This window comes from Pseudomonas sp. LBUM1644 (assembly GCF_059716195.1).
In genome coordinates this window covers 3,800,486-3,855,983 of the sequence record NZ_CP166812.1, presented here as the reverse complement: position 1 = coordinate 3,855,983, position 55,498 = coordinate 3,800,486, and the positions used below count along the sequence as shown (strand labels likewise).

58 protein-coding genes and 1 pseudogene (1 of these 59 only partly in view) are annotated in these 55,498 nt (G+C 59.4%); 26 read left to right on the top strand and 33 right to left on the bottom strand.

The window, feature by feature from the left end; all coding sequences use genetic code 11:
* The first annotated feature begins 162 nt into the window (after window positions 1–162).
* From aldA to ACA052_RS17395, 6 genes are all read left to right on the top strand, one after another.
* Window positions 163–1,587 carry an aldehyde dehydrogenase gene (aldA, locus tag ACA052_RS17420; protein WP_497650348.1) on the top strand — a complete coding sequence of 475 codons (1,425 nt, stop codon included), beginning with the start codon at window positions 163–165 and terminating at the stop codon, window positions 1,585–1,587.
* Window positions 1,588–1,671: 84 nt separating this feature from the next.
* The gene (locus ACA052_RS17415; RefSeq protein WP_497645979.1) at window positions 1,672–2,991 is read left to right on the top strand and encodes an MFS transporter; all 1,320 of its coding nucleotides are present in this window, start codon (window positions 1,672–1,674) and stop codon (window positions 2,989–2,991) included.
* A gap of 1 nt (window position 2,992) precedes the next feature.
* Window positions 2,993–4,210 carry a mandelate racemase/muconate lactonizing enzyme family protein gene (locus ACA052_RS17410; protein WP_497645978.1) on the top strand — a complete coding sequence of 406 codons (1,218 nt, stop codon included), beginning with the start codon at window positions 2,993–2,995 and terminating at the stop codon, window positions 4,208–4,210.
* A 154-nt stretch (window positions 4,211–4,364) separates the two neighbouring features.
* A complete protein-coding gene (locus ACA052_RS17405; protein ID WP_497645977.1) occupies window positions 4,365–5,972 on the top strand; it encodes a GMC family oxidoreductase in 1,608 nt (535 codons plus the stop codon).
* Window positions 5,973–6,085: 113 nt separating this feature from the next.
* Window positions 6,086–6,487, top strand: a complete 402-nt coding sequence (locus ACA052_RS17400; RefSeq protein ID WP_497645976.1) for a response regulator — start codon at window positions 6,086–6,088, stop codon at window positions 6,485–6,487.
* Window positions 6,488–6,613: 126 nt separating this feature from the next.
* Complete coding sequence (locus ACA052_RS17395; RefSeq protein ID WP_497645975.1) at window positions 6,614–7,282, top strand: HAD-IA family hydrolase; 669 nt, start codon at window positions 6,614–6,616, stop codon at window positions 7,280–7,282.
* 128 nt (window positions 7,283–7,410) lie between these two features.
* Here the strand turns inward: ACA052_RS17395 and ACA052_RS17390 are convergent, their stop codons facing one another.
* Both ACA052_RS17390 and ACA052_RS17385 read right to left on the bottom strand, forming a co-directional pair.
* Window positions 7,411–8,070 carry a methyltransferase family protein gene (locus ACA052_RS17390; RefSeq protein WP_497645974.1) on the bottom strand — a complete coding sequence of 220 codons (660 nt, stop codon included), beginning with the start codon at window positions 8,068–8,070 and terminating at the stop codon, window positions 7,411–7,413.
* Between the two features lie 126 nt (window positions 8,071–8,196).
* Window positions 8,197–9,135 (bottom strand): GlxA family transcriptional regulator, encoded by a 939-nt coding sequence (locus tag ACA052_RS17385; protein WP_497645973.1) that lies wholly within the window; start codon window positions 9,133–9,135, stop codon window positions 8,197–8,199.
* Window positions 9,136–9,258: 123 nt separating this feature from the next.
* Between ACA052_RS17385 and ACA052_RS17380 the strand changes: the two genes are divergently transcribed.
* Window positions 9,259–10,050 carry an SDR family NAD(P)-dependent oxidoreductase gene (locus tag ACA052_RS17380; protein WP_497645972.1) on the top strand — a complete coding sequence of 264 codons (792 nt, stop codon included), beginning with the start codon at window positions 9,259–9,261 and terminating at the stop codon, window positions 10,048–10,050.
* A gap of 112 nt (window positions 10,051–10,162) precedes the next feature.
* On the opposite strand, the gene ACA052_RS17375 is transcribed toward ACA052_RS17380, so the two are convergent.
* Window positions 10,163–10,480 (bottom strand): DUF2388 domain-containing protein, encoded by a 318-nt coding sequence (locus ACA052_RS17375; protein WP_497645971.1) that lies wholly within the window; start codon window positions 10,478–10,480, stop codon window positions 10,163–10,165.
* Window positions 10,481–10,688: 208 nt separating this feature from the next.
* Between ACA052_RS17375 and ACA052_RS17370 the strand changes: the two genes are divergently transcribed.
* A complete protein-coding gene (locus ACA052_RS17370) occupies window positions 10,689–11,282 on the top strand; it encodes a DinB family protein (protein ID WP_497645970.1) in 594 nt (197 codons plus the stop codon).
* On the opposite strand, the gene ACA052_RS17365 is transcribed toward ACA052_RS17370, so the two are convergent.
* The 3 genes from ACA052_RS17365 to ACA052_RS17355 form a co-directional block, all read right to left on the bottom strand.
* On the bottom strand, window positions 11,203–12,123 hold the full coding sequence (locus tag ACA052_RS17365) for a LysR substrate-binding domain-containing protein (protein ID WP_497645969.1): 921 nt from the start codon (window positions 12,121–12,123) through the stop codon (window positions 11,203–11,205). The genes ACA052_RS17370 and ACA052_RS17365 overlap by 80 nt on opposite strands.
* A gap of 127 nt (window positions 12,124–12,250) precedes the next feature.
* Entirely contained in the window at window positions 12,251–12,910 is a 660-nt protein-coding gene (locus tag ACA052_RS17360) for an RHS repeat-associated core domain-containing protein (RefSeq protein WP_497645968.1), read from the bottom strand.
* Between the two features lie 297 nt (window positions 12,911–13,207).
* On the bottom strand, window positions 13,208–13,534 hold the full coding sequence (locus ACA052_RS17355; RefSeq protein ID WP_497645967.1) for a hypothetical protein: 327 nt from the start codon (window positions 13,532–13,534) through the stop codon (window positions 13,208–13,210).
* Between ACA052_RS17355 and ACA052_RS17350 the strand changes: the two genes are divergently transcribed.
* Complete coding sequence (locus ACA052_RS17350; protein WP_497645966.1) at window positions 13,524–13,667, top strand: hypothetical protein; 144 nt, start codon at window positions 13,524–13,526, stop codon at window positions 13,665–13,667. The genes ACA052_RS17355 and ACA052_RS17350 overlap by 11 nt on opposite strands.
* Here the strand turns inward: ACA052_RS17350 and ospF are convergent.
* From ospF to ACA052_RS17335, 3 genes are all read right to left on the bottom strand, one after another.
* Entirely contained in the window at window positions 13,653–14,378 is a 726-nt protein-coding gene (ospF, locus tag ACA052_RS17345; protein ID WP_497645965.1) for a type III secretion system effector phosphothreonine lyase, read from the bottom strand. The two genes, ACA052_RS17350 and ospF, sit on opposite strands and share 15 nt — an antisense overlap.
* Window positions 14,379–14,566: 188 nt before the next feature.
* Window positions 14,567–15,754 (bottom strand): MFS transporter, encoded by a 1,188-nt coding sequence (locus ACA052_RS17340; protein ID WP_497645964.1) that lies wholly within the window; start codon window positions 15,752–15,754, stop codon window positions 14,567–14,569.
* 197 nt (window positions 15,755–15,951) lie between these two features.
* Window positions 15,952–16,860 (bottom strand): LysR substrate-binding domain-containing protein, encoded by a 909-nt coding sequence (locus tag ACA052_RS17335; RefSeq protein ID WP_497645963.1) that lies wholly within the window; start codon window positions 16,858–16,860, stop codon window positions 15,952–15,954.
* Window positions 16,861–16,976: 116 nt separating this feature from the next.
* Here ACA052_RS17335 and ACA052_RS17330 point away from each other — a divergent pair, with 116 nt between their 5' ends.
* From ACA052_RS17330 to ACA052_RS17320, 3 genes are read left to right on the top strand one after another with little or no spacing between them, the layout of a single operon-like run.
* On the top strand, window positions 16,977–18,032 hold the full coding sequence (locus ACA052_RS17330; RefSeq protein WP_497645962.1) for an aldo/keto reductase: 1,056 nt from the start codon (window positions 16,977–16,979) through the stop codon (window positions 18,030–18,032).
* Entirely contained in the window at window positions 18,029–18,826 is a 798-nt protein-coding gene (locus ACA052_RS17325; protein WP_497645961.1) for an SDR family NAD(P)-dependent oxidoreductase, read from the top strand. The genes ACA052_RS17330 and ACA052_RS17325 overlap by 4 nt, the downstream gene beginning before the upstream one ends.
* A gap of 27 nt (window positions 18,827–18,853) precedes the next feature.
* A complete protein-coding gene (locus ACA052_RS17320; protein ID WP_497645960.1) occupies window positions 18,854–19,264 on the top strand; it encodes an SRPBCC family protein in 411 nt (136 codons plus the stop codon).
* 260 nt (window positions 19,265–19,524) lie between these two features.
* On the opposite strand, the gene ACA052_RS17315 is transcribed toward ACA052_RS17320, so the two are convergent.
* Together ACA052_RS17315 and ACA052_RS17310 are read right to left on the bottom strand one after the other, a co-directional pair.
* The gene (locus tag ACA052_RS17315; protein ID WP_497645959.1) at window positions 19,525–20,919 is read right to left on the bottom strand and encodes a sensor histidine kinase; all 1,395 of its coding nucleotides are present in this window, start codon (window positions 20,917–20,919) and stop codon (window positions 19,525–19,527) included.
* Window positions 20,897–21,580 carry a response regulator transcription factor gene (locus ACA052_RS17310; RefSeq protein WP_059404796.1) on the bottom strand — a complete coding sequence of 228 codons (684 nt, stop codon included), beginning with the start codon at window positions 21,578–21,580 and terminating at the stop codon, window positions 20,897–20,899. The genes ACA052_RS17315 and ACA052_RS17310 overlap by 23 nt, the downstream gene beginning before the upstream one ends.
* 354 nt (window positions 21,581–21,934) lie before the next feature.
* Between ACA052_RS17310 and ACA052_RS17305 the strand changes: the two genes are divergently transcribed.
* The gene (locus ACA052_RS17305; protein WP_497645958.1) at window positions 21,935–22,867 is read left to right on the top strand and encodes a hypothetical protein; all 933 of its coding nucleotides are present in this window, start codon (window positions 21,935–21,937) and stop codon (window positions 22,865–22,867) included.
* 217 nt (window positions 22,868–23,084) lie between these two features.
* Here ACA052_RS17305 and ACA052_RS17300 read toward each other — a convergent pair whose 3' ends face one another.
* Window positions 23,085–23,696: a glutathione S-transferase gene (locus ACA052_RS17300; RefSeq protein ID WP_497645957.1), complete on the bottom strand. Its 612-nt coding sequence runs from the start codon at window positions 23,694–23,696 to the stop codon at window positions 23,085–23,087.
* Between the two features lie 355 nt (window positions 23,697–24,051).
* Here ACA052_RS17300 and ACA052_RS17295 point away from each other — a divergent pair, with 355 nt between their 5' ends.
* A complete protein-coding gene (locus ACA052_RS17295) occupies window positions 24,052–24,456 on the top strand; it encodes a TraR/DksA family transcriptional regulator (protein WP_007907888.1) in 405 nt (134 codons plus the stop codon).
* Between the two features lie 244 nt (window positions 24,457–24,700).
* Window positions 24,701–26,305: a methyl-accepting chemotaxis protein gene (locus ACA052_RS17290; protein WP_497645956.1), complete on the top strand. Its 1,605-nt coding sequence runs from the start codon at window positions 24,701–24,703 to the stop codon at window positions 26,303–26,305.
* Window positions 26,306–26,417: 112 nt separating this feature from the next.
* On the opposite strand, the gene ACA052_RS17285 is transcribed toward ACA052_RS17290, so the two are convergent.
* Window positions 26,418–26,657: a DUF2789 domain-containing protein gene (locus ACA052_RS17285; RefSeq protein WP_497645955.1), complete on the bottom strand. Its 240-nt coding sequence runs from the start codon at window positions 26,655–26,657 to the stop codon at window positions 26,418–26,420.
* A 131-nt stretch (window positions 26,658–26,788) separates the two neighbouring features.
* Entirely contained in the window at window positions 26,789–27,019 is a 231-nt protein-coding gene (locus ACA052_RS17280) for a hypothetical protein (RefSeq protein WP_497645954.1), read from the bottom strand.
* A gap of 441 nt (window positions 27,020–27,460) precedes the next feature.
* Between ACA052_RS17280 and ACA052_RS17275 the strand changes: the two genes are divergently transcribed.
* The 3 genes from ACA052_RS17275 to ACA052_RS17265 all read left to right on the top strand — a co-directional run bounded on the left by ACA052_RS17275 (window position 27,461) and on the right by ACA052_RS17265 (window position 29,667).
* Window positions 27,461–27,931, top strand: coding sequence for a hypothetical protein (locus ACA052_RS17275; RefSeq protein ID WP_497645953.1), 471 nt, complete (start codon window positions 27,461–27,463; stop codon window positions 27,929–27,931).
* Window positions 27,932–28,083: 152 nt separating this feature from the next.
* Window positions 28,084–29,100 (top strand): ABC transporter substrate-binding protein, encoded by a 1,017-nt coding sequence (locus ACA052_RS17270; RefSeq protein WP_497645952.1) that lies wholly within the window; start codon window positions 28,084–28,086, stop codon window positions 29,098–29,100.
* 129 nt (window positions 29,101–29,229) lie between these two features.
* The gene (locus ACA052_RS17265; RefSeq protein WP_497645951.1) at window positions 29,230–29,667 is read left to right on the top strand and encodes a DUF3995 domain-containing protein; all 438 of its coding nucleotides are present in this window, start codon (window positions 29,230–29,232) and stop codon (window positions 29,665–29,667) included.
* Window positions 29,668–29,750: 83 nt separating this feature from the next.
* Here the strand turns inward: ACA052_RS17265 and ACA052_RS17260 are convergent, their stop codons facing one another.
* The 7 genes from ACA052_RS17260 to ACA052_RS17230 form a co-directional block, all read right to left on the bottom strand.
* Window positions 29,751–30,113 (bottom strand): Na+/H+ antiporter subunit G, encoded by a 363-nt coding sequence (locus tag ACA052_RS17260; protein WP_497645950.1) that lies wholly within the window; start codon window positions 30,111–30,113, stop codon window positions 29,751–29,753.
* Window positions 30,110–30,388 carry a K+/H+ antiporter subunit F gene (locus ACA052_RS17255; protein WP_497645949.1) on the bottom strand — a complete coding sequence of 93 codons (279 nt, stop codon included), beginning with the start codon at window positions 30,386–30,388 and terminating at the stop codon, window positions 30,110–30,112. The genes ACA052_RS17260 and ACA052_RS17255 overlap by 4 nt, the downstream gene beginning before the upstream one ends.
* Window positions 30,385–30,873 carry a Na+/H+ antiporter subunit E gene (locus ACA052_RS17250; RefSeq protein WP_497645948.1) on the bottom strand — a complete coding sequence of 163 codons (489 nt, stop codon included), beginning with the start codon at window positions 30,871–30,873 and terminating at the stop codon, window positions 30,385–30,387. Before ACA052_RS17250 ends, ACA052_RS17255 begins: the two co-directional genes overlap by 4 nt.
* Window positions 30,870–32,555: a monovalent cation/H+ antiporter subunit D gene (locus ACA052_RS17245; RefSeq protein ID WP_497645947.1), complete on the bottom strand. Its 1,686-nt coding sequence runs from the start codon at window positions 32,553–32,555 to the stop codon at window positions 30,870–30,872. The genes ACA052_RS17250 and ACA052_RS17245 overlap by 4 nt, the downstream gene beginning before the upstream one ends.
* Window positions 32,552–32,896 carry a Na+/H+ antiporter subunit C gene (locus ACA052_RS17240; protein ID WP_497645946.1) on the bottom strand — a complete coding sequence of 115 codons (345 nt, stop codon included), beginning with the start codon at window positions 32,894–32,896 and terminating at the stop codon, window positions 32,552–32,554. The genes ACA052_RS17245 and ACA052_RS17240 overlap by 4 nt, the downstream gene beginning before the upstream one ends.
* Entirely contained in the window at window positions 32,896–35,814 is a 2,919-nt protein-coding gene (locus tag ACA052_RS17235; RefSeq protein WP_497645945.1) for a monovalent cation/H+ antiporter subunit A, read from the bottom strand. The genes ACA052_RS17240 and ACA052_RS17235 overlap by 1 nt, the downstream gene beginning before the upstream one ends.
* Window positions 35,815–36,016: 202 nt before the next feature.
* Window positions 36,017–37,024 (bottom strand): DMT family transporter, encoded by a 1,008-nt coding sequence (locus ACA052_RS17230; protein ID WP_497645944.1) that lies wholly within the window; start codon window positions 37,022–37,024, stop codon window positions 36,017–36,019.
* 15 nt (window positions 37,025–37,039) lie between these two features.
* Between ACA052_RS17230 and ACA052_RS17225 the strand changes: the two genes are divergently transcribed.
* The 3 genes and pseudogenes from ACA052_RS17225 to ACA052_RS17215 all read left to right on the top strand — a co-directional run bounded on the left by ACA052_RS17225 (window position 37,040) and on the right by ACA052_RS17215 (window position 40,713).
* Window positions 37,040–37,603: a helix-turn-helix domain-containing protein gene (locus ACA052_RS17225; protein WP_497645943.1), complete on the top strand. Its 564-nt coding sequence runs from the start codon at window positions 37,040–37,042 to the stop codon at window positions 37,601–37,603.
* A 153-nt stretch (window positions 37,604–37,756) separates the two neighbouring features.
* A pseudogene (locus ACA052_RS17220) lies at window positions 37,757–39,171 on the top strand (LLM class flavin-dependent oxidoreductase).
* Window positions 39,172–39,276: 105 nt separating this feature from the next.
* The gene (locus ACA052_RS17215; protein WP_497645942.1) at window positions 39,277–40,713 is read left to right on the top strand and encodes an FAD/NAD(P)-binding protein; all 1,437 of its coding nucleotides are present in this window, start codon (window positions 39,277–39,279) and stop codon (window positions 40,711–40,713) included.
* Between the two features lie 870 nt (window positions 40,714–41,583).
* On the opposite strand, the gene ACA052_RS17210 is transcribed toward ACA052_RS17215, so the two are convergent.
* From ACA052_RS17210 to ppnN, 4 genes are all read right to left on the bottom strand, one after another.
* Complete coding sequence (locus ACA052_RS17210) at window positions 41,584–41,808, bottom strand: hypothetical protein (RefSeq protein WP_497645941.1); 225 nt, start codon at window positions 41,806–41,808, stop codon at window positions 41,584–41,586.
* Window positions 41,809–41,964: 156 nt separating this feature from the next.
* Window positions 41,965–42,267, bottom strand: coding sequence for a phage infection protein (locus ACA052_RS17205; protein ID WP_497645940.1), 303 nt, complete (start codon window positions 42,265–42,267; stop codon window positions 41,965–41,967).
* 160 nt (window positions 42,268–42,427) lie between these two features.
* Window positions 42,428–43,459 carry an alpha/beta fold hydrolase gene (locus ACA052_RS17200; protein WP_497645939.1) on the bottom strand — a complete coding sequence of 344 codons (1,032 nt, stop codon included), beginning with the start codon at window positions 43,457–43,459 and terminating at the stop codon, window positions 42,428–42,430.
* A gap of 269 nt (window positions 43,460–43,728) precedes the next feature.
* Entirely contained in the window at window positions 43,729–45,102 is a 1,374-nt protein-coding gene (gene ppnN / locus ACA052_RS17195) for a nucleotide 5'-monophosphate nucleosidase PpnN (protein WP_497645938.1), read from the bottom strand.
* Between the two features lie 211 nt (window positions 45,103–45,313).
* Between ppnN and ACA052_RS17190 the strand changes: the two genes are divergently transcribed.
* Window positions 45,314–45,835: a DUF3087 domain-containing protein gene (locus ACA052_RS17190; protein ID WP_497645937.1), complete on the top strand. Its 522-nt coding sequence runs from the start codon at window positions 45,314–45,316 to the stop codon at window positions 45,833–45,835.
* A 389-nt stretch (window positions 45,836–46,224) separates the two neighbouring features.
* A complete protein-coding gene (locus ACA052_RS17185; RefSeq protein ID WP_497645936.1) occupies window positions 46,225–47,802 on the top strand; it encodes a sensor domain-containing diguanylate cyclase in 1,578 nt (525 codons plus the stop codon).
* A gap of 2 nt (window positions 47,803–47,804) precedes the next feature.
* Here the strand turns inward: ACA052_RS17185 and ACA052_RS17180 are convergent, their stop codons facing one another.
* Both ACA052_RS17180 and ACA052_RS17175 read right to left on the bottom strand, forming a co-directional pair.
* A complete protein-coding gene (locus ACA052_RS17180) occupies window positions 47,805–48,722 on the bottom strand; it encodes a LysR family transcriptional regulator (RefSeq protein ID WP_497645935.1) in 918 nt (305 codons plus the stop codon).
* A 101-nt stretch (window positions 48,723–48,823) separates the two neighbouring features.
* Window positions 48,824–49,198 carry a DUF2784 domain-containing protein gene (locus ACA052_RS17175; protein ID WP_497645934.1) on the bottom strand — a complete coding sequence of 125 codons (375 nt, stop codon included), beginning with the start codon at window positions 49,196–49,198 and terminating at the stop codon, window positions 48,824–48,826.
* A 142-nt stretch (window positions 49,199–49,340) separates the two neighbouring features.
* Between ACA052_RS17175 and ACA052_RS17170 the strand changes: the two genes are divergently transcribed.
* From ACA052_RS17170 to ACA052_RS17160, 3 genes are all read left to right on the top strand, one after another.
* The gene (locus tag ACA052_RS17170; RefSeq protein ID WP_497645933.1) at window positions 49,341–50,039 is read left to right on the top strand and encodes an AzlC family ABC transporter permease; all 699 of its coding nucleotides are present in this window, start codon (window positions 49,341–49,343) and stop codon (window positions 50,037–50,039) included.
* Window positions 50,039–50,350, top strand: a complete 312-nt coding sequence (locus ACA052_RS17165) for an AzlD domain-containing protein (protein WP_162830874.1) — start codon at window positions 50,039–50,041, stop codon at window positions 50,348–50,350. Before ACA052_RS17170 ends, ACA052_RS17165 begins: the two co-directional genes overlap by 1 nt.
* A 66-nt stretch (window positions 50,351–50,416) precedes the next feature.
* Complete coding sequence (locus tag ACA052_RS17160) at window positions 50,417–50,575, top strand: hypothetical protein (RefSeq protein WP_497645932.1); 159 nt, start codon at window positions 50,417–50,419, stop codon at window positions 50,573–50,575.
* Window positions 50,576–51,382: 807 nt separating this feature from the next.
* Here ACA052_RS17160 and ACA052_RS17155 read toward each other — a convergent pair.
* The 6 genes from ACA052_RS17155 to ACA052_RS17130 form a co-directional block, all read right to left on the bottom strand.
* Complete coding sequence (locus ACA052_RS17155) at window positions 51,383–51,610, bottom strand: DUF6555 family protein (RefSeq protein WP_497645931.1); 228 nt, start codon at window positions 51,608–51,610, stop codon at window positions 51,383–51,385.
* Window positions 51,611–51,796: 186 nt separating this feature from the next.
* Complete coding sequence (locus ACA052_RS17150) at window positions 51,797–52,069, bottom strand: hypothetical protein (RefSeq protein ID WP_497645930.1); 273 nt, start codon at window positions 52,067–52,069, stop codon at window positions 51,797–51,799.
* Between the two features lie 264 nt (window positions 52,070–52,333).
* Complete coding sequence (locus ACA052_RS17145) at window positions 52,334–53,014, bottom strand: SOS response-associated peptidase (RefSeq protein WP_497645929.1); 681 nt, start codon at window positions 53,012–53,014, stop codon at window positions 52,334–52,336.
* A gap of 38 nt (window positions 53,015–53,052) precedes the next feature.
* A complete protein-coding gene (locus ACA052_RS17140; RefSeq protein ID WP_497645928.1) occupies window positions 53,053–53,766 on the bottom strand; it encodes an ABC transporter ATP-binding protein in 714 nt (237 codons plus the stop codon).
* Window positions 53,767–53,769: 3 nt separating this feature from the next.
* A complete protein-coding gene (locus ACA052_RS17135; RefSeq protein WP_497645927.1) occupies window positions 53,770–54,606 on the bottom strand; it encodes an ABC transporter permease in 837 nt (278 codons plus the stop codon).
* 75 nt (window positions 54,607–54,681) lie between these two features.
* On the bottom strand, window positions 54,682–55,498 hold the 3' portion of the coding sequence (locus ACA052_RS17130; protein ID WP_497645926.1) for an aliphatic sulfonate ABC transporter substrate-binding protein. The gene runs 170 nt beyond the window's last position; the window shows 817 of its 987 coding nt (coding positions 171–987); its start codon lies beyond the right edge, outside the window; it ends in the stop codon at window positions 54,682–54,684.

Genomic DNA, 55,498 nt, shown 5'->3' with positions numbered 1-55,498 from the left:
AAAAGATCGCAGCCTGCGACAGCTCCTACAGGTGGGGGGGCGGTTTTTTTTCGGGGTAATGTGCGTTTTTCGAATGTTGCATCGCTCAATAAATCGTTTGTTCAACTCGAGTCAGATGCCAAGACTGGATGAACTGGATAAAAACAACGATGGGCGATGCACATGCGACTCGAGCGAAATTTTGTTAACGGCCACTTCATTGAACCTGCCAGCGACGTGCTGATTGCGGTCTATAACCCGGCGACCGAAGCACTGGTGGGCCATGTCTCGGCGGCCACCGCTGATGAAGCCACCGCAGCGGTCGAAAACGCCGCCGCCGCACAAAAAATCTGGGGCAAGCTGACTAGCATCGAACGCGCCGAACACCTGCGTTCTTTCGCCGACGCCCTGGAAGCCTGTGCCGAGAACATCGGTGCAGCCCTGGCCGCCGAATCCGGCAAGAGCGTCAGCGATGCCAGCAACGAAGCCCGTTACGCTGCGCAGATCACCCGTTATCACGCCGAATGGGCACGCCGGATCGAAGGCGAGATCATTCCCAGCGACACCCCCAACGAAAACCTGTTCCTGCATCGCGAGCCGATTGGCGTTGTCGCCTGCCTGATTCCGTTCAACTACCCGGTCTACACCTTGCTGCGCAAAATCGCCCCGGCGCTGATTGCCGGCAACACCGTGGTCGTTCGCCCCAGCAACAATACCCCGACGTCCGCGTTCGAGATCGCCAAGGCTGTAAAGAAATCCGGTTTGCCTGCCGGCGTGATCAATATCCTGACCATGGATCACGCCACGGCTGCCGCTGTCTGCACGCACAAGGCTGTCGGTTTGATCACCCTGACGGGTAGTGTCAACGCCGGGCGCATCGTGCTCGATTACTGCAAGACCAACATCGCTAAGCCGTCCCTGGAGCTGGGCGGTAAGACCCCGGCGATCATCGAAGCCGACGCCGATCTGGAAAAAGCTGCCAGCGACATCATCGCGTCCAAGACTACCCACTGCGGCCAGTTGTGCACGGCCGTCGAGCGGGTCTATGTGCAGGAAAGCGTCTACGACCAATTCCTCGTGTTGCTGAAATCGAAAATCAGCGCAGTGAAATTCGGCGACCGTGCTACCGATGCCAGCCTGATGGGCCCGCTGGTCAACGCCAGTTCGCAGCAGAACATCCACGCCATGGTCGAGCGCGCCATCGCCGACGGTGCTGTACTGGAAACAGGTGGTTTTATCCCGCAAGGCAAAGGTCATTTCTACCCGCCGACCTTGCTCAGCGGCTGCCGTCAGGACATGGAAATCATCCAGGAAGAAATATTCGGCCCGGTGCTGCCGGTGCTCAAGTATCGCGACATCGACGAAGCGCTGGCCATGGCCAACGACCATCAGTTCGGCCTGTCTTCGGTGCTGTACACCGAGAATTACCGCACCACGATGAAAGTCGCCAACGCCATCGAAGCCGGCGAGTTGTACGTCAATCGCACTCCGGCGGACCCGTACCAGGGCTTCCACGCTGGCTGGAAACGCTCGGGCCTGGGCGGTGATGACGGCAAGCACGGCATGCTCGAATTCACCCAGACCCGCCTCGTGGTCATGAAGTATTGATCCAGCCGTAAAACGCCTCACGCTGCACCCATAAAAACAATTATCAGGGACGCCCGGACCACCGGGCTGCCCGAGGTCTCCTAGATGTCCAAGCATGCATCCACTGCTGCCGCTGTTCAGGGTTCGAACGCGGGTTCAAAAATCCACAGTGACAAGGGAAGTCGCTATGTCCAACTGATGCTATTGGTGCTGGCCGCCGGCGCGATCTATCCGATCCTGTACCTGCGTCAGGTCTACCAGACCACCATGCTCGAAGTGTTCCAGATCAACCACAGCGAGCTGGGTTACCTGTACTCGATGCTCGGCACGGTTTTCCTCCTGAGCTACTTGCCGAGCGGTTGGCTGGCCGACCGCATCGCCCCGCGTTTTCTGATCTTCTTTTCGCTGGTCGCCACCGGCGCTTTGGGCCTCTGGTATTCCACTGCACCGTCAATGACCGGGTTGATGATCATCTTCGGTTGCTGGGGTTTGACCACCGGCCTGACGTTCTGGGCCTCGGTGCTCAAGCGCGTGAAGATGATTGCCCATCACACTGAACAAGGTCGGTTCTTCGGCATCCTCGATGGCGGTCGCGGCTTGGTCGAAGCGTTGCTGGCAACCGTGGCCCTGGGCCTGTTCGCTTTCGCCACCGAAACCCGTGGCGAGTCGGCGGCCGAAGGTTTCAAACACGTCGTTTACCTGTACGCCTTCACCTGTATCGCCATCGGCTGTGTGCTGGTGTTGATCAAGGACCCGAAGTCCATGGAAGACACGGCGCCGGTGGAGAAGGGCAAGTTCAACCTGCTCAGCGATCTGGCGACGCTGGTGAAAATTCCGGAGCTGTGGTTGGTGACGGCCATCGTGTTCTGCGGTTATCACATCTTCTGGGCCACCTACAGCTTCTCCGATTACCTGCAGGGCGGCGGCATGACAGCGGTCATGGCCGGCACCATCACCACCATCAAATTGTGGATGCGCCCCATCGGCGGTATTGGCGGTGGCTGGCTGGGTGACAAGTTTTCGAATATTTCGGTGCTGGTGGTTGCACTGTTCCTGGCAACACTGGCGATGGTCGGTCTGATCGTGTTCCCGGCGCTCAACAGCATGGGCCTGCTGATCGGCACGGTGATCTTCATCGGCCTGATGACCTACGCCATTCGCGGCTTGTACTGGGCAATCCTGGACACCTGCAACATTCCGCTGCGAATCACCGGCCTGGCGATCGGCATTGTTTCGGTGGTCGGCTACCTGCCGGACGCCTTCATTCCCTTGATCAACGGCTACCTCACCGAGCATTTCCCCGGTGCCTTTGGTTACAAGCTGTATTTCGGCTACATCGCGTTCGTCGGCCTGCTCGGGACCCTCGCGGCCCTGACCTTGCGCGCTCGAATCAATCGCAAAACCTTGAACCAGACAGGTGCCTGAGATGAAAATCGTCGCCCTTGAAACCCATATCGTTGCCGTACCGCCACCGCATATCGGCGGCATGTACTGGCTGTTCGTCAAGCTCAAGACTGATTGTGGCATCGAAGGCGTGGGTGAGATCTATGCCGCGACTTTCGGCCCGAAAGCCATGATGCCGATCATCGAAGACGTGTTCGAACGCTACCTGCTCAACCACGATCCGCACCACATCGAACGCTTCTTCCGCCAGGCCTATTCAAGCGGTTTCACCCAGCGTCCGGACCTGACCATGATGGGCGTGGTCAGCGGCCTGGAGATGGCGTGCTGGGACATCATCGGCAAAGCGGCTAACAAGCCGGTGTATGAATTGCTCGGCGGCAAAGTCAATGAACGCCTGCGCTCCTACACCTATTTGTACCCGGTCAACAGTAAAGGTGAATACGACTACGACGACCCGGACCTGGCCGCCGAGTGCGCCATCGAGAACATGAACAAAGGCTTCACCGCCGTGAAGTTCGATCCGGCCGGGCCGTACACCGCGTACTCCGGTCACCAGATATCCCTGGAAGTGCTGGAACGCTGCGAAACCTTCTGCCGCAAGATCCGTGAAGCGGTGGGCGACAAATGCGACCTGTTGTTCGGCACGCACGGGCAAATGGTGCCGTCCTCGGCGATCCGGCTGGCCAAGCGTCTGGAGAAATACGACCCACTGTGGTTCGAAGAACCAGTGCCACCGGGCCAGGAAGACGCTATGGCGCAAGTCGCGGCAAAAACCAGCATCCCGATTGCTACCGGCGAACGGCTGACCACCAAGTACGAGTTCTTCAAGCTGCTGCAAGCCGGTGGTGCCTCGATTCTGCAAATGAACGTCGCGCGTTGCGGTGGTCTGCTGGAGGCAAAAAAAATCGCCAGCATGGCCGAGGCCTACTACGCGCAGATCGCGCCGCATCTTTACAACGGGCCGATTGGCGCGGCGGCAAGTTTCCAGCTGGCGACCTGCACGCCCAACTTCCTGATTCAGGAAAGCATCATGACCTGGGGCGGTTTCCACGCCGAAGTCCTGACGAAGCCGCTGCAATGGGAGGACGGCTACATCATTCCGTCCACCGAGCCGGGGCTGGGCGTGGAGCTGAACATGGACGTGGTGCGCAAGCATTCGCCGTACACCGGCGAGCGACTGCACCTGCAAATGGCGCCGACACCGGCTGACGTCAAAGACACATCGCCAGCCAGGGGCTGATACCTGTGGGAGCGGGCTTGCTCGCGAAGAGGCCGGCACATTCAATATCTATAGTGCCTGACACACCGCTTTCGCGAGCAAGCCCGCTCCCACAGGGTTGTGCCTCACCCCATCGGGTGGTTTTTTTGGATAACGACTTACGCGGTAACCGTGCATGACTTACGACTACATCATCGCTGGCGCTGGCGCCGCAGGCTGCGTCCTGGCCAATCGACTCTCGGCTTGCGGGAAACATTCGGTTTTGCTGCTGGAAGCGGGCGGCAAGGACAGTTCCCTCTGGTTCAAGATCCCGGTCGGCTTCGCCAAAATGTATTACAACCCGACGTTCAACTGGATGTACTACAGCGAGCCGCAAAAGCAGCTGAACAACCGTGAAATCTATGCCCCGCGCGGCAAGGTGCAGGGCGGGTCGGGCTCGATCAATGCGATGGTCTATGTTCGTGGCCAAGCCCATGACTTCGACGATTGGGCCGCCAACGGTAACGACGGCTGGGGTTTCAAGGACGTGCTGCCGTACTTCCGCAAACTGGAAAATCATCCGCTGGGCGACAGCGCATACCACGGTGGCAGCGGTCCGATCAGCATTACCCCGATGAAGGGCCAGACCCATCCGATCTGCGATGTGTTCCTCAAGGGCTGCGACGAGTTGGGGTACCCCCACAGCGACGACTTCAACGGTCCGAAATTCGAAGGGTCGGGCATCTATGACGTCAACACCCGTAATGGCCAGCGTTGCTCCAGCAGCTTTGCGCATTTGCACCCGGCATTGCGCCGGCCGAATTTGACCGTCGAGCATTACGCTTTGGTGGATCGGGTGTTGTTCGATAGCGGCCGGGCGACCGGGATTTCCATCACCCAGCACGGCGTGGTGCGGACCTTCACCGCCAACAAGGAAGTCATTCTGTGCGCGGGCGCCGTGGACACGCCGAAGATTCTGCAATTGTCCGGTGTAGCAGATCAGGCGTTGCTGGCCAAACACAATATTCCGCTGGTCAAACACCTGCCGGCAGTAGGGCAGAACCTGCAAGACCACCTGTGCGCCAGTTATTACTACAAGGCCAATATCCCGACGCTCAACGATCAACTGAGCTCGCTGTTTGGTCAGTTCAAACTGGGGCTGAAATACCTGTTCACCCGCAAGGGCGCACTGGCGATGAGCGTCAACCAGGCCGGTGGTTTCTTTCGTGGCAACGAGCAACAAGCCAACCCGAACCTACAACTGTACTTCAACCCGCTGTCGTACCAGATCCCGAAAAACAACAAAGCCAGTCTCAAGCCAGAACCGTATTCCGGCTTCCTGCTGTGTTTCAATCCGTGTAGGCCGACCAGTCGCGGGCACATCGAGATCGCCTCGAAAAATCCGCGGGACGCAGCACTGATCGACCCGAATTACTTGAGTACGCAGAAGGACATCGACGAGGTGATCCAGGGCAGCCGCTTGATGCGAAAAATCATGCAGGCACCCGCACTCAAGGGCATCACAGTGGAAGAGGTTTTGCCTGGGCCGGTCGTCGAAACCGACGAACAGATGCTGCAATATTTTCGCGAGAACAGCGGTTCGATCTACCACCTGTGTGGCTCCTGTGCCATGGGCGCGGACGAACAAAAAACGGTGGTGGACAAGCGCCTCAAGGTTCACGGTCTGGCCGGTTTGCGTATCGTCGATGCGTCGGTTTTCCCGAACGTGACCTCCGGCAACACCCATGCGGCGGTGCTGATGGTGGCGGAGAAGGGGGCTGACCTGATTCTGCAGGACGCCTGATTTCGTTTTCCGGTTGTATCAAAATGAATTTCCGCCAAGTCCGCTGCTCATACCTGATAGGTAGCGGATTTGAGGCCGCAAAATCATTGATGTAATCAGGGAGTAACGCGGTCATGAGTCCAGTATCGACAGTGGGCGTTCCTGGCGGGTTGATCCTTGTGGTTGAAGATGACCCGCTGATCCTGGAGTTTCTCTGCGAAATTCTTCAGGAAGAAGGTTTTGTCGTTCAACCGCAAAAGAGCGCGGATGCGGCATCGCTGTATCTGGAACAACACGCCAATGAAGTGGGGCTATTGCTGACAGACATCACCATGCCCGGCAGCCTCAATGGCGCGGACCTGGCCAACCTGTTCGGCGACCGCTGGCCGGACAAACCGATCATGATCATGTCCGGCTTCGAAACGCCGGAAAGCTCGGGTGTCCGGCACTCCGTTTCGTTCATCAAGAAACCCTGGGCGCTGGGGCAATTGCTCGATTGTGTCGAAAGCGCCCTGAAATCTCACCGGTCCTTGTAGGAGCTGCCGCAGGCTGCCATCTTTTGATCTTCGTTTTTAAAAGCAAGATCAAAAGATCGCAGCCAGCGGCAGCTCCTACAGGGATCGTGTACATTCGCTAACACCCTTGCGAATGGAAGCTGTCTTTTGCCTGCTCAAAAATCCGTTTTCAACACACCTTATCGCGCCTTTCTGTTCGACATGGATGGCACCGTCCTCAATTCCATCGCTGCCGCCGAGCGCATCTGGACCACCTGGGCCTTGCGGCACGGGGTGGATGTCGAGTCTTTCCTGCCGACCATTCATGGCGCGCGGGCTATCGACACGGTTAATCGCCAGGCGTTGCCCGGGGTGGACGCAGAGGCAGAGGCTGCGTGGATTACCGAGGCGGAAATCGAGGATGTGCAAGGGATTGTCGAAGTCGCTGGCGCTGCGGGTTTCCTCACGTCGTTGCCAGCCCGTCGGTGGGCCATCGTGACGTCCGCGCCGAGAGCGCTGGCGTTGCGCAGGATGGCGGCGGCGGGGATCCCGGAACCCGAGGTGATGGTGACGGCCGAAGACGTCAGTGCCGGCAAACCTGATCCGGCTGGCTACCGACTGGCTGCTGAACGACTCGGCGTTGACGTGACCCAATGCCTGGTTTTTGAAGATGCGGCGGTGGGGATTCTTGCCGCACAAGCGGCGGGGGCCGATCTGTTGATCATCACCTCGACCCATGAGCATCCGATCGAGACGTCGCATGCGACGCTGGCCAGCTATAACGCGGTGACCACACAAGTAGATCCCGACGGCCAAATCCGCCTGCTTTCGTCCTAAACAACACAATCCCCTGTAGGAGCTGCCGAAGGCTGCGATCTTTTGATCTTTAGCGGTGCTGAAACAGCTGAAGATCAAGATCAAAAGATCGCAGCCTTCGGCAGCTCCTACATTGGGATTGTGGCGCTTCAGTACAGGCCAGGCATCAACCGCCAACTGCGCCTGCAATAAGCCTCATATTCACTGCCAAACGTCGCCCTCAACAGCGCTTCTTCGGCGTGAATACGTGCAATCAGCGGAATCAGCGTCAACACCGCCAACACCACCCCAACCCCCGAACGAAACGCCAGCGCCCAGCCCACGGCAATCACCATCATCCCCAGATAACTGGGGTTGCGCAGGTTGCGGTAAATCCCGTCAGTCACCAGTCGGTGTCCCGGTTGAATCGCGACCAACCCGCTGAAGCGCTTGCCCAGCACAAACACCGGCCACAGCCGCAACGCGCCTCCGATGATGAACAATACCGCCCCCAGCCAACGCACGCCTTCGCCACCAAAGGTCCAGAAGTCGATACGGTCGGTGTAGGCCGGCAGGTACCCGCTCAATAAACCGATCACCCCAAAGGCCGGGAGCACCCAGCGATTGGCCCGGTCCTCTTGTTCGCCTGAGCTGAGGTTGACTTCGGTGAACAACGAAGCGATCGCCATCGCCAGGGTTGCCAGCGCAACGACCACCAGCGCCGAATGGGAGAAGAACGCCGCCCAGCCGCCCATTCCCCACATCGCGAGCCCAAGGTAGGCAAGGGTACTGACGACGGCAAAGAACGCCAGTTTCGCTGAGATTTTCATCTGCACCTCCACACCACAAACCTTGTAGGAGCTGCCGAAGGCTGCGATCTTTTGATCTTGATCTTCGGCCATTTTAAACATCGTCAAGCAAGATCAAGATCAAAAGATCGCAGCCTGCGGCAGCTCCTACAAGGTTCTAGCGTTACGGCGGATGACTTGCGGTGGTTGCCCGAACGCGCGAAGGAAGGCTTCGCGCATGCGGCGCGGGTCACTGAAGCCACTTTCGGTGGCGATCTGATCGAGGGTCAGGCGCCCGCGCTCGAGCAGTTGCCGGGCCGCCTCCAGCCGCAGGTTCTCGATGGCTTTGGCCGGCGACTGTCCGGTTTCTGCGCGAAAGGCCCGGCTGAATTGTCGAGGGCTGAGGCGCGCGACATCTGCCAGTTGCTCCACCGAGAGTGGCTGTGCAAGGTGTTCCCGGGCATAACCGAGGACGTTCTGGATACGGTCGGATTTCGGTTCCAGTTCCAGCAGCGCCGAATGCTGCGACTGACCGCCCGCGCGGCGTTGGTACATCACCAGTTTCTGCGCCACGGAACGGGCCAGTTCGATGCCGTGATCCTTTTCGACCATGGCCAACGCCAGGTCGATACCGGCCGTCATTCCCGCGGACGTCCAGATCGAGCCATCAACCACGTAGATCCGGTCTTCCTCGACCTTGATCGACGGAAACCGCGCCTGCAGTTCCCGAGCGTAGGCCCAATGCGTGGTCGCCCGCCGCCCGTCAAGCAAACCGGCCTGCGCCAGGACGAACGCCCCGGAACAGATCGATGCGGTACGCCGGGTGATTTTCAGGTTGTCACGCAAGTACGCCAGGACTCCTTCAGGTGCCTGGTCGATGATGGAATCGCCACCGACCACGATCAAGGTGTCAAACACGCGCTCATCGAACGCCTCGGTGCCGATGCTCAAGCCGCCGGAAGCGCGCAATGTGCGGCCGTCCTCTGACAGCACGCTGACTTCATAGAGCGCTTCACCGGCGCTGAAGTTGGCGTACTCGAACACCGGCATGGCCGCCAGCGCCATGGACTGGAAACCGTCAAACACCACGAACGCCACGGAAGTCATCGATGTGCCCTCAAAAGGTCATGTCCGAAAAACGTACTTTAAACGTCATTTGCGACGAGCGTGAGTCGATTTATAACGGTCCCCATCCGGCGAACCTATCGCCTTATTGTGAAGGAAAATGACATGACGCTTTCATCCAAAGGCACTGCTCTGATTACAGGCGCTTCTTCGGGCATCGGCGCGGTGTACGCCGACCGCCTCGCCCGGCAAGGCTACGACCTGATTCTGGTCGCCCGCAGCCGGGAAAAACTCAACACCCTGGCCAACCGCTTGAGCAACGAAACCGGGCGCGCGGTGGAGGTGGTCGCCGCCGATTTGAAAGACAAAGCTGATCTGCTGCGAGTCGAAGCGCTTCTGCGCCACGACGCGAGCATTACCTTACTGGTCAACAATGCCGGGGTTGGCGGCGTCATGCCGCTGGTGGCCAGTGCGGTGGACGAGATGGAAGACATGATCGACCTCAATGTCACCGCGTTGATGCGCCTGTCTTATGCGGTGGTGCCTGGCTTCGTCGCTCGCGGCACCGGCACCGTGATCAACATTTCCTCGATCGTCGCGATCGCGCCGGAAATTCTCAATGGTGTGTACGGCGGGACCAAGGCGTTCGTCCTGGGACTGAGCCAATCCATGCACCACGAATTGGCTGCCAAAGGCATTCGTATTCAAGCGGTGTTGCCGGGCGCGACGGCCACCGACTTCTGGAGCGAAGCGGGCAACCCGGTGGAGAACCTGCCGCAAGAGATCGTGATGTCCGCGGAAGACATGGTGGATGCCGCGCTGGCGGGACTGGCAAAAGGGGAGGTGGTGACCATTCCGAGCCTGCACGAAGGCGACCGCTGGGATGGCTATGAAGCCCAGCGTCAGACGCTTTCCGGCTTGTTCGGCCACTCCATGGCAGCGCCGCGTTATCGGTAAAGTGGGGGTCGAGGGGCAGGGGCAAAGACGCGCTCATGGACGAGCGCTGAAGCCAGGCAGGGCCGCACAGGCTATCCAGGATTCGCCAGCCCCACCACTAATCATTCAGCCCTCATTGGCCGGCTGCATCACCCTCATGGATGAGGATCGCTCTGGCCAGGTCTTCGTCGCTGGCGTTGAGGCCAGGGTTGTCCTGACGAATCTGTTTCAAGACTGACTCCAGATAAGCCCCGCGAATCGCACCACCACTGGCAACAAAGCTGGAGGCGTCGTCCCGGGCAGGAATGACCAGTTTGTGATCCTTGAAGGTCGAGTACAGCGAAGCGGAAACCCCGGCAGACGTGGCAACATCGCCCGCATCCACCTTGGCCATAGCCGAGCCGAAGGGTAAACACAGCATCAGGGAGGAAATGATAATCAGACGGCGCATGTTGGTGTCCTCTGAAGAGCGTGAAGCAAAAAGGAAGGTCCTCATCATTTAGGATGCACGGCGATCGTCAGGAGTTCCCTGCTGCTCAAAAGTGCAGTCCATGTGTTTGATCGATGCGCCCCTGTCGATACCGGTAATCAGCCCCTTCGATGCAACTCTCCTTGAGGGCTATGCTTGGCAGTGTGCCCATCGCAATGGGAGATCTCCAATGATCAACGTACGCACTGCCCGCATGCTGGCCGATTACAAACAATGGGCTGATCAGCGCCTCTTCGAGAGCCTGGCAGCACTGCCGCCGGGCGAGGTCCGCAAAGAGCGGGTGTCGGTGTTCAAGAACATGATCGGCACCCTGAATCACATCTACGTGGTGGACTGCATTTGGCAAGCGCACCTCGAAGGCCGAGGGCACGGCTTCAAAACCTCACACGACTTGTTGCATGCCGAACTCGCCGATTTGCGCCTGGCCCAAAAGGAGATTGACCACTGGTACTGCAATTGGAGCACGCGGCAGACGGACGACTCACTGAATCAACCGGTCGAGTTCACGTTTGTCTCGGGGGAAAGCGGCACCATGAGCGCCGGTGCAATGCTGATGCACGTGGTCAACCATGCCAGCTATCACCGTGGTTGGGTGATCCAGATGTATTTCGACATTCCGGCCATGCCGCCGATGACCGACATGCCGATCTTCCTGCGCGAGACCGATCCGCATTTCAACTCGCTCAATGCCCCGGCAGTGGCGCCGACATGTGCTCCGCAATTCGCGAGCGCAACCAACGTTCTGCCGGATCGTTATCGTTGACGCCGTTCCAGACCATGGACAGTTCGGACAGCACGATGTCAAACGGCGGGTCGTCGGCGCGTAACTGGCTGCTGCCTTCGATCAAGGCGCACGCCGCGTAATCCGGCACCGTGGCCAGCATGTCGGTGCCGGCCAGCAGGGCGCGCAAACCGGCGAACTGCGGCACCGCCAGCACCACGCGCCGCGAACGGCCGATGCGCGCCAGATCGTTATCGATGGCGCCCGTCAGATCCCCGGAGAACGACACCAGCGCATGCGGACGTTCACAATATTCGTCGAGGGTCAGGGTGCCGGGACGCTCATCGCCCCGCAGGATCTTCACACTCAGGTCGCGCAGCTTCTTGCGCTTGGCGTTCGCCGGCAGTTCAGTGGTGTAGCTGATCCCGACGGAAATCTCCCCGGAAGCGAGCATCGCCGACATCAACAAGTAATTGACCCTGCGCACCACCACCACGACGTTCTGCGCCTCTTCGCGGATCTGCTTGAGCAGGGGTGGAAACAGGCCAAACTCGGCATCGTCAGAAAGGCCGATGCGAAACACATCGCGGCTGGTCGACGGGTCGAAATCCTTGGCCCGACTCACCGCGCCGGAAATGGTGTCCATCGCCGGCTGCAATTCCTTGAGAATCTGCAGTGCGCGCTGGGTGGGCTCCAGCGTACGGCCGTTGCGCACCAGCAACGGGTCGTCGAACAGGTCGCGCAACCTGGCCAGCGCAGCACTGACGGCGGGCTGGCCGAGAAACAGCTTCTCCCCGGCGCGGGTCAGGTTCTTTTCGAACATCAGGGTTTCGAAAATCACCAACAGGTTCATGTCCACGCGGCGCAGGTCGTTGCGGTTCATGGTGGTGGGCTCGTTGAGGGTGGGTCTTTTCAGTAAAGCAGCGAACCTCAGGCATGGAGTGTGTTTAGTCTGCTCAGCGTCACCTTCGTTTTTTTGAAAATCGTGCAATCAACAATGATTTGTAACTTTATAGGTTGCTTGTATGAATTGATGTTGCGAATGTTTTTTCTGGTCCGCTCTTGTAGTTTTTGAATAGACGATTGTATGTTGTGTTGATTTGTCGATGCATATTGGAAAAAAATCTAAATATAGAAAATTCTCCAGTTGGGTCATATAAATTTATTGGGTCTCCTGAGCAATACATGTACGAATTTACTCCTCCTCTCCCAAATGGACTTGCTCTATCCGGGCTGTTAAATCGCATCAACACCGGATTAAACGCTCGATACCCATTTCCCAACAAATAATGCCCAGTCAGCGGATCGGAACGTTCACCATTAAACCCCAGCAAACTCAACAACCCGTTTTCAGGATGGCGATGACCATAGGGCGAATAGGCGAAGGGTTGTGGTGGATGGTTCGCCTCGAGCGTATGCAACACCGAACGCTGCTGATCGGTGGCCAGCAAACGAGTGTCGAGCGCATCGCCCTGGCGCTGCTGTTGCGCCAACAGCAGGTCGCCGTAATGGACAATGGAATGCTGCATCGCGTCCTGTATCTCGGTGGCTATTCGGCTTTTGCAGTAGAAGCGCTGAAGCTGTGGCGCATCCGCTGGGGTACGGCCGACCAGACGGTCGAGGGGATCGTAGCGATAGTGGCAGAGCAGGGTTTCGCGCGGCGATGGCATGGGCGAGCGCTCCGAAACTGCGACAGGGTGACGCTCAGTATTGGTGGTTTCGCAGCGGGTGGGAACTATCAGAACTGCTAGGTTTTGATTGTCAGAGGGCTTGAGGCCGCCAAAAGATCGCAGCCTTCGGCAGCTCCTACAGAGGCGGTTACGCTTACAAAACTCATGTACGACGACAATTAAATGTGGGAGCGAGACCGGCTTGCCGGCGAAAGCGGAGTGTCAGGCAACACCAATGTCGACTGTCACTCCCTCTTCGCGAGCAGGCTCGCTCCTACAATGGGAAGTGTGTCTACCTCAGGTCAGCGCCATTTCCGGGCAACGCATCGCGTCAGACGATAGCAGTGCCTTGATCACCTCCTCGGAAAACGCAAACTCCCGCAACACCGCCCGCGAATGTTGCCCGTTCTCCGGTGGGTAATTGGCATTGCCATGGCGGGTAACTTGCTGAACTACGTGTGGATGGTCAGCTACCCCAATCAGGTGCATTTGATCACTGGCATGTCGATCCGGAACACCTTGCTGGCCGGGGTGATTTCCGTGGGAGTGTCGCTGGTGCTGCTGCCGTTCGCGGGCAAACTGGATGGAAGTGACGCTGATCCAGACGGTTTCGATGGTGATCATGACCGGCTTCGGCGCGGCGTCGGCGGTAACCATGGCCGAACGTTTTCTGATTAAACGCGCCGTTGCCGAGTCCATCGCGAGCAAGCTCGCTCCTACAGAGGCGCAGTGGATGATCGTCCTAATTCGTTATTAGCTGGTAAAACGGTTCGCTGCACAGCATTTGGCTTTGCATTTCACTGCCTTCACGCTGACTGCGCAGTTCGTTTCGATAGCTGGTGAATTGCCAGGATGAAGGCCGGATGTCGGAATCAGGATGGTGCCCGGGCTGGATGTGGTGTTCGGTTAACGTCGACTCCAAACGTTCCACGAAACACCGAATGCGGTTCAGTCCTTGCGCTGTGTATTGCGAATTCGTCGCATCCGGTTTCACGTAAAGAGTTAGCTGGGCGCCTTCGCTGACGCGGCTCGCAGGTTCTGCTCGTTCGATATCAGTGATTTTCCATTGGTCAATCGGACTGTCTTCAGAAAAGAGCAGGCCGGACAGCGCGTCAAACGCTTGTGGCACATCCTCTAGTTTGACGCTGATGTGGAGTTTGTCGCCGTCAAACGCTCCTGCACATTGACCCCTCTCGCGACGGACATGCATAAAAACGTCTTCACTGTTGGTGTTCAGCATGAAGTCGTTGTGTTGTGCGAAGAATCCGACTTGGCGCATGGCTTCGTAGTTTGGGGCATGCGGAGCCTCCCTGAAAGTGAGTGTCGGCTCGTTACGTATCTGTAGCCTTAAGCTGTCGAAATGCGTGGCCAGGTTTTTCTGTGTCGACTGCTTGGAAGGCAAGGCATCAAGATCTTGTGTTTTCTGCAGAGTGAAACTCAAGAAGGCCGGGCGGTTTTTTATGGGCACGATTAATGCTCGGTAAAAAATATCAGTAATAGAGGAGTCGGCACTCTAAACAATGCTAAACGGCCTATCTTTTAAAAAAAGCGCAAATATTCAAGATCACAAGATCGCAGCCTTCGGCAGCTCCTACAGGGGTACATATCCCAATAATGTAGGAGCTGCCGAAGGCTGCGATCTTTTGATGTTGACTCTTACACCCGAACGTTTTCGGCACGACTGGAATAGAAGATCGAGATCAGTCCGCACAACGCAAACGCTGCACCCACCGCAGCCAGTCCCTGCCAGCCGTAATACCCGGCGGCGCTGGAGCCAAGCGCCGAACCCAGCGCTCCGCCAGTGAAATACGTCACCATAAACACCGTGTTAAGTCGGCTCACCGCCTCCGGGGCCAGTGCCAGGATGCGTGACTGATTGGCCAGTTGATTGGCGCGGTTGCCGATGTCCAGCGCGGTGGCGCATATCAAGATCAACCACCACAGACCGGCAGCACCGCCGAGAAACAAGGCAATGAACGCCAGCAGTACGGCGCCGGTTCCCAGGTAGCTGAGCTTGATGCCGTAGTGCTGAGTGAGTCGACCCAGCCAGGAGGCGGCGACGATACCGACAATTGCCGAGAGCCCGAATACCCCGGCCTGAGCGCTGGAGTAGTGATACGGCTCCAGCGCCAGCAGCGAGGCCATCGAACCCCAGAACACATTTAATGCACCGAAGATCAGGCCGCCGCTCAATGAGGAACGGCGCAGGGTCGGGTGGTCGCGGACCAGTTTCCACGTCGATTTCATCAGGTCCAGATAGGGCAAGGTGCTGGACGGCGCGGTCGCCGGCATGCGCATCAGGATCGCCACGAACAACAACACGTTCATGGCGGCTGCGGCGAAGAACATCCCGCGCCAGCCGATCCAGGTGCTGACGGCACCACTCAAGGCCCGCGCCAACAGGCCACCCGCTGACAAGCCGCTGACCATCATGCCCAGCACGCTGCCACGTTGGTCCGGGTGGGCGAGGGCGGTGGCGGCGGGAATGATGATTTGCGCACTGACCGCTGACAGGCCCAGCACCACGCTGGCCAATAGCAGCAACGTGTAGCTCGGCGCGACGGCGGAAGCGATCAGGCTCAGGAAGTTCAGGCTCAGCATGCCGAGGATCAGCGAGCGACGGGTGATCCGGTCACCCAGTGGCACAAACAGCAAGAGGCCGAGGGCGTAGCCGAGCTGTGTCAGCATGGCGATCTGACCGACGTGAGCGCCGGAGATGCTGAATGTGGCGCCAATCAACGGCAGCATGGTCTGGTTGTAGTAAATGGTGGCGACCGAAAAGCCGCAACACATGGCCAGTGTCAGCGCGATGCTGGCGGGCAATCCGGTTTTGCTGTTCGGCATGTGCAGTTTCCCTAAAAAATTGACCTGCGAATGGCTGTTGTAATCGGCAGAAGGGAAACGGGTCAAAGCACAAAACTGCAGGTGTGTTTGAGCAAATTTCATGCGTGGGAAAGATCAAAAGATCGCAGCCTTCGGCAGCTCCTACAGGGGATCGCGTTCCACATGTAGGAGCTGCCGCAGGCTGCGATCTTTTGATCTTAACGCTCTATGGGCGCAGATCCAGGCTCCGTCAGCACCTTCCTGAATGTCTCCACCAACGGCCGCAGATTAATCCGGTGCCACGCCGCCCACAACGGTCTGGTGAAGGAAATCCACGGCACTTCCCGCAGCACCACGCCCGGCGGAGCGTTGCGGCTCAAACCTTTCTGAATCATGGCGATGCCCAGTCCCGAGGCCACCAGAGCCAATGCAGTGAAGGGGCCGGTGGCTTCCATGCGGATGTCCGGGGTGAAGCCGGCGCGGATGCAGGCGCTGACGAAGTTTTCGCGGCCGGTGACATTATGGTGGTGTTGCACGCCGATCCATTCCTGATCGGCAAGGTCGGCCGGGGTCAATGTCGTTTGGTGAGCCAGTGGATGATCCTCAGGCAATGCCAGCAACATCGGGTCGTCCAGCACCTGGAAGCCCAGCAGGTCTGGATCATCGGCGACAGGCGGTTCACTGACCAGGGCGATATCGAGACTACGCTGTCGCAGGCCTTCGAGTTGTTCGGCGGAGCTCAGGTTGTACAGCGCAACGTGCACGTTCGGCCGGTCGACCCGCATTACCCGCAAGGCATTGGGCAAGACACCGGCATGCATGGCGTTTTCGATATAGCCGATGCACAAGCCGCCTTCTTCGCCACGGCCGAGGCGCTTGCCGAGGGATTCCAGGCGATTGGCGTGGGTCAACAGGGCGCGTGTTTCAGCGAGAAACGTCTGGCCGTCGCGGGTCAGGCGAATGCGCTGCTGGCTGCGCTCGAACAGCGTCAGGCCGAGGCGCTCCTCAAGTTGGGCGATCTGCCGACTCAGGGGCGACTGGGAAATGTGCAGCCGTTCGGCGGCGCGACCGACGTGTTCTTCTTCGGCGACCGCGACGAAGTAGCGCAATTGGCGGATGTCGATCATGTCAGACCTCATGGGACTCAAGTGCTGCACATTATGTCTTGGACGGTCCGACCATCGCAATCTAGCATCGGCTCAACGGTCATTCACTGACCTCTGAAACTGACGAGGATTGAATCATGAGCTTGAAAGACAAACTGCCCGGCGCGCTGGGTTTCGGCACCGCACCTCTGGGCAACATGTTCCGCGCCATTCCTGAAGAAGAGGCGACGGCCACCGTTCATGCCGCCTGGGATGCCGGCGTACGCTACTTCGACACCGCGCCGTTTTACGGCTCGGGCCTTTCCGAAATTCGCTTGGGCGCCGCGCTGGCCCAGTACAACCGCGACGACTACGTGCTCAGCAGCAAGGTCGGCCGGGTGATCCTCGACGAAGTCGAAGATACTGCCGCCCGTGACCTGGGCGAAAAGAGCGGCGTGTTTGAACATGGCCGCCCGAACAAGATCGTCAATGACTACAGCGCCGACGCGACGATGCGTTCGATCGAAGACAGCCTCAATCGTCTGCAAACCGATCGCCTGGACATCGTCTGGGTGCATGACATCGCCCAGGATTTCTACGGTGATCAATGGTTGGAGTACTTCAATCAGGCGCGTACCGGCGCCTTCAAAGTACTGACCCGCTTGCGCGAAGAAGGCGTGATCAAGGGCTGGGGCCTGGGCGTGAACAAAGTCGAGCCGTGCGAATTGACCCTTGATCTGAGCGAAGCCCAACCGGACGGTTTTCTGCTGGCGGGTCGCTACACTCTTCTCGATCACGACCGCGCGTTGCAACGCTTGATGGAAGCAGCCCTGGCGCAAAACGTCGAGATCGTGGTCGGCGGTCCTTACAGCTCGGGCATCCTGGCCGGTGGTGCGCACTTCGAATACCAGAAGGCCAGCCCGGCGATCATTAATAAAGTCGAGCAGATCAAACGTATTGCGGCTGCCCATGGTGTCGACGTTAAGGCGGCGGCGTTGCAGTTTTCTCTGGCGAACCCGGCGGTGGCGGCGGTGATTCCTGGTTCCAGCCGTCCGGAGCGGATTGCTGAGGATGTCGCGGCATTGTCGGCGGTGATTCCTGCGGCGTTTTGGCAGGCCATGCGTGAGGCTAAATTGGTTTCTGAATTTGCGCCGTTGCCGGATCAAAAGATCGCAGCCTTCGGCAGCTCCTACATGAACGGAGGTGACTTATGAAGATTGATTTGAGCGGGAAACTGGCGATTGTCAGTGGAAGTACGGCCGGCATTGGCCTGGGCATCAGCAAGGCTCTGGCCGAGTCCGGTGCCACGGTGGTGGTGATCGGCCGCGAGACGGCCAAGGTGGAACAGGCGCTGGCGAGCATTCGCCAGAGTGTGCCGGGCGCACAATTGCGTGGCTTGACGGCTGACCTGGGCACTGCCGAAGGCGCCGAGCAGTTGTTCGCCGCCGAACCACGGGCGGACATCCTGGTGAATAACCTCGGGATCTTCAACGATGTGGATTTCTTCGACACGCCAGACAGCGAGTGGACGCGTTTCTACGAGGTCAACGTGATTTCCGGCGTGCGCCTGTCGCGGCATTACGTGCAGGACATGGTCAAGCAAGGCTGGGGGCGGGTGATCTTCCTGTCCTCGGAATCCGGGATCGCCATTCCGGCCGACATGCTCAACTACGGCGTCACCAAAAGTGCCAACCTCGCGGTGTCCCATGGTTTGGCCAAACGGTTGGCGGGCACCGGCGTGACGGTCAATGCCATCCTGCCCGGTCCGACGTTGACCGACGGCCTGGAGCAGATGCTCAAGGACGCCACCGCCCAATCGGGGCGCAGTGTTCGCGAAGAAGCCGACGCGTTCGTGCTTAAGGCCCGGCCGACGTCGATCATCCAGCGCGTCGCGAATGTCGAGGAGGTCGCCAACCTGGTGGCTTACATCGCCTCGCCGTTGTCGTCGGCGACCACAGGCGCGGCATTGCGGGTCGATGGCGGTGTCGTCGACAGCATGTCGATCTGAACCTTACTGATCAAGAGAGCACTTCATATGGCAACAGCATCAGCATCCATCGACATCCCGGCGTCGGCCGATCAGGTCTGGCAATTGATCGGTGGCTTCAACTCGCTGCCTGACTGGCTGCCGTTCATTCCCAAGAGCGAACTCAGCGAAGGCGGGCGGGTGCGCAGCCTGCAAACGGCGGACGGTGCGTTCGTTGTGGAACGCCTTGAGGCGTTTGATAACGCGGCGAAAACCTACCTCTACTCGATCCTGCAGGCACCGTTTCCGGCCACCGACTATTTGGCGACGATCAAGGTTGAAGCGCAAGGGCAGGGCGCGCGGGTGACCTGGTCGGGTCGGTTTGAACCGGTCGGTGTGAGTGACGACGAAGTGGTGGCGCTGTTTACCGGGATCTACCAAGGTGGCCTTGAGGCGCTGCGGGCCAATTACCCGGCGTGACTTTTTAAAAGATCGCAGCCTGCGGCAGCTCCTACAGAGGTACTCCTGTAGGAGCTGCCGCAGGCTGCGATCTTTTGATCTTCAAACCCGAGTAAATCAGTAGCAGCTGCCGAGCCTGCGAGGCTGCGTTCGGCTGCGCAGCAGTCGTCAAACCATGCGCCGCGGTGTGTCAGGTAAAACGTGTTTGCAGGATTTACGACTGCTGCGCAACCGAACGCAGCCTCGCAGGCTCGGCAGCTGCTACGAGATTGTGTATGCCTTCAGGTCTGCGGAATCAAACTCTGCTGGCAGTCCAGCACCAACCGCGCTCCGCCCAGTTCGCTTTCGTCCACTTCAAGCGAAAACCCATGCAAGCTGACAATCGCCGCGACGATCGACAGCCCCAGCCCGAACCCGCTTTTCTGGTTGCCCCCATCGGCACGATAGAAACGCCGGAACACGGCTTCGCGCTCGGCCACCGGAATACCGGGACCTGAATCGAGCACTTCGATCCGTGTATGCCGCCCTTCATTGACCCCACGCAAAATCACCTCGCCCCCCGGCGGCGTGAACTTGATCGAGTTACTCAACAGGTTCGCCACCGCCTCGAACAATAGCGCCCGGTCGCCATTCAACATCGGTAACGCGGCCGGCAGTTGCAGCGTGAACAGCAGCTCGCCTTCTTCCGCCAGCGGCAGATAAAAATCGTGCAGTTCCTGCAACAACGGCACTGGATCGAGCTGCACAAAACCGGAACGCCGCTGGCGATCCTCCAGTTCGGAAATTCGCAGCAGTCCGCGAAAGCGCGCCATCAAGGTGTCTGCTTCACCGAGCACCGAATCCAGCTGCACAGCCAGCGCCGAACCGTCGTCCGCCTGCTGCTGGATCCGGTACAACTGCGCGCGCAAGCGGGTCAGTGGTGTGCGCAAGTCATGGGCGATGTTGTCGCACACGCCCTTGACCTCGTTCATCAAGCGCTCAATGCGTTCGAGCATCGCATTGACGATGGCGGCGAGCATGTCCAGTTCGTCACGGCGATTGGACAGTGGCAGGCGTTTAGTCAAGTCGCCGGCGACGATGGCTTCGGCGCTGGCCTGGATCCGCCGAATTCGTCGCAGCGGACGGCGGCGCAGCACGTGCCAACCGACAATGCCCGGCAAGATGGTCAAGGTCACGCCCCAGAACAACGCGTGGAGGATGATCCGCGTCACCGCAAACAACGAGCCGTTGTCTCGCACCAGCACCAGCCAGCGCCCGTCCCGTGTCTGGGTCGCTACGGCGTCGCAGCTGTCGGCGGGCAGGGTCGGGTCGTCGGAGTCCGCGCAATCGCTGAGCATGTGGATCTTGCCGTCCAGCGGCAGGCCTTTGGGGATCTGGCGCAAGGCACCACTGAGGTAGCGATGCTGGATATCGAACAAGCCATAGGCGTCGATACCGCGAATGTCGAAGGTCATGCTGACGGCGAGGGCATCCACCAGTTGTTCGCCCTGGAACCGTGCAAACAAATGCTGACGTTGCATCAGCGAATGTTTGGCCAGGTTGTCCAGGTACGCGGACACCTCGTAGTACATGACGCCCATGAGAATCCCGCTCCAGATCACGAACAGTGAGCTGTAGAGCGCGAGCAAGCGACTGCTGGAAGAGCGCCAGCCCTTAGACGGGTTCGGCAATGACATAACCCGAGCCTCGCACGGTCCGGATCAGTGGGAGATTGCCTGGCGGATCGATCTTCTTGCGCAGCCGGCCGATGTGCACGTCGATCAGGTTGGTGCCGGGATCGAAGTGGTAACCCCAGACCTCTTCGAAAATCATCATCCGCGACAGAATCTGCCCGGTGTTACGCATCAGGAATTCCAGCAGTTTGTACTCGGTGGGCAACAGCGTCAGCAGTTGGCCATCGCGACTGGCTTCGTGGCTGATCAGGTTCAGCTCAAGGTCCGCCACCCGAAGCGTGGTGGCCTGGGCGGTCACGGTGTTCTGACGGCGCAAAAGCACTTCGACCCGGGCCGCCATTTCATCGGTGGCAAACGGTTTGGTCAGGTAATCGTCACCCCCGGCGCGCAATCCGCGCACGCGCTCGTCGACATCGGAGAGGGCGCTGATCATCAGGATCGGCGTCGCCACGCCCATGGTCCGCAGCGTGGTGACAATCGCCAGGCCATCCAGCTCGGGCAACATCCGGTCGAGGGTGATCAGGTCATAGTTGCCGCTGACTGCACGCTCCAGGCCTTCGCGACCATTGTCGACCCAATCCACGTCCAGGCCATGGCTGCTCAGTTCGGCGACAATTTCCCGGGCGGTCACGGCGTCGTCTTCGATGGTCAAGATGCGGGTCATAGGGCTGGCCTGATAGGGAGTTCAAACGGTGTGCGGCATTTTGCCAACAATTGATGGCGGGCTTTTTAAATTAAACTTCACGTTAAGCGGATTGAAGATCAAAAGATCGCAGCCTGCGGCAGCTCCTACAGGGATCGATTGTAGGAGCTGCCGCAGGCTGCGATCTTTTGATCTTCAATGCATAAAACCCGCTGAAATGTCCTGTTCCTTGCAATTTGCAAGACCATAAGAAGTTCAAAACTTATAAGTCATTGAAAAATATTAATTTATTAAAAATTAGCGACTGGCACGTTGGCTGCAATTCCTCAGATGACGAGTTGTAACAATACCTTTCCTGCCTGGAGCGACATAACAATGAATAGATCCTCTGATGGTTTCTATCCTGCCGCAGAAGAATCAACCACGTTGTCGGGCGTTTCCTGGGGCGCGATTTTCGCCGGGGCCGCTGCGGCGGCGGCGCTGTCGCTGATCCTGGTACTGCTCGGTTTCGGGCTGGGTTTTTCGGCAGTTTCCCCATGGGCCCATGAAGGTGTCAGCGCCAAAGGCTTGGGCATTTCAACCATCGTGTGGCTGGCCGTCACCCAGATCGTTGCCTCCGGGCTCGGTGGCTACATCGCCGGCCGCCTGCGGGTGAAGTGGGCGAACATGCATGGCGATGAAGTCTACTTCCGCGACACGGCCCATGGCTTTCTGGCCTGGTGCGTGGCGACATTGGTGACTGCGACGCTGGTGGTCGGTTCGGTCAGCAGCATTGTCAGTGGCGGTGTGCAAGCCGGGGCAGGTGTTGTTGGAGGCGCTGCGAGCGCCGCGACCCAAGCCGCGGGTACCGCAGCGGGTAACACCAACAGTGATCAGTACGGCTATTTCGTCGACAGCCTGTTCCGTGACGATCGCCCGGCTGCTGTCAGCGATGACGCCGCCCGTGGCACCGTGACCCGTATCTTCGTTCGCAGCTTGAGCAACGACGGTCAACTGGCTGCCGAAGACCGGACCTACCTCGCGCAATTGGTGGCCCAACGCACCAATCTGACTCAGGCGGACGCCGAGCGTCGGGTCGATGAAGTCTTCGCCAAGGCCCATAAAGCCGTAGAAGACGCCAAGGTAGCGGCCAAGCAAGCGGCTGACACCGCTGCAAAAGTGGCGGCCATGACGGCGTTGTGGATGTTCGTTGCACTGTTGATCGGCGCGTTCTTCGCCAGCTTTGCTGCAACCTTTGGTGGTCGTCGTCGGGATGCGGTGGTGTATGTCGAATCCGATGCCTATGTCGCCACAGCACCTATTCGTTAACCCAGGAGAATTCTCATGCGCTCACTACTGTTGTTCTTTCTCGGCGTACCGATCCCGATCATCATCCTGATCGCCCTGTTCATGCATTGATCTTATAACGTCAAAAGATCGCAGCCTGCGGCAGCTCCTACATGGAATTCGGCAACCGTAAATTTACCGGTTGACCTCAATCCTTGTAGGAGCTGCCGCAGGCTGCGATCTTTTGATCTTGAAACCCTCAATCCATCGGCGTATTCAAAAATAGCTCAAGCCCCTCGGCATACGCGGTGAACGCAGCGATCAATGGAAACCGCCCAGCGTCGACCTGCTCCGGCACCACCAGGTTGGTAAAGCTCCAGGCCACCGCCAACGTAATGCCATCCTGAGTAATCGAACCGTCAGTCTTCAACGCCTGCTTTTCCAGCTCCAGCTCCAGCGCGGAATACGCGGCCGCCAATTGGCCTTCGACCCGTTCCACCCACGGTTCGTATTGAATCGCCGCCGGTCGCAGGTTGCGCTCGTAGTAAAGCTGCACAGACTTTTCGCACGCCGCCAATGCCAGGCCAATCAGGCGCAATGAGCGCAGTCGCTGATCAACCGCACCAGGCATCAAGCTTTTACCCGGTCCGGCGAGCGCTTCGAGGTAATCGATGATCAACGTCGAATCGATCAACACGTCCCCGTCATCCAGCACCAGTGTCGGCGCCTTGACCACCGGGTTGATCTGCTGGAACTGTTCGAAATGCCGAAACACCGACACCGATTGATGCTCCAGCGGGATGCCAAGGTATTTGGCAGAAATGGCGACGCGTCGCACATAGGGTGAATCCAGCATGCCGATCAGCTTCATTAATGTCTCCTTGAGAGGGCCATTTCGGGACGGACAACCTTAGCTGAGGTTTGGCCGGCTGACCTGCCTGGTTCAGCCGTTTGTCTTCTATATACAGCCGCTCGATTGAATTTCTTGCTATAAACGCACTCCGATGACCGCCACAACGGCTGCCATAGAGCATTTTCCGGGCCTTGTCGGACAAATTCGCTGTCTTTTCAGTTGCTGAGGCCTCAAGTCGGCCTTAGACTGCCGCCCCTCGTAAATTGAGTGCCGGGTGGCGCTTGGAATAAACGGCGCCTTTCCGCTGACCGACCCAGGTCTGCCGGAACGCTCCCTAATTCGCCTTAATGCACGTTTTTTTATAGAGATATCAATGACAAAGGACAAGTTGCTGGCCATGCCGGCGGATGACTACATGAATGCCGAGCAACATGCTTTTTTCTCCGAGCTGTTGCAGAACATGAAAGTCGAAACCCATGAGCGCATCGAACAGAACCGCATCGCCATCGAAAGCCTGGACACCCCGGCCGATCCGGCCGACGCTGCTTCGGTTGAAGAAGAGCGCACCTGGCTGGTGAACGCGATCGATCGCGACCAGCGGATGCTGCCTCAGTTGGAACAGGCTCTGGAACGCATCAAAGAAGACAGCTTCGGCTGGTGCGACGACAGCGGCGAGGCCATTGGCCTGAAGCGCTTGCTGATCAGCCCGACCACCAAGTACTGCATCGAAGCGCAAGAGCGTCACGAACAGATCGACAAGCACCAGCGTCAGGCCTGATTCTGCGCGGTAGCCCATTCAATGTGGGTTGCCTGAAAAGATCGCAGCCTGCGGCAGCCCCTACACGTAACCCCTGTAGGAGCTGCCGCAGGCTGCGATCTTTGCTTTTCAACGCCTGCAGAAATAATCCCCCCCACTTCTTATTGATCGGCTGCAACGCCCACGACTAATGGACCATGGATAATGGCCTCATAGTGGCGTTAAATGCGGATACAACAATTAGAAGGCACGTGGGGTGACTAAGATGACGCGAGACGGATCTCCGGTCGGGGCTATGCCTGCGCCCGTACTTGTACCGAAAAACCTTTGGCTGACGCCAACCCTGCAAAGCATCGCCCTGATGCTCTTGCTGTGCGGCACCATTCCGGGTGGCTGGTCGCTTTACCTGGGTTTGCCATTGGCTGTGCTGATTATCTGGCTGCCTCGACTGCGTTCGCGCTCCATTCCTGAGGCATCCGGCGTAGACAACTCCGACACCCTCGGCACGTTGACTCGCGATCTTTCCTACACCACCAGTCATAACGCATTGTCTGCCGCCGGCGTGGCCTTCTCGGTCAAGCAACTGGCCGACAAACTGCAATCGCAACTCGGCGCCGCCGCGCAAATCGTCAGCAACGCCGAAGTGATGATTGCCACCGAGCAAGCCACCTCGACACTCAGTCGAGAAGCCCTCAGTGCCGCCAGCGAAGCGCATCAGAGCAGCGCGGCCGGGCGTACGGAGTTGATCGAGTCCATTGCCCGTATGCATCAACTCAGCCAGCGCGCCAGTAACAGCCGTGAACTGATTGAAGCCCTGAGCCTGCGCAGTGACGATATCCAGCGTGTCACCCTGGTTATCCAGTCCATCGCCAGCCAGACCAACCTGCTGGCATTGAACGCGGCAATCGAAGCAGCGCGGGCCGGGGAACACGGTCGTGGGTTTGCCGTGGTGGCCGATGAGGTTCGCGGGCTGGCGGCACGCACCGCGTCAGCGACCGGCGAAGTTGGGGAGATGGTCGCCGACATCCAGCAGCGCACCGCGCAAGTGGTGGAACAGATCCGCGGGCTCTCCAGCGACCTCGACACCGGCGTCAAGCAAGTCGAACACACCGGGCAGCACTTGGAAAACATCGCGCATCTGGCCGCCAGCGTAGAACGCCAGGTCGGGGAAATCGCACGGGGGGCAGACACCAATCGCGAACAGCTCGACAGCCTGTTTCAGGCCATCGAGCAGATGCGCAGCGACCTGGCGATCAGCGATCAGCAGACCCGGCGCCTGGCTCAGGCCGCGGTGCAAATGGAAGGGCAGGCTGAGACCATCAGCGAGCGCCTCGCTGAAGTGGGGCTGGATGACTATCACCAGCGGATTTATGACCTGGCCCGCGAAGGCGCGAGTCAGATTGCGGCACGTTTCGAAGCGGATATCGACCAGGGACGTGTCAGCCTTGACGACCTGTTCGACCGCACTTATCAGCCGATTCCCAATACCAGCCCGGCCAAGTACCAGACCCGTTTCGACCGCTACACCGATCAGGTCCTGCCGACGATTCAGGAACCGTTGTTGCCGCGCCATGAAGGCTTGGTGTTCGCCATTGCCTGCACGCAGCAAGGCTATGTACCGACGCATAACACCGTGTTCAGCCAGCCGCTGACCGGGGATGCGCAAGTCGATGCGTTGCAGAATCGTACCAAGCGCAAATTCGCCGATCGTACCGGTATCCGTTGTGGCAGCCATCAACAGGCGGTGCTGTTGCAAACCTACACGCGGGACACGGGTGAACTGATGCACGACCTATCGGTGCCGATCATGCTCAAGGGAAGGCATTGGGGTGGTTTGCGGTTGGGCTATAAACCGCAAAAGCCGCGATAAATTGTAGGAGCTGCCGAAGGCTGCGATCTTTTGATCTTGATTTTGATCGTCGACGAAGATCAAAAGATCGCAGCCTTCGGCAGCTCCTACAGTAACAGTGGTCACATTCGCGTTAGTGCAACTGGTGCATGCGCAAGTTCAGGTCGTCGACCACCCGCGCCCAATCGGCGTCTTCGCGCAGCTGCTCTTTCAGAAAGCCTGCTTGTTGTGGCGTCCAGAATTCGGCATCGATGAGTTTCTTGTCGTCTGCCAGCGGTGAATGACTGGCGATGAAATCGTCGATGGCCTTCTCGCTGGACTCCAGACCGAGTTGGTCGAACAAACCTTTCAAGTCATGTGTGGGTGCATCCATGTTCATCTCCTTGCTTGTCGCGTCGTGTGCGAGATCTGAGTGCGGCTTCATAGCATCTGAGGCAGCCGCGTCTCAGGAGTTCGAAAGCGATGTGCAAAATCAGGAGTGAGCATAGACCGCAAACCCGAACCTCAGGCTTTCAATGCGCCATCGTCGACGGCAAGCTTCAACGCCTTGGCGGCTTCCTGGGCCGCGATAGCCGCAACGTCCGAGGTCTTGAACCAGCGATCCTTCTCGACCTGGTGATAGGTCACGGTGGTGAGCGGTGGTTTGGCGCGCATGACGATGACTGCCTGGAATTCGCCTTCGATTTCTCTGGCTTCGCCCCGGATAAAAAATTCGCCGATATCAAATTCCGTCACGTTGCAGCCTTCCCTTGGAAATATGCTGTTGTATTGAACACCGTGCGCCATGGGCACGGTTTCATTGGTCGGGCAGTATGGCAGTAGTTGCCAGTTGGCGGCTGAGTTAACTCATCGGCATGACGAAACGTCCTCAGACACGGCCGGTTAAACGCCTCCAGGCGTCCTTTTCGTTGATTTGCCGACGTGTGTACGTCGTTATGGGTAGTCTCAATGAGCATCGCTGCTCTAGAATCACCGTCACTGGGCAGCGATTGATGTTCATCCCAAGCAATTTTTTGCGAGTGACATGTCGGAAAAGTGCTTTTTTAAAAGAGTTTTTTCCCTAAAGTTGATAGTCCGGTTTTCTCTGACCGCTAGAAACGTTTTTTCCTATGGCCGCTTTTCTCTGCTGCGAGCTTTTTAGCGTGCGGCATCATTTTCAGATGTGGGGATGTTTCCTTGGCAGTAAGTAATCTCGATATGCATGCTTTGTTCGTGCTGGGTGATTTGCGCGCAAAGCTGGTCAAACAGTTCCAGTCACGTTTTGTTTACATCACCGAACAGAACGCCGAAGGCATTTACATTGCCGAGATCGACACCGAATCGGCCCTGGTGGTGGATGACAAGCCAGGCCTGAAACTCAAGGTCGGCGATCATTTCAGCGCCTCAGTGTTACCCAGTCGCGAAGGCGGCAAGTTGGACATCAAGTTCCGCGATATCAAACTGACGGTTTACGGATTGGGCGATTACGCGTTCGTGACCACGGCTGATGGCCACGGGATTGTGTTCAAGGAAGGTCACAGCGTGGTGATGGTGTTCGCCGCTCACCAACAATTGCAGGACGGCTTGACCAAAACCTTGAAAGCCGTGACCGCCAAGGCCGCCAAATGGCGCAAGGGTGAATTGGTGACGTTCAAAGCCAGCGAGTAATGGCTCCAGGCTTGCAGGATCTTTCCGAAAATTAATCGTCACCCCTCGAAAGCAGGAACCTCTACTACAGTCAGTGGACTGAGTATTTTGAGGCTTGCGGTCTTCTGCCAGGCCATCCTGCTAATGCTGTGAACAGCACGAGGTGCAAAAGCATGAACGGATTTCGACGGTTACTGGCCGCGTCCCTGGCCACGTTCGGGTTGTTGGCTTCGCCCGCTCCGGTATTCGCTGCCCAGACGCCCATCCACTTCGCCGACCTGAACTGGGAAAGCGGCAGTCTGATCACCGATATCCTGCGCATCATTGTCGAAAAGGGGTACGGCCTGCCCACCGATACCTTGCCGGGCACCACCATTACTCTGGAGACCGCGCTGGCCAACAATGACATTCAAGTCATTGGCGAAGAATGGGCCGGTCGCAGTCCGGTCTGGGTCAAGGCGGAGGCCGAAGGCAAGGTCGTGAGTCTCGGTGATACGGTCAAGGGCGCCACCGAAGGTTGGTGGGTGCCGGAATATGTGATCAAGGGCGACCCGGCGAAGGGCATCAAGGCGCTGGCGCCGGACCTGCGCAGTGTCAGCGACCTGCCGCGCTACAAGGGCGTGTTCAGCGACCCGGAAAGCCCGGGCAAGGGGCGCTTTCTCAACAGTCCGATCGGCTGGACCTCGGAAGTGGTCAACAAACAGAAGCTCAAGGCCTATGGCCTGGACGACAGCTACGTGAATTTCCGCAGCGGTTCCGGGGCGGCGCTGGACGCGGAGATCAGTTCGTCGATCCGTCGCGGCAAACCAGTGCTGTTCTATTACTGGTCGCCGACGCCGTTGCTCGGTCGTTTCAAACTGGTCCAGCTCGAAGAGCCACCGTTCGACGCTGAAGCCTGGAAAACCCTGACCGATGCCGACAATCCAGATCCAAAACCGACTCGCTCATTGGCTTCCAAGCTGTCCATTGGTGTCTCCACGCCGTTCCAGAAGCAGTATCCGCAGATTGCCGATTTCTTCAGCAAGGTCGATTTTCCGATTGAGCCGTTGAACAAGGCGCTGGCCGAGATGAGCGAAAAACACACCGCACCGCGTCCTGCCGCCGAGGCGTTCATGAAGGCGCATCCGGACGTGTGGCAGGCCTGGGTGCCCAAGGATGTGGCAGATAAGGTGTCGGCCGAGTTGAAATAACGCGGTGCCAGGGCGGCGCGAACTCGTTGATCAGCGACCAATGGCCGCCCGCCACCACTGTCGAATACCCTTACAAAATCCTTCAATGAAGTCCATCCTCCTGCAACATTTCACGCTGGATGTCTGAATATGAGCCTAATGGTCGCGCAATGGATGGCTGCAATCTTCCTGTTGATTAGCCTGGTCCACCTGTACTGGGCGGCGGGAGGCACGTTGGGCAGCGAGGCGGCGGTGCCGCGGGTGCCCGGGGAAAACGGCGGCGAATCACGGCCTGCGTTCAAGCCTTCTGGCTTTGCGACGTTGCTGGTGGCGGTGGGGTTGCTGCTGATTGCGATGTTGGTGTGCCTGCGAGTCGGCCTCTATCTGCCAACGGTGCATCATTGGTGGCTGCAATGGTTGATCAGCGCCATCGCCATGCTGATGTTCGCCCGGGCCATCGGCGATTCGAACCTGATGGGGTTTTTCAAGCAGGTCAAGGATTCGGAATTTGCCCGGCTGGATACCTGGGCTTATTCGCCGTTGTGTGTGGTGTTGGGGGCGGGGTTGTTGGCCGTCGCCTGGATCTGAGCTGCCGCCTGTAGGAGCTGCCGCAGGCTGCGATCTTTTGATTCTAAAAAACAAGATCAAAAGATCGCAGCCTGCGGCAGCTCCTACAGGTTGCTTTTCGTGCGGCGGCTGCTGACTTCAGCGGGCACATCATCCCCGGCCATGCGCTTGCGGAACAACGCCGCCCGCGCCAGCAGCAGGGTCGTCACCGGCACCGTGATCGACAACAGAATCGGTATCAGCCAGGCATGCAGCACCGGCCCGGACTTGAGCGCCGAGAAATAAATAATCGACGCCAGGGCCACGCACCAGGCGCCCAGTGTCGACGCCAGCGCTGGCGGGTGCATGCGCTGGAAGTAATCCTTCATCCGCAGCAGGCCAATCGCGCCAATCAACGCAAACAGGCTGCTGAGCACCAGCAGGATCGCCACTGGAATCTCAATCCACAGAGACAGTTCCGCGCTCATTCGATCACCTCGCCGCGCAGCAGGAATTTCGCCAGGGCAAACGAGCCGACGAAGCCGAACAGCGCAATCAGCAGCGCCGCCTCAAAGTACGTGTCACTGGCATAACGAATACCCAGCGTCAGCATCATCAGCATCGCGATGATGTACAGGTAGTCCAGCGCCAGCACCCGGTCCTGGGCCGACGGCCCTTTGAACAGGCGGATCAGGGTCAGGATCATCGCCAGGGAAAAGAGGAACAGGCTCAACAGGATCGCGTTCGACAACCACTCGCTCATTCGAAAATCTCCATCAGCGGGCGCTCATAGGCGGCCTTGAAGTGCTGGACGAACAGCGCTTCGTCACCCAGATCGAAGACGTGCAGCAACAGGATGCTGCGGTCCAGCGCCAGTTCCGACCAGACTGTGCCGGGCACCACCGTGCAGATCATCGACAGCGCGGCCAGGCCATTGGCGTCCCGCAGGTCCAGCGGGACTTTGACGAACCGAGAGCGAGGCGGGCGGCGACCCGCGTTGAGCACACCCCAGGCCACGGCGAGGTTGGACGCCAGCACGTCGCGACCGACGAGAACAAACAGGCGCAGGATCACCCCGGGCCGGCGAATGCGGATCGGCAATGGTCGCAACTTGCGCATCATCAGCGGCGCGCATAACCCCAGCACAGCGCCGAGCAGCAAGTTGCCGGCGCTCATCGACAGGTTCAACACCAGCCACAACACCCATAGCGCCAGCGACAACCATGGTGCAGGAAACAGACGTTTCATGGTTGCACCTCCAGCATCGCTGCCTTGGCTTCAGGGCTCGGCACCACGCGGGTGCCGAGCACGGCCATCACGTATTGCTGCGGGTTGTTCAAGGCACCGGCGGCGGCCTGGGTATAACGCAGCAGCGGTTCGGCCTTGAACGTCAGCAGAATGCTCAGCCCCAACAGCGCCACGATGGGCACGCACTCGAGCCGTCGCAGCAACGGCGACGGCCGTTCTTGCGGCGTCCAGAAGCGCTGGATGCCCAGGCGCGAGAAGGCGATCAGCGACGCCAGCCCGGACAGGATCAACAACGCCAGCAAGCCCCACGCCGCATTAGATATCGGCTCAGTGCTGCCATTGCCCAGGCCCAGCGGATTGAGCAGGGCGCTGAGCAGGCCGAGTTTGCCGATGAATCCCGAGAGCGGTGGCATGCCGATGATCAGCAACGCGCAGGCAATGAAACTCAAGCCGAGGAAGGCCTTGGTCCAGGGAATCACCTGGCCGACCACGGCTTTCTGTTCATCATCGAGGTTGAAACCTTTGACCGGCTGCGCGGATGCCATCACCCGTGGCAGCAGATCGCCGTCATCGAACAAGGTCAATTCACTGACTGAACGCGAACGCTCGATCAACTCGGCCAGCAGGAACAGAGCACTCAAGGCCAGGGTCGAGCTGACGAGATAGAACAAGGCCGCGCCGATCAGGTTCGGCTGGGCGAAGCCGACGGCCGATAGCAAGATCCCCGCCGATACCAGAATGCTCAGGCTGGCCATGCGTTCCAGGCGTTGCGCCGCGAGGATCGCCACCGCGGCGCACACGATGGTCGCCATGCCGCCGTAGATCAGCCAGTCGCCACCAAAGTACGCCGAGGCGCCGGCCTGGCCGGAGAACAGCAGCGTCCACAAACGCAGCAAGGTGTAGACGCCGACCTTGGTCATGATGGCGAACATCGCCGCAACGGGCGCACTGGCCGAGGAATAGGCCGGTACCAGCCAGAAATTCAGTGGCCACATCCCGGCCTTGGCCAGGAACGCCACCGCGAGAATCCCCGCACCGGCATGCAGCAGCCCGCGATCGGCTTCCGGCACCAGCGGGATCTTCAGTGCCAGGTCGGCCATGTTCAGCGTGCCCGTGACGCCATAGATCAGCGCCGCGCCAATCAGGAACAGCGACGAGGCCAGCAGGTTGATCGAGATGTAATGCAACCCCGAGGACACCCGCGCCCGGCCCGAGCCGTGCAGCATTAAACCGTAGGAGGCGGCCAGCAGCACTTCGAAAAACACGAACAGGTTGAACAGGTCCGCGGTCAGGAAGGCGCCGTAGAGGCCCATCAGCTGAATCTGGAACAATGCGTGGAAGCTCGAACCGGCGCCGTCCCAGCGGGCCATGGCGAACAGCAGGGCGCTGACGCCGATGATGCCGGTCAGGACCAGCATCAGCGCCGACAGGCGATCGACCACCAGCACCAGGCCGAATGGCACTTGCCAGTTCCCGGGCAAGTACACGCCAATGGAACCGGGCACGCCGGTGGTTTGCGTCCATTGCAGCAGCAACACCGAAATCCCCAGGCCCAGAAGGCTGGAGATCAGGTTGATCCTGGCCTTGAGCGGGCGGTGCCGTTCGCCGAGCATTAACATGATGGCGGCGGTCAGAAGGGGCAGCAGAATTGGTGCGGCGATCAGGTGCGTCATTGCATTCATTCTTTAGGCTCCCGGCCATCCACATGGTCGGTCCCGGTCAAGCCGCGAGACGCCAGCAACACCACCAGGAACAGCGCGGTCATGGCGAAGCTGATGACGATCGCGGTCAGTACCAGTGCTTGCGGCAACGGGTCGGTGTAATGCAACAAGTCTTGCGGCACGCCGTCCTTGATGATCGGTTCCTTGCCGATGAACAGGCTGCCCATGCTGAAGATGAACAGGTTGACGCCGTAAGACAGCAGGCACAGGCCCATGACCACCTGGAAGGTTCGTGGCCGCAGGATCAGCCAGACGCCGGACGCGGCGAGTACGCCGACGGCGATTGCGATGACTTCTTCCATCAGACGGCTCCTTGCGTGGCGACGGGTTTAGGCTGGGCAGCGGTTTTGTGGCCGCGAACCGATTGGTGGGCGAGGGCGGTCAGGATCAACAGCGTCGAACCGACCACCACGGCGTAGACGCCAATGTCGAAGAACAGTGCGCTGGCGATGTGAATGTCGCCCAGCACCGGCAGTTCGAGGTGCCAGGTATGGGTGGTCAGGAACGGATACCCGACGAGCATCGCACCCAGCCCGGTGGCCGTGGCGAACAGCAAGCCCGTGCCCATCCAGCGCAGCGGTCGCAGGCTCATTTGTGCCTCGACCCACTGGGTGCCGGCGACCATGTATTGCAGGATGAACGCCACCGACATCACCAGCCCGGCGACAAAACCGCCGCCCGGTTGATTGTGGCCGCGCATGAACAGGTAGACCGAGACCACAAACGCAACCGGCAGCAACAGGCGCACCAGCACCGCCGGCACCATCATGAAGCCGAGCGCGGTGTCACTGGCGTGGCGCGGGTTGACCAGGTCGGTGACCACGTCCGGCGCCAGCAATCGCTGTTGAGCGGGCAACTGCAGGCTTTCTTTTGGCGGACGGAAGCGGCGCAGCAGGGCGAACACCGTCAGGGCCACCGCGACCAGCACGGTGATTTCACCCAGGGTGTCGAAACCACGGAAGTCCACCAGCATCACGTTGACCACGTTGCTGCCGCCACCTTCAGGCAGGGCGCGACTGAGGTAGAACGAAGAAATATCGTTCGGCGTCTGGCGTGTCAGCATCGCGTAGGCCAGCAGCGCCATGCCGCCGCCGACTACGGTCGACAACAGCAGGTCGCGGATACGCCGGATGCGTGCCTTGCGCAGGCTGCTTGGCAACGGCGAGACTTCTTCGATTCGCCGAGGCAACCAGCGCAGGCCCAGCAGGATCAGTACCGTGGTCACCACTTCGACCACCAGTTGCGTCAACGCCAGGTCCGGCGCGGAGAACCAGACAAAGGTGATGCAGGTCATCAGGCCACAGACGCTGACCATGGTCAGGGCCGCCAGCCGGTGATACTTGGCCTGCCACGCCGCGCCGAGGGCACAGGCAATCGCCAGCAGCCAGAGGGTCACGAAGACGATCGAGCCCGGAATCTTCGGCCGGTCGCCCCAGCTCAGGCTGCTGTGGAGCATCGGGATCAGCCCGGCCAGCAGCGCCGCCAACACGATCAGGAACAATTGGGTTTGCAGGCGCCGGGTGCTGATCCGCCGCTCCAGGCGACGGGCCAGGCGCATCATGATCACCAGGCTGCGCTCGAACAGGCGCTTGCCGTTGAACCGGCCAATGATCGGCGGGTATTTGAAGCGTCCACGCTTGAGCTGATTACGCAGCAGCAGGTACAGCACGATGCCACCGGACATGGCAATCAGGCTCATGATCATCGGCGCATTCCAGCCGTGCCAGATCGCCAGGCTGTATTCCGGCAAGGTGCCGCCCACCACCGGCAGGGCGGCGGCGGCCAGCAGCGCGCCGACCACTTGAGCGGGGAATATCCCGACGATCAGGCACGTGAACACCAGCAGTTCCACCGGCGCCCGCATCCAGCGCGGCGGTTCGTGCGGGGTGTGCGGCAGGTCGGTGGCGGTCGGGCCAAAGAACACGTCAACGGTGAAGCGCAGCGAATAGGCGACGCTGAAGGTCCCGGCGATGGTCGCGACGATCGGCAGGCTCGTCTCGATCCAGGCCGTGGCGTTAATGAACACGGTTTCGGCGAAGAACATTTCTTTCGAGAGGAAGCCGTTGAGCAGCGGCACACCGGCCATGGAGGCGCTGGCGACCATGGCCAGCGTGGCGGTGAACGGAATCAGCTTGATCAGGCCACTGAGCCGCCGAATGTCGCGGGTGCCGCTCTCGTGATCGATGATCCCGGCGGCCATGAACAGCGAAGCCTTGAAGGTGGCGTGGTTGAGGATGTGGAACACCGCGGCCACGGCGGCCAGCGGACTGTTCAGGCCCAGCAGCAGGGTGATCAGGCCCAGATGGCTGATGGTCGAATAGGCCAGCAGGCCCTTGAGATCGTTCTGGAACATCGCGCAATACGCGCCGAGCAGCAGGGTGCAGGCGCCGGCGCCGCTGACGATGTAGAACCATTCTTCACTGCCGGACAGCGACGGCCACAGCCGTGCGAGCAGGAACACCCCGGCCTTGACCATGGTCGCCGAGTGCAGATAAGCCGAGACCGGTGTCGGCGCCGCCATGGCGTGGGGCAGCCAGAAGTGGAAGGGGAATTGCGCGCTTTTGCTCAGGGCGCCGATCAGGATCAGGGGCAGCAGAATGGGATAAAGGGCATGTGCGCGAATCAGGTCGCCGGCGGCCAGGACCTTGTCCAGGTCATAGCTGCCCACCACATGGCCAAGCAGCATGACCCCCGCCAGCAAGCACAAACCGCCTGCGCCGGTGACCATCAACGCCATGTAGGCGCCGCGTCGCGCGTCAGCACGGTGGTGCCAGTAACCGATCAACAGGAACGAGAAGAGGCTGGTCAGCTCCCAGAAAAACACGATCTGGATCAGGTTGCCGGAAATCACCAGCCCCAGCATGGCGCCCATGAACGCCAGGAAAAACGCAAAAAACCGCGGCACCGGATCGTCCGGCGACATGTAGTAGCGGGCGTACAGGGAAACCAGCGTGCCGATGCCCAACACCAGCAGTGAGAACAGCCAGGCGAACCCGTCCATGTGCAGAACGAAGTTCAGGCCAAGGCTGGGTAACCAGAAGAATTCTTCGCGAATCACGCCGCCATGGGCGATCTGCGGGTACAGGAGAGCGACCTGAACGGTGCCGATGAGGGCCACCAAACCAGCCAGCAACGATTCTGTATTACGCGCGTTGTGTGGCAACAAAGCGGCCAGACAGCTGCCGATAAAAGGCAGAAGCAGTAGAACTATCAGGGACATAGGCTTCTAATCTGCGGAAGTTTGTGAAGCATCATACGTGCCAGTCCCCGGATCACCAAACGGCAAGCTGTCGCAGAATCCTACACGGTAGACGGAAAAAGCCTGATTCACATTGTTTCGAAGGATGGGGTGGCTTGAAAAGATCGCAGCCTTCGGCAGCTCCTACAGAGGTATGCAGGCTACGATCTTTTGCTCTTGCTGTTTAATTGCCGCTTTTGCTCTCCAGCGCTTCATCAACCTCGACTACACCCTTACCCTTGGTCTTCAACTCACTGACAATCACCGCCGCCACAATCAACCCCGCGCCCACCAACGCAATCGCCGGTAACCGCTCCCCGGCGATCCGTCCGACGATCCCGGCCCACACGGGCTCACCCGCGTAAATCAACGTCGCCCGCGTCGGTGAAACGCTCTGCTGTGCCCAGTTCATCGCCACCTGAATCGCCGCACTGGCCGCGCCGAGGCCGAGTGCACTGCACAGCAAGAACCATGAAAAGTCCGGGATCACTTCCCGCGTTGGTACCACCATCAGCAACGCCAGCACCGACGTGGTTGCTAATTGCACCACTGTCACCCGCCGCACATCGACCTGGCCGGCGTACGTACTGATCAGAATGATCTCTGCCGCAATGGCAATCGCACTGATCAACGTGGCGATTTCACCAGGGCTGAAATTGAACGACGCGCCAGCCGGCCCCGACAACAACATCAACCCGGTAAACGCCAGCATGATCCCGATGCTCGGCATCAGTCCCGGACGCCGCCCCAGCACCAGCCATTGCAGCAGCGGCACGAACGGCACGTACAGCGCGGTGATAAACGCGGACTGGCTGCTGGGAATGCTCTGCAACCCGACGGTCTGCAACCCATAACCGAGCATGATCGCCACGCCGATAAAGGCCCCGGCCTTGAGTTCGAACAAGGTCAATTCCCGCAGGCTGCGCCAGGAGAACAGGGCGACGATGCACGCGGCGGCGGCAAAGCGCAGGCCGACGAAAAACATCGGCCCACTGACGGTCATCGCGTGCTGCACCAGCAAAAAGGTGCCACCCCAGACCATGGTGATCAGCACCAGCACGCACTCGGCCTTGCTGAACCGTGAGAAACGGGAAGAAGCCTGGGGAGAGTTCACCGACGTCATAACCTTGCGCGCTACCTGTGGGGGACGCACAATGCGCCGAATGTTGCGCAGTATACTGCCCAACCCCACTCAGTGAGCAATATAGTGCACAAAGATTCCACGCCGCGGGCTTCCGTTCTCCAGCACGTCAGTCAGAACGTCCGACGCCTGCGTCATGCCGCCGACATGAGCCAGATCGCACTGGCCGAAAAGTCCGGGGTCAGCCGCCGGATGCTGGTGGCCATCGAGGCCGGTGAAAAAAATGTCAGCCTGACCACCCTCGACCGGGTGGCCGAGGCATTGGATGTGGCGTTCAGCGATCTGATCCAGGCGCCCGATGTCCGCGACCATAGCCGCATTAACGAACTGGCCTGGGCCGGTACGATTCCCGGCAGCAAGGCGGTGTTGCTGGCCAAGGCCACTGCCACCCGCGAAGTCGAACTCTGGGAATGGCGCCTCGAACCCGGCGAGCATTACCCGTCGGAGCCGGATGCCGATGGCTGGCACGAACAGTTCTACGTCTTTGAAGGCTGCCTGACACTGATGGTCGGCGACGTGCCGCACCTCATCAGCGCCGGCGAGTTTTTCATGTTCGCCAGCAACCAGCCGCATTCCTATCGTAATGACGGGCCGGTGGCTGTGCGGTTCGTGCGCAATGTGGTGATTTAACTGTTCGCCGATCAACAGCGGATCGACACTTTGCTGTTTCAACGCTGTATGTCTTTCTCTAATGATTTGTTAAATAGCTGAAATATATAGAATTTGTGTTCGGGCATGACTCCTGCAAAAGCGTTGGATGTATTCAATTCGGAGCGCCGCTTGATGGCCCGTGAAATTCGTCTTAACGCTTTTGACATGAACTGTGTCGGTCACCAGTCGCCGGGGTTGTGGGCGCACCCACGGGATCGCTCCTGGCAGTACAAGGATCTGGAGTACTGGACCGACCTGGCGAAAATCCTCGAGCGGGGCAAGTTCGACGGGTTGTTCATTGCCGATGTGCTGGGCATTTACGACGTGTACAACGGCAACGGCGACGCGGCGATCCGTCAGGCGGCGCAGGTGCCGGTCAACGATCCGCTGCAACTGATCCCGCCGATGGCGCTGGTCACCGAACATCTGGGTTTTGGCCTGACGGCGTCGCTGTCCTTCGAACACCCGTATCCGTTCGCCCGACGCCTGTCGACCCTTGATCACCTGACCAAGGGCCGCGCCGGCTGGAACATCGTCACGTCTTATCTGGAGAGTGGCGCGAAAAACCTCGGTCAGAAAGCCCAGACCGAACACGATGCCCGTTACGACTTCGCCGAAGAGTATCTGCAGGTTTGCTACAAACTTTGGGAAGGCAGTTGGGAAGAGGGCGCCATCCTGCGTGATCGCGAGCGCCGGATCTTCAGTGACCCGAGCAAAATCCACGAGATCCAACACGTTGGCCAACACTTCCAGGTGCCGGGCATTCACCTTTGCGAACCTTCGCCACAACGCACCCCGGTTTTATATCAGGCCGGGGCGTCGAGTCGCGGCAAGCAGTTTGCCGCCGAGCATGCCGAGTGCGTGTTCGTCGCGGCGCCGTCGAAAGTGCTGCTGAAGAAAACCGTCGCGGACATCCGCCGACGAGCCGCCGAGGCCGGGCGCGACCCGTCGAAAGTGCTGATTTTCAACCTGCAAACGGTGATCCTCGGCGAGACCGACGCCAAGGCCAAAGCCAAGTTCGAGGAGTACAAGACCTGGGTCAGCCATGAAGGCGCAATGGCGTTGATTTCGGGCTGGACCGGGATTGATTTCAGTCAGTTCAAACCGGATGAACCGCTCAAACACGTGCATACCAACGCGATTCAATCGGCAGTGGAAGCGTTTTCCACGGCTGATCCGAACAAGGTCTGGACGCCCAACGAACTGGCGGACTGGGTGGGCATTGGCGGATTTGGGCCACTGTTTGTCGGCAGCCCGGAAACCGTCGCCGATCTGCTTCAGGAGTGGGTCGAAGAAACCGATGTCGACGGCTTCAACCTGGCCTATGCGCTGACCCACGAGACCTTCATCGACGCCGTGGAGTTGTTGGTGCCGGAGTTGCAGAAGCGTGGCGTGTACAAGACCGAATACGCGAAAGGGACCTTGCGCGAGAAGTTGTTCGGCGAGGGCCGCGGTTGCCGGAGACTCATCCGGGGGCGGGTTATCGCGACCTGGCGGCGTTACGTCGGCGGGCGGTGGAAGATGCACCCTACTTTGGTACTGCTTGATGAAGCTTCAGGGGTTTGGCGCTTATCATCGCCCAGAGAGGGTCGAGATCGGCGCCTGCTCATTCGCGACTTTTATTCTGTTAACCACTGACGAGTGAGAACGGCATGACTGAAACCCAAGGCGGACAGGCGACTCCCGCCATCCGTGACGCGGACATCCTGATCGTCGGCGGCGGCCTCAGCGGCGCAATGCTGGCGGCGCAGTTGTTGCGGTTGCCCGGCAAACGCTCGGTGCTGGTGATAGAACCCCGAGCCGAGCTGGGCCGGGGCGAGGCGTACAGCGCGGTCGAGTTAGGGCATACGCTCAACGGCAATGCGGCGCGCATGAGCGTCGACCCGGACAACGCCGACGACCTGACCCAATGGCTGACCGAGTACATTGCGGCCGGCGGCTGGCCGGCGTCGGACGAGCAGCATGTACCGGTCAGTGAACTGTTTCCGCCTCGAGGGATTTTCGGCCTGTACGTGCAGCAACGGCTGGCAGAGTCGCAAGCGCTGGGTGCGCTGAAGGGTTCAACGGTGGAGCATGTGCGAGCAGAGGTGGTTGACCTGCAAACCCGGGACGATTCGGTGCTGCTGACCTTGAGCGACGGGCAACGCTTGCAGGGCGCATTCGCAGTGCTCGCGACGGGGATGTTTGCGGCAGCGCGCACGCCACAAACCGAGTCCAGTGGCTTGAATGCGGCCGCGCTCGACCCCTGGGATGTCAGCGCCATGCAGCAGCTCGACCCGCAGTCGACGGTGCTGATCGTCGGGTCGGGCCTGACCATGGTCGATGCCGTGGTGTCGTTGGAACAGGCCGGTCATCGTGGGCCGATCGAAGTGTTTTCCCGGCATGGCTTGCTGCCGCACGTACGCCGCCAGCCGCCTGCCTGGGTGGACTTTCTCGCTGAAGATCAGAGCATTCGTTCACCGCGCCAACTGGTGCGCGAATTGCGCAGGCATTGCCGGGACGCCATCGCTCAAGGCATCGACTGGCAAGCGCCGCTCGATACTGTGCGGGCGCATATAGGCCGGTTATGGAGTCAGGCGACGGACGTGCAGCGCCGGCAGTTTGTGCGGCATGTGCGGCCATGGTGGGAAAGCCATCACCATCGCTCTCCACCGCTGAGCGCCGAACTGGTCGAGCGGCTTCACGGGGAAGGGCGTCTGCGGATTCAGGCGGCATCGTTCAAGGGGCTTGAGCCGTCCTCGGGCGGTGAAGTCAGTATCCGTATTCGTCGTCGTGGCGAGGCAGGCACCACCGTGGTGAGCGGTGCGGCGTTGATCAATTCCAGCGGCATCGAATATGACTGGCGCCGGGTTGCTCGACCGTTGCCGCAGCAATTGCTGGCACGCGGGCTTATTCGGCCGGGGCCGTTGGCGTTGGGGATTGCGGCAGCCATCGATGGCGCGGTGTTGGGGGCGGATGGGCAGGTCGCCAGTCGGTTGTTTGCCATGGGGCCGCCGTTGCGTGGGATGTGGTGGGAGAGTACGGCGGTTACGGATGTGGCGAGCCAGGCGAAGGTGTTGGCTGCTCGGTTGGTGGCGCCGTTGGGGTGATGGGATGTTGTATTTGTGTACATATCCGTTTCTGCGGTAACGGCCGCTATTGGTTTCGCTTTTACAGCGAGTCACTTGGAAGAGCCCCAAGTAACCAAGGGCTCTTGCCCCTGGCGTACGGCCCTTCGCTGAGGCTCAGGGTTCCCTCGCTCCGGTCCTGCTCCGTGGGCCCGCCGCGATCGGCCATCCATGGCCGTGCGCGGCTAACCCGGCATCCATGCCGGGTTGCCCACTGCGCAGAACCTGCGCTCGGCCCGCCGATGGGGCAAGAAGATCAAAAACCAAGGCAACAGCAACAGCGAGGCGGCCTACCGGCCGGCCTGTCCTTCAACGCTGCTCGCGGCGAACACCAATCCCGCGCCCTACAAAATCTAAATTGTGGGAGCGAGCCTGCTCGCGATGGTCGTTAACGATAACGCGTGTTTACTGGCGAAACGCGGTGTCTTTGAGTCCATCGCGAGCAAGCTCGCTCCTACAGAAAAACAACGCGGATCGGCAAACAGCTTTTGCTTCTCACCACTCATCAGGCCGAGCGTTAGCTCGCCTTCCGCTTTTGATCTGGACGCACCGCCCCATCGAGAGGCCGAGTGCAGGTTCTGCGCAGTGGGCAACCCGGCATGGATGGCGGCGGGCCCACGGAGCAGGACCGAAGCGAGGGCATGCCGAGCCACAGCGAGGCACCGAACGAAAGGGGCAAGAGCGCTTGGTTACTTGGCGCTTTTCCAAGTGACTCGCCGTAAGGGCGAAACCAATAGCGGCCATTACCGAAGAAACGGATATACACCCAAAAATCCAGGCAAAAAAAAGAAACCCCGGGAAGACCAACTCTCCCCGGGGTTTCCAATTCCAAACAACACAAAAACCCGCCAATCAATACCGCTGATACTTGGACCCAAACTCAGGCCGGTTTTCAGCGACGTAAAGTTTGCTCGCCTGGCCATCTTTGTGATCAGCGCCAACAGTGTTCACATTCAGCGTGGCCGGTTGGCTGACTTTGACCGCGGCAACCACTTGCGAAGTAGCGTGAGGTGCGGCGATAGCGGATGTAGCGCCGAGAACCGACAGGGCGAAACCAAGACCGATGATGCTTTTCATGATGTTGCTCCAGAGCGTGGGAAGAAGATGTGGCTACTGTAGGGCTGGAACGCCGCGATGAAAAAACACCCTTGCACATAGTTGATATCACGCACGTTGATCAAACAAAAAAAGCCCGGAGATCCGGGCTTTTGGGGATTTCAGGTGAACGACCGATCAATAGCGTTGATATTTCGAACCAAACTCAGGGCGGTTCTCCGCAACCACCACACCGCCGCGTACCGCGTTGCCTGGGTTGATCGACGCCACACGTTCACGCAGCTCTTGCAGGCGATCAGCACCGCCTTCAGCGACGCGATTCTGTTGCAGCCGATCCGAGCCACCTTCCACCAGCAGTTGCTGGACCTGACTGTGAGACACAGTGCTCTGGGTATTGGCCGACGCCAGGTTTGACAGACCCAGACCGCCTACCAATGCCAGGCCGAGTGCCAGGGACGAGACTTTCGAGAAATTGAACATGGGTGATTCTCCGTGCGTTTAGTTTGTGTGGTCGGTAGCTGCTGCTATCCGGTGAACACAGTTAAACGCCCGGGTGTATCGCTGATGTGTGCTTGAACGCCTCGAAATCGATGTCTGCGTATCAATCTGCGGTTCTTATACAGACAGATACAAATCCCGTTCATACAGCCGCCACATCGATCACTGCATCGGCAAACGCCTGCGGTGCTTCCTGGGGAAGGTTGTGGCCGGCATTCGGCACCTGACGGTGAATCCGCTGGCCGGTGAATCTTTTTGCAGTCGCAGAGCCATCGCCCGCCGGGAAGTTGCCGTCAGTGAGGCCGTCGAGGGTGATCGCCGGCCGCGTGATCGGCGGCAGGGCGGCCAGGCGTTTTTCGATCTCGGCATAGGCTGGGTAACCGTCGGCCAGGCCGAGGCGGTGGCGGTAGGAATGGATGACCACATCGACGTAGTCCGGGTTGTCGAACGCGACAGCTGTGCGCGCCAGGGTGGCGTCGTCGAAATTCCAGCCCGGCGAGTTGCGGGTCCAGATGACTTTGGCAATGCCGGTGCGGTCGGCCGTCAAGCCGAGACGACCGCGTTCGGTCTGGAAATAATACTGGTACCACAGGCCCGACTCGATCTTCGGCGGAATTGGCGCGGTAGCGTGGGCGATGTCCTGAATCAGGTAGCTGTTGACGCACACCAGCCCGGTGCAGCGTTCAGGCCACAGCGCGGCGGCGACACACGCTGCGCGACCACCCCAGTCAAAACCGGCGAACACGGCGGTCTTGATGTTCAGCGCATCCATCAATTCGATGACGTCCGCACCGATTGCGCCTTGCTGGCCGGCACGCGGGGTTGCCGGGTCGATGAAACGGGTGGTGCCATGGCCGCGCAGGTGCGGCACGATCACTCGAAAACCGCGCGCGACGAGGATCGGCGCAACGTCTTCGAAGCTCTGGATGCTGTAGGGGTAACCGTGCAGCAACAGCACCACCGGCGCGTTTTTCGGCCCGGCCTCGTAGTAACCGATGTCGAGCACGCCGGCGCGGACCTGTTTGATCGGCGCCAGCGCGGTCGCAGGTTTTGCTGTCGCTGGGGTCGCTTGGGCGGTACCGATGTTCAGCAATTGGCTCGCGGCAAGGCTCGCTGCACCAATGCCGGCCATTTGCAGCAAGTGTCGGCGTCGGGTGTTGATGGAATCTGGCATGGGGGACTCTCAACCTGTGATGGGCACTCCTCACAGTTGACCCCAATGACGTATCTGGCCTGTTTCAAAATACCTGCGGCTTTCAAGCCTTTGTATCCAAAGACCATTCAGACACACTGCGATACATTCAGCTATACACCAATCAATGTGGGAGCGGGCTTGCTCGCGAATGCGGTGTGTCAGTCGATAGAGATGTCGACTGACACACCGCATTCGCGAGCAAGCCCGCTCCCACAGGGGATATGCGGTGTTGCCTACATACAGCTTTATTACGCAACCACCTGATAACACGGCACATACGCCGCACCACCCGGCAATTTCATCCGGTGCTGGGCAACGAACGCCTTGAGCAACTGATCGAGCGGTTTCATCACGGCCGCATCACCACGGATCTGGTATGGCCCGTGTTCTTCGATCAGGCGGATGCCCTTGTCTTTGACGTTGCCGGCGACGATGCCGGAGAACGCGCGACGCAGGTTCGCCGCCAGTTCATGGGCCGGCAGTTCGCGGCTCAGTTTCAGATTGGCCATGTTTTCGTGGGTCGGGTCGAACGGGCGCTGGAAGCCCTCGTCGATCTTCAGCAGCCAGTTGAAGTGGAAGGCGTCGTTGCGCTCACGGCGGAACTGTTTCACCGCTTTGAGGCCCGCGGTCATCTGCCGCGCGACTTCAGCCGGGTCGTCGATGATGATCTCGTAATGCTGCTTGGCCGCTTCCCCGAGGGTTGCACCGACAAAAGCATCCAGTTGTTCCAGGTACGGTGCCGCGTGCCTTGGCCCGGTCAGGATGACCGGGAAGGGCAGGCCGGCGTTGTCTGGGTGCATCAGGATGCCGAGCAGGTACAGGAATTCTTCGGCCGTGCCCGCGCCGCCCGGGAAAATGATGATGCCGTGGCCGACGCGCACGAACGCTTCCAGGCGTTTTTCAATGTCCGGCAGGATCACCAGCTCGTTGACGATCGGGTTCGGCGCTTCGGCGGCGATGATGCCCGGCTCGGTCAAACCAAGGTAACGCCCCCCATGGATGCGCTGCTTGGCGTGGGCGATGGTCGCGCCTTTCATCGGACCCTTCATCACGCCGGGACCACACCCGGTGCAGATGTCGAGGCTGCGCAGGCCCAGTTCGTGGCCGACTTTCTTGGTGTATTTGTATTCTTCGGTGTTGATCGAATGGCCGCCCCAGCACACCACGATCTTCGGCTCCACGCCGGGGCGCAAGGTGCGGGCGTTGCGCAGCAGGTGGAATACGTAGTCGCTGATGCCCTGGGAATTGCTCAGGTCGATGCGTTGGCTGTCGAGTTCGTTTTCGGTGTAGACGATGTCACGCAAGGCGCTGAACAGCATCTCGCGGGTGCTGGCGATCATTTCGCCGTCGACGAACGCGTCGGCCGGGGCGTTCAGCAACTCGAGGCGTACGCCACGGTCCTGCTGGTGAATGCGGATTTCAAAGTCTTTGTAGGCTTCGAGAATGGTCTTGGCGTTATCAACGTGGGCGCCGGTGTTGAGGATGGCCAGGGCGCACTGGCGGAAGAGGGTGTAGGTGCTGCCGGAACCGGCTTCGCTCAGTTGTTGCACTTCGCGTTGGGAGAGGGTTTCCAGGCTGCCTTTAGGGCTGACAGAAGCGTTGATTACATGTCTTTGGGTCATTCAATGATCCTTAAAACGATGGCATTCATACCGGCAAATGGCATCCGAATAGTGTGTATCCATGAAAGAAGATGGCACGAACCGCGCTGTATCGCCATTTCCCCGTTTGACGATGAAAAGATGAAAAGGAGCCCCAGCATAGCTAAATCGCTCGTAGAGGCGATAATGCCCGCCAGTCTTTTTGCCCATGACGTTAAGGAAACCTGCCGCGATGTTCGAAATCCAGCCGATGAACGCCGAAACCTTCCGCCAGCAGACACGGCGCAGCACGGTGATTATTGCTCTGATTTTCCTTGCGCTGGCGATGGTGCTGTCCACGGCGGCGGTGGCGATGTTCGGAGAGCCCGGCGGTGACAACCTGCGGTTCAACGTCGGCGGGGTGTTTGTCGCGGTATTGCTGATGGCGGCACTGATGCGCGGCAAGTTCTGGACTCAGCAATGGATGGCGCCAGCGGTCTACGGTTGGCAGCTCAAGCGCAGCCTGATGAGCATCACCAACGTCATGCATCAGGTCACGGCCGCCGTGGAGGCGGGCGATCCGAGCGCCGTGAAGCTGTTGCGCTTCTATCATCTTGGGCTGAACCAGATGCATGAGCTGGACGGCAACTCCAGCGACCACGGTCAGTTGATCCGTGAAATGGATCAACACAAGGCACGGATGGAAGCATTGGGTATCGATCCTGACCAGCAACGATTGGATCCCGCCTGGCTTGATGCGGTGAAGCAAAAGTAAAACCTCTTTTCGCAGCCACAACGCGATCCATGTAGCAGCTGGCGCAGCCTGCGTCCGGCGGCGAAGCCGTCGTAAACCCTAAGCATCCGGTGGGTCTGACACACCGCATTGCCTGACTTTACGACGGCTTCGCCGCCGGACGCAGGCTTCGCCAGCGGCTACACGAATTGCGTTATGGCTTTACATTTTTGGCGTGGAAGATCGTGCAGTGCGAGACTGCTCCACACTTGTTTGTCGAGACCACGATGTCAGTTCTTCTCGCGTAAAACGCCCTATAGTGAGTTTGATGATGCATAGTCCCCCTGTTACCAATCGGGGGCGTAGCCATCACGAGTCGTAAAAAGGCGATCGGGACGCATCGCCTTCTCATCAGATTTCAAGGGAACGCCATGGGGCATCCGTCCGTAAACGATCGAATCGAACAATCCCGCCACGGCGTGCCGTTGGTGACCGAGCCGGTCGGCGCCACGCTCAAGGTGCGTTCTGCGGTGGTGCTGCTGGTGGCGGTGTGCCTGTCCATGACGGCTATCGTGATTTGGGAAGCGTGGACCTCGCGTCAGTACCATTTGCATGACAAAGAAGTGGCGATGTCCAACCTTGCGCAAACCCTGGCGTCGCAAGCGCAGGCATCGATCAAGCAGGCTGACACGCTGCTGTTCGCTCTGGTGGACCGCCTCGAAAACGAAGGCGTGAACCAGACGCAGCTCCCCAGGTTGCAACGTTTGCTGAGCGCCCAGCGCAGTGAGTTGAGCCAAATCCATGGACTGTTCGTTTTCGACGAAAACGGGGGCTGGGTCGCCAACTCCAATGGCGCGGAAGTGCCCGGCGCTAATAATGCCGACCGTGAGTATTTCAGCTTCCATCGCGATCATCCCGACCGTGGGCCGCACATCGGTCCGTCGATCAAGAGTCGGTCGAGCGGTGAATGGATCATGACCGTGTCACGCCGCGTCAATCATCCCGACGGGAGTTTTGCCGGCGTGGCGTTGGCAACTATTTATCTCAGCCATTTCCTCGGGCTCTACGACAGCATCGACATGGGCAACAACGGCGTGATCAACCTGATCGCCGACGACGCCAACATCATTGTCCGGCGGCCGTTCAACGAGGCCGAAATCGGTACCAGCGTCGCGGCCGGCCCGCTGTTCACCCAGTTATTGCCCAAGGGCAACTCAGGCACTGCAACGGTCAAATCCGTGATCGATGGCGTCGAGCGGGTGGTGGGGTTTCGTCGGGTCGACGGTTATCCGCTGATTATCTTCGCCGCGCTGAAAAAAGATGAAGTACTGGCCAGTTGGCGAAAGGAGTCAATGCTGAGCGCGGGGATCGTTGCATTGTTGCTGGGGTTTCTCGGTTTTCTCGGGTTTCGCCTCATCCGCCTGATGAAGCAGCAGAATCACGTGCAAAGCGTCATGCTGGACGCTCAGGAAAAACTGCTGGAGGTCAATCGCAGCCTTGAGTTGTTGGCCCTGGAGGACGCGCTGACCGGCCTTTCCAATCGACGTCAGTTTGACTTGTTCATCCAGGCCGAAGTCGGTCGCGCCCGACGCACCCTGACCAGCCTCGCGCTGCTGATGATCGATGTCGATCATTTCAAGCTGTTCAACGATCACTACGGGCATCTGGCCGGCGATGACTGTTTGCGCAAGATCAGCGCGATCATCACTGACAACATCAAGCGCCCCGGTGATCTGGCGGCCCGCTATGGGGGCGAAGAGTTTGCGGTGGTGCTGCCCGGGACCGACTATGTGGGGGCGTTTCTGGTGGCGGAAACCATCCGGCGCGCGGTGCTACAGGCGGGCATTGAGCACAGTGAATGTGCCGAGGGCATGGTGACCGTCAGCCTGGGCGTCGCGGCTTACGATCCGGCGTCACAGGCCCAGCCTAATGACTTGGTCGCTGCCGCGGATAAAGCGCTGTACGTGGCCAAGGCCAGCGGGCGAAACATGAGCGTCATTGCCAACTGAACTCAAACAAAGCGGTCGCTGCCCTGAACCAGTTGGGTGGATAGGTATGACTGCTTGAGTTTTTCCAGCCACCACCCCAGGGCGCGGCCGTCATGGTCGCCACGCCAGCCGGCATACAAGATGTTCGGCTCGCGCGGGTCGGCCATCTGCTTTTCCACCAGCGTGCCGTTTTTCAGCAGTGAGCCGACCCGGTGCCTCGGCAACCAGCCGACACCCAAGCCATCACATTGGGCGAGGACTTTCGCGCGCATGGTCGGCACCGCCAATACCGGTTGCCCGCCCGAGACGCCATAAGTGCTGCCCTCGGTGGCTCGGGAGGAGTCCGCCACGACAATGGCCCGGTGCTGCGCCAACGTGTTGCGGGAAATCGGTTCCTTGGCCTTGGCCAGCGGGTGCTTCGGCGAGACGGCGAACACCCATTCCATTTCCCCCAACTGCATCCAGCGCAAGGTGGGGATGGCCGGCGGTTCATTGGTGGCGCCGATGATCAGGTCCGCGCGGCCCTCGCGCAGGGCTTCCCACACACCTCTCAGCACTTCCTGGGTGATGCGCAGCGGCACGCCGGATTGCAGCGCGTCGAACTCGTGAATCACCGGGATCAGGGCTTCGAATTCGAGCAACTCGTCGGTGACGATCCACAACCGGCTCTCCCAGCCGTTGGCCACTTGCTGCACCCGTTGCGTCAAGCGTGAAACGTCTTGCATCAGCCGTGCGGCCTCGTTCACCAGCAGCTCGCCCGCCGGGGTGAGCTGCAGGCGATAGCGACGCCGGTCGAACAGCAAGGCATCGAAGCGCTCTTCGAGTTGTCGTGCTGCGTAGGAAATGGTCGAAGGTGCCTTGCCGAGGTGGGCTGCGGCGCGCGACAGGCTGCCGGTTTCGCGGATGGCTTCCAGCAATGTCAGGTCTTCGATCGACAGCATTGGCAAAATCCTCGAAAGACAAAAGACAAAAGATCAAAAGATCGCAGCCTGCGGCAGCTCCTACAGGGGTTGGTGTAGGAGCTGCCGAAGGCTGCGATCTTTTAAATGCCTCGACGCAACTTCCACAGCCTGATCAATCGAACATAGACCACCACGTTAATCGCCAGCACCACGCTGCCCAGCCCCAATTGAATCGCCGGCGTCAGGCCCGCTGGATAGATGATCGGCCACACATAGCGCTCGATGAACCCGTCGCCATAGCCGGTTTGCCCGGCGGCGTGGCGCATCAGGTTTTCCCAATACGTGAGCGGGCACGTCAGCTGGAAGACTTCCACACTCAAACCCCACGCGGCGGCGGGCAGGTGCCACCAAATCAGGCGGCGCCATTTGAGCACCAGCAGCCCGCCGAACAGCACGAACAGAATGAACAGCAGATGAAACAGCACCAGCCCATCGGCGGCGATTGGGTAAAGCATGTCGACTCCATGACGTGTCAGGCGAATCGTTCCATGGTACTCGGGTGAAGCAGCCGATGAATGGCAAAGAGCGCAAGATTGTTCAAGCCATCGGCGGCGAGTGATGGCACAGTCTGAGGTCTTTCCCTGGTTGTAGAGCGTTATGTCCAACTCACTCATGCCGCGCAGTGCCTTTCTTCGCGGTGCCGCGGCGATCATGCCGTTGTCCCTGGCGACGGCACCCTGGGGCTTGCTGGCCGGTTCGATGGCCATCGAGGCCAATCTCACGCCCCTGCAAGGCCAGGGCTTGTCGAGCATCGTGTTCGCCGGGGCCGCGCAATTGGTGGCAATCGGCATGCTCAAGGGCGGGGCCGGGATCTTTTCGATTTTGCTGACGACGCTGTTGCTGACCTCGCAGCATTTGCTTTATGGAATGAGCCTGCGTTCGGTGATTTCACCCTTGCCAGGTCGCTGGCGCGTGGGGCTGGGTTTTCTGCTCACCGATGAGCTGTTCGCCTTGACCAGCCAGCATGACCAACAACAATTCAACCGCTGGTATGCGTTGGGCGTCGGCCTGACGTTCTACATCGCCTGGAACCTCTTCACCCTGGCCGGCATCGTGCTCGGCAGCAGCATTCCGGGGCTGGAACATTTGGGGCTGGATTTTTCCATTGCCGCGACCTTTATCGCCTTGATCACGCCGGTAGTGCGCAGCGTACCGACGGTGGTCTGCGTGGCGGTGTCGTTGTTCTGCTCGGTGCTGTTCAGCTATTGGCAATGGGGTTCAGCGCTGGTGCTCTCCGGGCTGGCGGGCATGACGGCAGGTTTTGTCTGCAATAAATTCTACGAGGCGCGCGCATGATGGTCTGGGCTGTGATTATCGGGATGGGCGTGTTGGTCTTTCTGAACCGCTACGTGTTTCTTGAACCGCGGTTGCCGGTGCGCCTGAGCAGTAATGCGCGGCAGTTCCTGGGGTTTGCCGTGCCGGGCATGCTCACCGCGATCTGCGGGCCGATTGTGTTCATGCCGGACAAACAGCTGAACCTGCAATGGGATAACCCGTATTTGATCAGTTCGCTGGTGGCGGTGGGGCTGGTGCTTTACACCCGAAATACCTTGCTCAGCATGTTGTTGAGCATGGGGTTTTTCTTTTTGCTGCGTTGGTGGCTTTGAATCGGGGTTTTGAAAGTGTTCTACGCTTGATACGGATGACTTGTTTTTTAGGGATGGGAGGTGGACATGGCGACCGAGCATAAACCGCCGGATCGGGATGAAGACGTGGATGAGCCTTCGGAAGAAGAGATTAAACGGCAGAAGCGTTCGACACCGGACTGGAAGCATCCTGATGACGGTAAAGAGCTGTCGGATCGGGATATGGAGTTTCCGTTGAAGCCCTGATTGGCTGGGTATCTTATGTTGTATGGGGTGTATATCCGTTTTTTGGTGATGGCTGCTGGCGGTTTCGCTTTTACAGCGAGTCACTTTGGAAAAGAGCCCCAAAGTAACCAAAGGGCTCTTGCCCCTTTCGTTCGGTGCCTCGCCTAGGCTCGGCATGCCCTCGCTCCGGTCCTGCTCCGTGGGCCCGCCGCCATCGGCCATCCATGCCGGGTTGCCCACTGCGCAGAACCTCCACTCGGCCTCACGAGGGGGCGGTGCGTCCAGATCAAAAGCAGGCGAGCTAACGCTCGACCTTGAGTGGTGAAGATCAAAAGCTGTATGCCGATCTGCTTTATGTGGGAGCGAGCCTGCTCGCGAAGAGGCCGTGTCAGTTGATATCAATGGTGGATGCTAGTCTGTCTTTGCCAGCAAGCTTGGCTCCTACAGTTAGATTTATGCAGGGCATGGGATTGGTGTGCGCCGCGAGCACTTTTGAAGGACAGGCCGGCCCGTAGGCCGCCTCGCTTTTGCTTTTGCTTTTCTTGCCCCATCGGCAGGCCGAGTGGAGGTTCTGCGCAGTGGGCAACCCGGCATGGATGCCGGGTTAGCCGCGCACGGCCATGGATGGCCGATCGCGGCGGGCCCACGGAGCAGGACCGGAGCGAGGGAACCCTGAGCCTCAGCGAAGGGCCGTACGCCCGGGGCAAGAGCCCTTGGTTACTTGGGGCTCTTCCAAGTGACTCGCTGTAAGAGCGAAACCAATAGCGGCCGTTACCGCAAAAACGGATATGTACTCAACACCTCAACACCTCAACACCTCAACACCCCTCAAATTGCCTCATTCCACCGAATCTGCGTAATCCCCAATTCCCGAGCCTCAACCCGCGCAGTCTCAAGGCTCAGATGGATGTCGATCTGCCGACCCGCCTTCGGATAAGCATGCGCAAACGCCGAATGTATCGCCTCGACATCCGAAAACTCCACTGCCAACTTGAAAAAGTGCTGTCGCACTCCGTCAAACAAATAATGCACGGCATAAGGAACGAGTTCGCTCATGGTTTTCTCCTGAAGCGAATCAAAGACTTAGCTCAATAATCGAAGGGGAAGTCAGAGAGATCTGCGATACAAACATCGTGCAGAATGAGAAGACTTAAGATAGAAGAGGCTCAAGGAGCCTCCGCTATTGAGAGTGTTCCGACATCGGGTTCGTTCAGTTCTATTGCCGAACAGATTCCGGGCGTTTCAGACGTCTTCCAGGTGCTCAAAATCGGGGTGTTCAGCCCGATAACCCAGGGTTCTGTCGATCCACGCGTTCAGCTCATTGACCATGACCGGAGGTTTGCCCGGATAGCCTTCGAGGGTTGAACGCAGCACGCTGTTGATGTTGGAAATTGAACGCAAGTTTCGGGTCTTTATGTATTGCCCGATAAAACAGTCGAGTTGGTAACGTTCTGTCTTTGAAAGATAAACGCACTCCAGACCGCCGACTTGATTAATTATTAAATCGTCGCGCAATTTAGTTCTCTGCAAGGCTTGTAGTTGTAGGGATTTCCTTAGTTTGCTGACTCTTTGGTCAACTGGGTGGTGCCGAGGGAAATGCGGCGCGAATCCTAGCTGTAGTATTACTAAATGTATCGAATTGTCGGACAAGCGGTTAACGCGTGAATGCGTCACTCTCTCCAAGTGTCTCTTGGGTGAAACAGCAGGTGTAACGTTTAAGAATTTAGTTTGTATATACAACTGTTATTTATGCCTGCATGGCTGTCGATATTGATAAGTTCAGGTCATTTCCTCAATGAGCGCTGCGCCTTGATTTCTGGCATTGCCGATGGCTTTGCCGACCTTGTACCACTCGAAGACCTCGCTGGGTTCACCTTGCAGAAGTGCTATGTGCTCGGCGCGCTGTGGTGGTGTGGCCGGATCGAGCCATTCCCTCGCCAGTTCTGCGGACAATACGACAGGTCTGCGATCATGAATGTCGAGCATCCCGCCCGCACTGTCCGCCGTGATGATCACAAAGCCGTCGTCGGCCCTTGGCTCTCCGCCGACGGAAGGAAATTGTCCGATCGCCGCACAGAAGATCGGCCCCCGGTCCCGGCGGCGGATGAGCCACGGTTGCCTCGCCGAGTCCCCGGCATCGACCCATTCGAACCAGTTGTCGACCGGCACGATTGCCCGGTGTGGCCAGATCGCCCGGAAGAACGGGCCGTGGGCGACTTTCTCGACCCGCGCATTGATCGGCGCGGCGCGGTCCTTCGCCCAATGTGGCCGCCAGCCCCAGCGTTGCGAATCGGCGTGCAGCCCGTCGTTCTCCAAGTGCAGCAGCGCGAGCTGGGTGGTCGGCGCGGCGTTGTAGCGCGCCAACGGTTCATCGCCGACGTCGTTGATCAGTGCATCGGGGATGCCGAGCACCGCCACGAAATCGTGAATACCCCGGTACTGCGACAGTCGTCCACACATCGGCGCAATCCCCCGTTTGGAATCTTCAGCTTAGTGCTTCAGATCACATGCGCGCGCTGCAGTTCGGTCAACGACAACGCCTTCAACTGCGCCAGCAACGGGTCTCGCCGATCACGGGGATGCGCCAGTGTGACCGCCAGTTCCTGACGAATGCTGCTGGGGCGATTGTCCATCACCAGCACGCGATCGCTGAGGTACAGCGCTTCATCGACGTCATGGGTCACCAGCAGCAGGGCGATGGCATGGCGCTCGGCCAGTTGCAGCAGCAGGTCCTGCAATTTCATCCGGGTAAAGGCGTCCACTGCGCTGAACGGTTCGTCGAGCAACAGCACTTGCGGGCGCGAGTAAAGACCACGAGCGATTGCCACGCGCTGGGCCATCCCACCCGACAGCGCCTTGGGCAGGGCCTGGGCGAAACCGCCGAGGCCGACTTCGTCGATCAGTTGCGTGACCCAGGCTTTGTCGTAATGGTGGTCGGCGCTGAAGCCGATATTCTGTTCAACGGTCAGCCAGGGCATCAGCCGAGGTTCTTGAAAGACGAACGCGACCTCACCGGCGCGGTTGCGCAGTTCACCGTGATAGTCTTTTTCCAGCCCTGCGACGATCCTCAGCAAGGTGCTTTTGCCGCAACCGCTGGGGCCCAGCAGGCTGACAGCTTCCCGTGGCTGCAATTGCAGGTGAATGTTCTGCAACACGGTGGTGGTGCCGAAGGTTTTGCGCTCGACGCGAATGTCCAGCAAGTGTTCGGTCATGGCTCAATCCTCTGCGCTGTGGCCGTTGAAGGTGTCGCGCCAGGCCAGGAAACGTTTCTCCAAGCCGGCGAGAATGCCGTCGCTGAGTTTGCCCAGCAATGCAAGCACGATGATGGCGGCTAGCACGATGTCCGGGCGTGACGTCTCGCGTCCGTCACTGAGCAGATAACCCAGGCCTTTGGTCGCAGCGATCAGCTCAGCCGCGACCAAAAACATCCAGGCCAGGCTCATGCCGCTGCGCAATCCGGTGAACAGGCCGGGCAGGGCGGCGGGCAACAGAGTCCGCCGCACCAGGCGCGTGCGGCTAAAGCCGTACATCTGGCCGACTTCCACCAGTTTGCGGTCGATGTCGCGGATCGCCGCCACGCCGTTGAGGTACACCGGAAAGAACGCGCCGATGGCGATCAGGACGATTTTCGAGGTTTCGTCGATGCCCAGCCACAGCAACAACAGTGGCACCCAGGCCAGGCTTGGAATCGAGCGCAAACCGGCGAACGTCGGTTCCAGCCAGGCTTCGGCTTCGCGGCTCAGACCGACCCAGGCGGCAAACACCAGGGCCAGGCTGGCACCAATGGCGAAACCGAGCAGCACCCTCAACAGGCTGGCACTGATGTGTTTCCACAATGCGCCTTCGGCAAGGTCGCGCAACGTCAGGGCGATTTCGCTGGGGGCGGGCATTTGGTAGGACGGCAACCAGCCGATGCGGACCACGAATTCCAGTACAAGCATGATAAGGAACGGCAGGGCCAGTCCCTTGAGGCGCAGGCGCCAGGCGTTGCTCAGCCGGTGCGGTGTGGGTAATGCCAGGTGCGTGGGGAGGGTTTTGCTTTTGCTGGTCATGAGGGGCTCCGGTCATGACGAATCCGCGACGGGCGCGGATTTTGAGGATCAAAAGATCGCAGCCTGCGGCAGCTCCTACTGGCGTGCCACGGTTTCCTTGAAGCCGGTGTCGATCAGTTGATCAATCACTTGATCGACGTTGACCCCGCGACGAACCAGTTCTTCCGACACCAGGATCGGTGCGGCAGCCTTGGAGGCGATCACATCGTTGGCGGTCAACTGCGGGCTGCTCAGGTCAGTTCGCGACAATTGCAGCTTGGCCACTTCCAGCGGCAGGCCGGATTCGGTGGCGAGCAATTTCGCCAGCTCCTCAGGATTTTTTACCGCCCAGTCGCGGGCCTTTTCGTACGCCTTCAGTACGGTGTCGATGGTCTGCGGGTGCTCTTTCGCATACGTGTCGGTGACGCTGACCACGCCGTAGCTGTTGAAGCGGGTGTTGCGATAGAGCAAGCGCGAACCGGCCTGGACCTGGCTGGCGGCCATGTGCGGATCGAGCCCGGCCCAGGCGTCGACGTCACCTTTCTCCAGCGCGGTGCGGCCGTCCGGGTGCTGCAAATGCACCAGTTCCACATCGTCCTTGCTCAAGCCGGCCTGTTGCAGGCTGCGCAGGGTGAACAGGTACGGATCGGTGCCTTTGGTCGCGGCGATTTTCTTGCCTTTCAGATCAGCCACTGTTTTGTAGGGTGAATCCTTGCGGACCACCAACGCAGTCCATTCGGCACGGCTGTACACGTAGACCGATTTGATCGGGCTGCCGTTGGCGCGGCTGAGTACCGCAGCGAGGCTGGCGGAGGAAGCGAAGTCGATGCCGCCGCTGTTGAGGTATTCCAGCGAGCGGTTGCTGCCCTGGCTCAGCACCCAGCCGACCTTGGTCTGTGGCAGGGCTTGTTCC

Coding starts and splice junctions, on each gene's coding strand:
- aldA (WP_497650348.1), top strand. CDS start 163: ATGCGACTCGAGCGAAATTTTGTTAACGGCCACTTCATTGAACCTGCC.
- ACA052_RS17415 (WP_497645979.1), top strand. CDS start 1,672: ATGTCCAAGCATGCATCCACTGCTGCCGCTGTTCAGGGTTCGAACGCG.
- ACA052_RS17410 (WP_497645978.1), top strand. CDS start 2,993: ATGAAAATCGTCGCCCTTGAAACCCATATCGTTGCCGTACCGCCACCG.
- ACA052_RS17405 (WP_497645977.1), top strand. CDS start 4,365: ATGACTTACGACTACATCATCGCTGGCGCTGGCGCCGCAGGCTGCGTC.
- ACA052_RS17400 (WP_497645976.1), top strand. CDS start 6,086: ATGAGTCCAGTATCGACAGTGGGCGTTCCTGGCGGGTTGATCCTTGTG.
- ACA052_RS17390 (WP_497645974.1), bottom strand. CDS start 8,070: ATGAAAATCTCAGCGAAACTGGCGTTCTTTGCCGTCGTCAGTACCCTT.
- ACA052_RS17385 (WP_497645973.1), bottom strand. CDS start 9,135: ATGACTTCCGTGGCGTTCGTGGTGTTTGACGGTTTCCAGTCCATGGCG.
- ACA052_RS17380 (WP_497645972.1), top strand. CDS start 9,259: ATGACGCTTTCATCCAAAGGCACTGCTCTGATTACAGGCGCTTCTTCG.
- ACA052_RS17375 (WP_497645971.1), bottom strand. CDS start 10,480: ATGCGCCGTCTGATTATCATTTCCTCCCTGATGCTGTGTTTACCCTTC.
- ACA052_RS17370 (WP_497645970.1), top strand. CDS start 10,689: ATGATCAACGTACGCACTGCCCGCATGCTGGCCGATTACAAACAATGG.
- ACA052_RS17365 (WP_497645969.1), bottom strand. CDS start 12,123: ATGAACCGCAACGACCTGCGCCGCGTGGACATGAACCTGTTGGTGATT.
- ACA052_RS17360 (WP_497645968.1), bottom strand. CDS start 12,910: ATGCCATCGCCGCGCGAAACCCTGCTCTGCCACTATCGCTACGATCCC.
- ACA052_RS17350 (WP_497645966.1), top strand. CDS start 13,524: ATGGTGATCATGACCGGCTTCGGCGCGGCGTCGGCGGTAACCATGGCC.
- ACA052_RS17355 (WP_497645967.1), bottom strand. CDS start 13,534: ATGATCACCATCGAAACCGTCTGGATCAGCGTCACTTCCATCCAGTTT.
- ACA052_RS17340 (WP_497645964.1), bottom strand. CDS start 15,754: ATGCCGAACAGCAAAACCGGATTGCCCGCCAGCATCGCGCTGACACTG.
- ACA052_RS17335 (WP_497645963.1), bottom strand. CDS start 16,860: ATGATCGACATCCGCCAATTGCGCTACTTCGTCGCGGTCGCCGAAGAA.
- ACA052_RS17330 (WP_497645962.1), top strand. CDS start 16,977: ATGAGCTTGAAAGACAAACTGCCCGGCGCGCTGGGTTTCGGCACCGCA.
- ACA052_RS17325 (WP_497645961.1), top strand. CDS start 18,029: ATGAAGATTGATTTGAGCGGGAAACTGGCGATTGTCAGTGGAAGTACG.
- ACA052_RS17320 (WP_497645960.1), top strand. CDS start 18,854: ATGGCAACAGCATCAGCATCCATCGACATCCCGGCGTCGGCCGATCAG.
- ACA052_RS17315 (WP_497645959.1), bottom strand. CDS start 20,919: ATGTCATTGCCGAACCCGTCTAAGGGCTGGCGCTCTTCCAGCAGTCGC.
- ACA052_RS17310 (WP_059404796.1), bottom strand. CDS start 21,580: ATGACCCGCATCTTGACCATCGAAGACGACGCCGTGACCGCCCGGGAA.
- ACA052_RS17305 (WP_497645958.1), top strand. CDS start 21,935: ATGAATAGATCCTCTGATGGTTTCTATCCTGCCGCAGAAGAATCAACC.
- ACA052_RS17300 (WP_497645957.1), bottom strand. CDS start 23,696: ATGAAGCTGATCGGCATGCTGGATTCACCCTATGTGCGACGCGTCGCC.
- ACA052_RS17295 (WP_007907888.1), top strand. CDS start 24,052: ATGACAAAGGACAAGTTGCTGGCCATGCCGGCGGATGACTACATGAAT.
- ACA052_RS17290 (WP_497645956.1), top strand. CDS start 24,701: ATGACGCGAGACGGATCTCCGGTCGGGGCTATGCCTGCGCCCGTACTT.
- ACA052_RS17285 (WP_497645955.1), bottom strand. CDS start 26,657: ATGGATGCACCCACACATGACTTGAAAGGTTTGTTCGACCAACTCGGT.
- ACA052_RS17270 (WP_497645952.1), top strand. CDS start 28,084: ATGAACGGATTTCGACGGTTACTGGCCGCGTCCCTGGCCACGTTCGGG.
- ACA052_RS17265 (WP_497645951.1), top strand. CDS start 29,230: ATGAGCCTAATGGTCGCGCAATGGATGGCTGCAATCTTCCTGTTGATT.
- ACA052_RS17260 (WP_497645950.1), bottom strand. CDS start 30,113: ATGAGCGCGGAACTGTCTCTGTGGATTGAGATTCCAGTGGCGATCCTG.
- ACA052_RS17255 (WP_497645949.1), bottom strand. CDS start 30,388: ATGAGCGAGTGGTTGTCGAACGCGATCCTGTTGAGCCTGTTCCTCTTT.
- ACA052_RS17250 (WP_497645948.1), bottom strand. CDS start 30,873: ATGAAACGTCTGTTTCCTGCACCATGGTTGTCGCTGGCGCTATGGGTG.
- ACA052_RS17245 (WP_497645947.1), bottom strand. CDS start 32,555: ATGAATGCAATGACGCACCTGATCGCCGCACCAATTCTGCTGCCCCTT.
- ACA052_RS17240 (WP_497645946.1), bottom strand. CDS start 32,896: ATGGAAGAAGTCATCGCAATCGCCGTCGGCGTACTCGCCGCGTCCGGC.
- ACA052_RS17235 (WP_497645945.1), bottom strand. CDS start 35,814: ATGTCCCTGATAGTTCTACTGCTTCTGCCTTTTATCGGCAGCTGTCTG.
- ACA052_RS17215 (WP_497645942.1), top strand. CDS start 39,277: ATGACTGAAACCCAAGGCGGACAGGCGACTCCCGCCATCCGTGACGCG.
- ACA052_RS17210 (WP_497645941.1), bottom strand. CDS start 41,808: ATGAAAAGCATCATCGGTCTTGGTTTCGCCCTGTCGGTTCTCGGCGCT.
- ACA052_RS17205 (WP_497645940.1), bottom strand. CDS start 42,267: ATGTTCAATTTCTCGAAAGTCTCGTCCCTGGCACTCGGCCTGGCATTG.
- ACA052_RS17200 (WP_497645939.1), bottom strand. CDS start 43,459: ATGCCAGATTCCATCAACACCCGACGCCGACACTTGCTGCAAATGGCC.
- ppnN (WP_497645938.1), bottom strand. CDS start 45,102: ATGACCCAAAGACATGTAATCAACGCTTCTGTCAGCCCTAAAGGCAGC.
- ACA052_RS17190 (WP_497645937.1), top strand. CDS start 45,314: ATGTTCGAAATCCAGCCGATGAACGCCGAAACCTTCCGCCAGCAGACA.
- ACA052_RS17185 (WP_497645936.1), top strand. CDS start 46,225: ATGGGGCATCCGTCCGTAAACGATCGAATCGAACAATCCCGCCACGGC.
- ACA052_RS17180 (WP_497645935.1), bottom strand. CDS start 48,722: ATGCTGTCGATCGAAGACCTGACATTGCTGGAAGCCATCCGCGAAACC.
- ACA052_RS17175 (WP_497645934.1), bottom strand. CDS start 49,198: ATGCTTTACCCAATCGCCGCCGATGGGCTGGTGCTGTTTCATCTGCTG.
- ACA052_RS17170 (WP_497645933.1), top strand. CDS start 49,341: ATGTCCAACTCACTCATGCCGCGCAGTGCCTTTCTTCGCGGTGCCGCG.
- ACA052_RS17165 (WP_162830874.1), top strand. CDS start 50,039: ATGGTCTGGGCTGTGATTATCGGGATGGGCGTGTTGGTCTTTCTGAAC.
- ACA052_RS17160 (WP_497645932.1), top strand. CDS start 50,417: ATGGCGACCGAGCATAAACCGCCGGATCGGGATGAAGACGTGGATGAG.
- ACA052_RS17155 (WP_497645931.1), bottom strand. CDS start 51,610: ATGAGCGAACTCGTTCCTTATGCCGTGCATTATTTGTTTGACGGAGTG.
- ACA052_RS17145 (WP_497645929.1), bottom strand. CDS start 53,014: ATGTGTGGACGACTGTCGCAGTACCGGGGTATTCACGATTTCGTGGCG.
- ACA052_RS17140 (WP_497645928.1), bottom strand. CDS start 53,766: ATGACCGAACACTTGCTGGACATTCGCGTCGAGCGCAAAACCTTCGGC.
- ACA052_RS17135 (WP_497645927.1), bottom strand. CDS start 54,606: ATGACCAGCAAAAGCAAAACCCTCCCCACGCACCTGGCATTACCCACA.